Source organism: Enterobacter cloacae complex sp. SHL001, assembly GCF_049236825.1.
Taxonomy (GTDB): domain Bacteria; phylum Pseudomonadota; class Gammaproteobacteria; order Enterobacterales; family Enterobacteriaceae; genus Enterobacter; species Enterobacter hormaechei_C.
The window spans coordinates 115343-172688 of record NZ_JBMKIP010000002.1 but is presented as its reverse complement, the minus strand read 5'-3'; the positions used below and the strand labels follow the sequence as shown (position 1 = coordinate 172688).

At 56.6% G+C, this 57346-nt stretch carries 54 protein-coding genes, 1 tRNA gene and 1 pseudogene (2 of these 56 cut by a window edge); 36 read left to right on the top strand and 20 right to left on the bottom strand.

Annotated elements, in window-relative coordinates; translation table 11 throughout:
- Positions 1-856, bottom strand: the 5' portion of a protein-coding gene (locus ACOTYH_RS06300; RefSeq protein ID WP_017693219.1) for a FliC/FljB family flagellin. 491 nt of this gene lie to the left of the window's left edge; 856 of the gene's 1347 nt are visible here — the first part of the coding sequence; it begins with the start codon at positions 854-856; its stop codon lies beyond the left edge, outside the window.
- Between the two features lie 269 nt (positions 857-1125).
- Here ACOTYH_RS06300 and fliD point away from each other — a divergent pair, with 269 nt between their 5' ends.
- The 4 genes from fliD (at position 1126) to amyA (ending at position 4936) form a co-directional block, all read left to right on the top strand.
- Positions 1126-2538 carry a flagellar filament capping protein FliD gene (gene fliD / locus ACOTYH_RS06295; protein WP_047716608.1) on the top strand — a complete coding sequence of 471 codons (1413 nt, stop codon included), beginning with the start codon at positions 1126-1128 and terminating at the stop codon, positions 2536-2538.
- A gap of 30 nt (positions 2539-2568) precedes the next feature.
- Positions 2569-2979 carry a flagellar export chaperone FliS gene (gene fliS / locus ACOTYH_RS06290; RefSeq protein WP_421637620.1) on the top strand — a complete coding sequence of 137 codons (411 nt, stop codon included), beginning with the start codon at positions 2569-2571 and terminating at the stop codon, positions 2977-2979.
- Positions 2979-3350, top strand: coding sequence for a flagella biosynthesis regulatory protein FliT (fliT, locus tag ACOTYH_RS06285; protein ID WP_006811148.1), 372 nt, complete (start codon positions 2979-2981; stop codon positions 3348-3350). The genes fliS and fliT overlap by 1 nt, the downstream gene beginning before the upstream one ends.
- 98 nt (positions 3351-3448) lie before the next feature.
- Positions 3449-4936: an alpha-amylase gene (gene amyA / locus ACOTYH_RS06280; protein ID WP_003859614.1), complete on the top strand. Its 1488-nt coding sequence runs from the start codon at positions 3449-3451 to the stop codon at positions 4934-4936.
- Between the two features lie 102 nt (positions 4937-5038).
- Here amyA and yedD read toward each other — a convergent pair whose 3' ends face one another.
- A complete protein-coding gene (yedD, locus tag ACOTYH_RS06275) occupies positions 5039-5452 on the bottom strand; it encodes a lipoprotein YedD (protein ID WP_003859613.1) in 414 nt (137 codons plus the stop codon).
- Positions 5453-5527: 75 nt separating this feature from the next.
- The gene (gene fliE / locus ACOTYH_RS06270; protein ID WP_421637619.1) at positions 5528-5842 is read right to left on the bottom strand and encodes a flagellar hook-basal body complex protein FliE; all 315 of its coding nucleotides are present in this window, start codon (positions 5840-5842) and stop codon (positions 5528-5530) included.
- Between the two features lie 228 nt (positions 5843-6070).
- On the opposite strand from fliE, the gene fliF reads away from it, so the two are divergent.
- The 14 genes and pseudogenes from fliF to rcsA all read left to right on the top strand — a co-directional run bounded on the left by fliF (position 6071) and on the right by rcsA (position 17593).
- On the top strand, positions 6071-7753 hold the full coding sequence (gene fliF, locus ACOTYH_RS06265) for a flagellar basal-body MS-ring/collar protein FliF (protein ID WP_017383346.1): 1683 nt from the start codon (positions 6071-6073) through the stop codon (positions 7751-7753).
- Positions 7746-8744, top strand: coding sequence for a flagellar motor switch protein FliG (gene fliG, locus ACOTYH_RS06260; RefSeq protein ID WP_003859608.1), 999 nt, complete (start codon positions 7746-7748; stop codon positions 8742-8744). The genes fliF and fliG overlap by 8 nt, the downstream gene beginning before the upstream one ends.
- Positions 8737-9444: a flagellar assembly protein FliH gene (gene fliH / locus ACOTYH_RS06255; RefSeq protein WP_017693145.1), complete on the top strand. Its 708-nt coding sequence runs from the start codon at positions 8737-8739 to the stop codon at positions 9442-9444. Before fliG ends, fliH begins: the two co-directional genes overlap by 8 nt.
- Positions 9444-10814: a flagellar protein export ATPase FliI gene (fliI, locus tag ACOTYH_RS06250; RefSeq protein ID WP_017693144.1), complete on the top strand. Its 1371-nt coding sequence runs from the start codon at positions 9444-9446 to the stop codon at positions 10812-10814. The genes fliH and fliI overlap by 1 nt, the downstream gene beginning before the upstream one ends.
- A gap of 21 nt (positions 10815-10835) precedes the next feature.
- Positions 10836-11279: a flagellar export protein FliJ gene (gene fliJ / locus ACOTYH_RS06245; RefSeq protein ID WP_006811155.1), complete on the top strand. Its 444-nt coding sequence runs from the start codon at positions 10836-10838 to the stop codon at positions 11277-11279.
- Positions 11276-12490, top strand: coding sequence for a flagellar hook length control protein FliK (gene fliK / locus ACOTYH_RS06240; RefSeq protein ID WP_063660084.1), 1215 nt, complete (start codon positions 11276-11278; stop codon positions 12488-12490). The genes fliJ and fliK overlap by 4 nt, the downstream gene beginning before the upstream one ends.
- A 106-nt stretch (positions 12491-12596) precedes the next feature.
- Positions 12597-13067: a flagellar basal body-associated protein FliL gene (fliL, locus tag ACOTYH_RS06235; protein WP_003859598.1), complete on the top strand. Its 471-nt coding sequence runs from the start codon at positions 12597-12599 to the stop codon at positions 13065-13067.
- A gap of 4 nt (positions 13068-13071) precedes the next feature.
- The gene (fliM, locus tag ACOTYH_RS06230; RefSeq protein WP_003859594.1) at positions 13072-14076 is read left to right on the top strand and encodes a flagellar motor switch protein FliM; all 1005 of its coding nucleotides are present in this window, start codon (positions 13072-13074) and stop codon (positions 14074-14076) included.
- On the top strand, positions 14073-14486 hold the full coding sequence (gene fliN / locus ACOTYH_RS06225; RefSeq protein WP_003859592.1) for a flagellar motor switch protein FliN: 414 nt from the start codon (positions 14073-14075) through the stop codon (positions 14484-14486). Before fliM ends, fliN begins: the two co-directional genes overlap by 4 nt.
- A 2-nt stretch (positions 14487-14488) precedes the next feature.
- Entirely contained in the window at positions 14489-14863 is a 375-nt protein-coding gene (gene fliO, locus ACOTYH_RS06220) for a flagellar biosynthetic protein FliO (protein WP_015572438.1), read from the top strand.
- On the top strand, positions 14863-15600 hold the full coding sequence (gene fliP / locus ACOTYH_RS06215) for a flagellar type III secretion system pore protein FliP (protein WP_015572437.1): 738 nt from the start codon (positions 14863-14865) through the stop codon (positions 15598-15600). Before fliO ends, fliP begins: the two co-directional genes overlap by 1 nt.
- A 10-nt stretch (positions 15601-15610) precedes the next feature.
- Positions 15611-15880: a flagellar biosynthesis protein FliQ gene (fliQ, locus tag ACOTYH_RS06210; protein WP_003859587.1), complete on the top strand. Its 270-nt coding sequence runs from the start codon at positions 15611-15613 to the stop codon at positions 15878-15880.
- A gap of 6 nt (positions 15881-15886) precedes the next feature.
- A pseudogene (fliR, locus tag ACOTYH_RS06205) lies at positions 15887-16679 on the top strand (flagellar biosynthetic protein FliR); the annotation flags it as partial.
- A gap of 290 nt (positions 16680-16969) precedes the next feature.
- The gene (rcsA, locus tag ACOTYH_RS06200) at positions 16970-17593 is read left to right on the top strand and encodes a transcriptional regulator RcsA (protein ID WP_017383340.1); all 624 of its coding nucleotides are present in this window, start codon (positions 16970-16972) and stop codon (positions 17591-17593) included.
- Between the two features lie 98 nt (positions 17594-17691).
- On the opposite strand, the gene dsrB is transcribed toward rcsA, so the two are convergent.
- A complete protein-coding gene (gene dsrB, locus ACOTYH_RS06195) occupies positions 17692-17880 on the bottom strand; it encodes a protein DsrB (RefSeq protein ID WP_003859583.1) in 189 nt (62 codons plus the stop codon).
- A 128-nt stretch (positions 17881-18008) separates the two neighbouring features.
- Between dsrB and yodD the strand changes: the two genes are divergently transcribed.
- Together yodD and ACOTYH_RS06185 are read left to right on the top strand one after the other, a co-directional pair.
- Positions 18009-18236: a YodD family peroxide/acid resistance protein gene (gene yodD / locus ACOTYH_RS06190; RefSeq protein WP_017383339.1), complete on the top strand. Its 228-nt coding sequence runs from the start codon at positions 18009-18011 to the stop codon at positions 18234-18236.
- A 294-nt stretch (positions 18237-18530) separates the two neighbouring features.
- Entirely contained in the window at positions 18531-19331 is an 801-nt protein-coding gene (locus ACOTYH_RS06185) for a mannosyl-3-phosphoglycerate phosphatase-related protein (protein WP_017383338.1), read from the top strand.
- Here ACOTYH_RS06185 and dgcQ read toward each other — a convergent pair.
- From dgcQ to ACOTYH_RS06170, 3 genes are all read right to left on the bottom strand, one after another.
- Positions 19316-21016 (bottom strand): cellulose biosynthesis regulator diguanylate cyclase DgcQ, encoded by a 1701-nt coding sequence (gene dgcQ, locus ACOTYH_RS06180; protein WP_421637618.1) that lies wholly within the window; start codon positions 21014-21016, stop codon positions 19316-19318. The genes ACOTYH_RS06185 and dgcQ overlap by 16 nt on opposite strands.
- 84 nt (positions 21017-21100) lie before the next feature.
- Complete coding sequence (locus ACOTYH_RS06175; protein ID WP_003859574.1) at positions 21101-21283, bottom strand: YodC family protein; 183 nt, start codon at positions 21281-21283, stop codon at positions 21101-21103.
- Between the two features lie 77 nt (positions 21284-21360).
- Positions 21361-22272, bottom strand: a complete 912-nt coding sequence (locus ACOTYH_RS06170) for a DUF808 domain-containing protein (protein WP_421637617.1) — start codon at positions 22270-22272, stop codon at positions 21361-21363.
- Between the two features lie 178 nt (positions 22273-22450).
- Between ACOTYH_RS06170 and yedA the strand changes: the two genes are divergently transcribed.
- The gene (gene yedA, locus ACOTYH_RS06165) at positions 22451-23365 is read left to right on the top strand and encodes a drug/metabolite exporter YedA (RefSeq protein WP_023303927.1); all 915 of its coding nucleotides are present in this window, start codon (positions 22451-22453) and stop codon (positions 23363-23365) included.
- Here yedA and ACOTYH_RS06160 read toward each other — a convergent pair.
- Genes ACOTYH_RS06160 through ACOTYH_RS06150 form a run of 3 tightly spaced genes read right to left on the bottom strand, consistent with a single transcriptional unit; the run spans position 23337 to position 25987 of the window.
- Positions 23337-23828 carry a very short patch repair endonuclease gene (locus tag ACOTYH_RS06160; protein WP_017383335.1) on the bottom strand — a complete coding sequence of 164 codons (492 nt, stop codon included), beginning with the start codon at positions 23826-23828 and terminating at the stop codon, positions 23337-23339. The genes yedA and ACOTYH_RS06160 overlap by 29 nt on opposite strands.
- Positions 23809-25242, bottom strand: a complete 1434-nt coding sequence (locus ACOTYH_RS06155) for a DNA cytosine methyltransferase (RefSeq protein WP_126766361.1) — start codon at positions 25240-25242, stop codon at positions 23809-23811. The genes ACOTYH_RS06160 and ACOTYH_RS06155 overlap by 20 nt, the downstream gene beginning before the upstream one ends.
- A 43-nt stretch (positions 25243-25285) precedes the next feature.
- Entirely contained in the window at positions 25286-25987 is a 702-nt protein-coding gene (locus ACOTYH_RS06150) for a phosphohydrolase (protein WP_045906584.1), read from the bottom strand.
- Positions 25988-26271: 284 nt separating this feature from the next.
- Here ACOTYH_RS06150 and ompC point away from each other — a divergent pair, with 284 nt between their 5' ends.
- Positions 26272-27438 carry a porin OmpC gene (gene ompC / locus ACOTYH_RS06145; protein ID WP_421637616.1) on the top strand — a complete coding sequence of 389 codons (1167 nt, stop codon included), beginning with the start codon at positions 26272-26274 and terminating at the stop codon, positions 27436-27438.
- Between the two features lie 55 nt (positions 27439-27493).
- Here ompC and ACOTYH_RS06140 read toward each other — a convergent pair whose 3' ends face one another.
- The gene (locus ACOTYH_RS06140; RefSeq protein ID WP_015572428.1) at positions 27494-28357 is read right to left on the bottom strand and encodes an N-acetylmuramic acid 6-phosphate etherase; all 864 of its coding nucleotides are present in this window, start codon (positions 28355-28357) and stop codon (positions 27494-27496) included.
- Between the two features lie 153 nt (positions 28358-28510).
- Here ACOTYH_RS06140 and ACOTYH_RS06135 point away from each other — a divergent pair, with 153 nt between their 5' ends.
- On the top strand, positions 28511-30127 hold the full coding sequence (locus ACOTYH_RS06135; RefSeq protein ID WP_063138259.1) for a sensor histidine kinase: 1617 nt from the start codon (positions 28511-28513) through the stop codon (positions 30125-30127).
- Complete coding sequence (dcuR, locus tag ACOTYH_RS06130; protein WP_003859556.1) at positions 30124-30843, top strand: two-component system response regulator DcuR; 720 nt, start codon at positions 30124-30126, stop codon at positions 30841-30843. Before ACOTYH_RS06135 ends, dcuR begins: the two co-directional genes overlap by 4 nt.
- On the opposite strand, the gene ACOTYH_RS06125 is transcribed toward dcuR, so the two are convergent.
- Positions 30824-31786 carry an FAD:protein FMN transferase gene (locus ACOTYH_RS06125; RefSeq protein ID WP_017693134.1) on the bottom strand — a complete coding sequence of 321 codons (963 nt, stop codon included), beginning with the start codon at positions 31784-31786 and terminating at the stop codon, positions 30824-30826. The genes dcuR and ACOTYH_RS06125 overlap by 20 nt on opposite strands.
- 58 nt (positions 31787-31844) lie before the next feature.
- Positions 31845-34625, bottom strand: coding sequence for a flavocytochrome c (locus tag ACOTYH_RS06120; protein ID WP_017693133.1), 2781 nt, complete (start codon positions 34623-34625; stop codon positions 31845-31847).
- A gap of 608 nt (positions 34626-35233) precedes the next feature.
- Here ACOTYH_RS06120 and ACOTYH_RS06115 point away from each other — a divergent pair.
- Both ACOTYH_RS06115 and fumA read left to right on the top strand, forming a co-directional pair.
- Positions 35234-36742: an anion permease gene (locus tag ACOTYH_RS06115; protein ID WP_017383327.1), complete on the top strand. Its 1509-nt coding sequence runs from the start codon at positions 35234-35236 to the stop codon at positions 36740-36742.
- 55 nt (positions 36743-36797) lie between these two features.
- Positions 36798-38447 carry a class I fumarate hydratase FumA gene (gene fumA / locus ACOTYH_RS06110; RefSeq protein WP_086625866.1) on the top strand — a complete coding sequence of 550 codons (1650 nt, stop codon included), beginning with the start codon at positions 36798-36800 and terminating at the stop codon, positions 38445-38447.
- On the opposite strand, the gene ACOTYH_RS06105 is transcribed toward fumA, so the two are convergent.
- The gene (locus tag ACOTYH_RS06105) at positions 38436-39341 is read right to left on the bottom strand and encodes a LysR family transcriptional regulator (protein ID WP_058689051.1); all 906 of its coding nucleotides are present in this window, start codon (positions 39339-39341) and stop codon (positions 38436-38438) included. The two genes, fumA and ACOTYH_RS06105, sit on opposite strands and share 12 nt — an antisense overlap.
- A 95-nt stretch (positions 39342-39436) precedes the next feature.
- Here ACOTYH_RS06105 and ACOTYH_RS06100 point away from each other — a divergent pair, with 95 nt between their 5' ends.
- From ACOTYH_RS06100 to ACOTYH_RS06090, 3 genes are all read left to right on the top strand, one after another.
- Positions 39437-40732, top strand: coding sequence for a serine hydrolase domain-containing protein (locus tag ACOTYH_RS06100; RefSeq protein ID WP_045333374.1), 1296 nt, complete (start codon positions 39437-39439; stop codon positions 40730-40732).
- A 260-nt stretch (positions 40733-40992) separates the two neighbouring features.
- Positions 40993-42294, top strand: a complete 1302-nt coding sequence (locus tag ACOTYH_RS06095; RefSeq protein ID WP_017693129.1) for an MFS transporter — start codon at positions 40993-40995, stop codon at positions 42292-42294.
- Between the two features lie 6 nt (positions 42295-42300).
- Positions 42301-43089: a substrate-binding domain-containing protein gene (locus ACOTYH_RS06090; RefSeq protein WP_421637615.1), complete on the top strand. Its 789-nt coding sequence runs from the start codon at positions 42301-42303 to the stop codon at positions 43087-43089.
- On the opposite strand, the gene ACOTYH_RS06085 is transcribed toward ACOTYH_RS06090, so the two are convergent.
- Positions 43061-43963 carry a LysR family transcriptional regulator gene (locus ACOTYH_RS06085; protein ID WP_003859540.1) on the bottom strand — a complete coding sequence of 301 codons (903 nt, stop codon included), beginning with the start codon at positions 43961-43963 and terminating at the stop codon, positions 43061-43063. The genes ACOTYH_RS06090 and ACOTYH_RS06085 overlap by 29 nt on opposite strands.
- Before the next feature lie 266 nt (positions 43964-44229).
- Here ACOTYH_RS06085 and mtfA point away from each other — a divergent pair, with 266 nt between their 5' ends.
- Positions 44230-45027 (top strand): DgsA anti-repressor MtfA, encoded by a 798-nt coding sequence (mtfA, locus tag ACOTYH_RS06080; protein ID WP_017383320.1) that lies wholly within the window; start codon positions 44230-44232, stop codon positions 45025-45027.
- On the opposite strand, the gene ACOTYH_RS06075 is transcribed toward mtfA, so the two are convergent.
- Positions 45024-46232, bottom strand: coding sequence for an MFS transporter (locus ACOTYH_RS06075; RefSeq protein ID WP_015572420.1), 1209 nt, complete (start codon positions 46230-46232; stop codon positions 45024-45026). The two genes, mtfA and ACOTYH_RS06075, sit on opposite strands and share 4 nt — an antisense overlap.
- 138 nt (positions 46233-46370) lie before the next feature.
- Here ACOTYH_RS06075 and ACOTYH_RS06070 point away from each other — a divergent pair, with 138 nt between their 5' ends.
- The 6 genes from ACOTYH_RS06070 (at position 46371) to ACOTYH_RS06045 (ending at position 54576) form a co-directional block, all read left to right on the top strand.
- A complete protein-coding gene (locus ACOTYH_RS06070; RefSeq protein ID WP_421637614.1) occupies positions 46371-48113 on the top strand; it encodes an IucA/IucC family protein in 1743 nt (580 codons plus the stop codon).
- Positions 48113-49060, top strand: a complete 948-nt coding sequence (locus tag ACOTYH_RS06065) for a GNAT family N-acetyltransferase (protein ID WP_032671701.1) — start codon at positions 48113-48115, stop codon at positions 49058-49060. Before ACOTYH_RS06070 ends, ACOTYH_RS06065 begins: the two co-directional genes overlap by 1 nt.
- On the top strand, positions 49057-50799 hold the full coding sequence (gene iucC / locus ACOTYH_RS06060) for an IucA/IucC family protein (protein WP_047740841.1): 1743 nt from the start codon (positions 49057-49059) through the stop codon (positions 50797-50799). The genes ACOTYH_RS06065 and iucC overlap by 4 nt, the downstream gene beginning before the upstream one ends.
- Positions 50796-52121: a lysine N(6)-hydroxylase/L-ornithine N(5)-oxygenase family protein gene (locus ACOTYH_RS06055; protein WP_023303945.1), complete on the top strand. Its 1326-nt coding sequence runs from the start codon at positions 50796-50798 to the stop codon at positions 52119-52121. The genes iucC and ACOTYH_RS06055 overlap by 4 nt, the downstream gene beginning before the upstream one ends.
- A 26-nt stretch (positions 52122-52147) precedes the next feature.
- Positions 52148-54337: a TonB-dependent siderophore receptor gene (locus ACOTYH_RS06050; RefSeq protein WP_058689055.1), complete on the top strand. Its 2190-nt coding sequence runs from the start codon at positions 52148-52150 to the stop codon at positions 54335-54337.
- A 163-nt stretch (positions 54338-54500) separates the two neighbouring features.
- Positions 54501-54576: transfer RNA gene (locus ACOTYH_RS06045), tRNA-Asn, on the top strand.
- Between the two features lie 45 nt (positions 54577-54621).
- Here ACOTYH_RS06045 and ACOTYH_RS06040 read toward each other — a convergent pair.
- From ACOTYH_RS06040 to nac, 4 genes are all read right to left on the bottom strand, one after another.
- Positions 54622-54924, bottom strand: coding sequence for a helix-turn-helix domain-containing protein (locus ACOTYH_RS06040; protein ID WP_017383313.1), 303 nt, complete (start codon positions 54922-54924; stop codon positions 54622-54624).
- A gap of 4 nt (positions 54925-54928) precedes the next feature.
- A complete protein-coding gene (locus ACOTYH_RS06035) occupies positions 54929-55282 on the bottom strand; it encodes a type II toxin-antitoxin system RelE/ParE family toxin (protein ID WP_047733850.1) in 354 nt (117 codons plus the stop codon).
- 190 nt (positions 55283-55472) lie between these two features.
- The gene (gene cbl, locus ACOTYH_RS06030) at positions 55473-56423 is read right to left on the bottom strand and encodes an HTH-type transcriptional regulator Cbl (RefSeq protein ID WP_017383311.1); all 951 of its coding nucleotides are present in this window, start codon (positions 56421-56423) and stop codon (positions 55473-55475) included.
- A 96-nt stretch (positions 56424-56519) separates the two neighbouring features.
- A protein-coding gene (gene nac / locus ACOTYH_RS06025; RefSeq protein WP_003859531.1) for a nitrogen assimilation transcriptional regulator NAC crosses the window boundary here: on the bottom strand, positions 56520-57346 show its 3' portion. The gene runs 91 nt beyond the window's last position; 827 of the gene's 918 nt are visible here — the last part of the coding sequence; the start codon falls outside the window, past its right edge; it ends in the stop codon at positions 56520-56522.

The following is a 57346-nucleotide window of genomic DNA, read 5'->3' as shown; positions in this document are numbered from 1 at the left end:
CACTGGTGCCAACCTGTACCAATTGGCCAGCCTGAGTTGCGGTGTCAATGCCATTAGCAACATCACTATAAGTAATATTTGCTTTGTTTAAAGTTACTTTGCCAGTTGCATCTACAGTTGCCGCATAGGTTTTGTCGCCATTTTGTACAACATACTGGTCAGTCAGATTACCGTCTTTATCTTTCAGGTTATGGAGAGAAAGATTAGACGTATCAGTCAGTTTCAAATCAGATTTGACTGTCGCATCGAAGGAGATTTCAACAGGCGGGTTACCTGCTGTTGCACTTGGCAACTGAGTAATTGCATCACCAACAGATACAGAACTTTTAGAAACGGAGAATCCATTCAGACCCAGTGTAGAAGAGTCAATCTTCTGAAGGTCAATGTTGATAGTTTGGCCATCGTTCGCGCCAACCTGGATCGCCATAGAACCGTTTTTAGCCAGCACGTTCACGCCGTTGAACTGAGTCTGACCAGATACGCGGTCGATTTCAGACAGACGGGATTTGATTTCGTCCTGGATTGAAGACAGGTCAGAATCGGAGTTGGTGCCAGTCTGAGACTGAACGGTCAGCTCACGGATACGCTGAAGGTTGTTGTTGATTTCAGACAGAGCGCCTTCAGTGGTCTGCGCCAGAGAGATACCGTCGTTAGCGTTACGTGCAGCCTGAGTCAGGCCTTTGATGTTAGAGGTGAAGCGGTTAGCGATAGCCTGGCCCGCAGCGTCATCTTTCGCGCTGTTGATACGCAGACCAGAAGACAGACGCTCGATAGAAGAAGACAGAGCGGACTGGTTCTTGTTGATGTTGTTCTGAGTGATCAGCGAGAGGCTGTTGGTATTAATGACTTGTGCCATGATTTCGATTCCTGTTGTTCATCAAATCTGTTTGGTTAGATTTGGGTTTCCACCCTTCGGCTTCATCGCCGTCAAAGGTGTTATCGTCTGGTCCAAACCAACCTTTAGATATTTTTTCAGGATCGCGTTAATTTTTTTAGCCACGGAAAAGCTCTTCTCTATTACCGTTATTCCTGCCATTAAAAAAAAGAAATTAACCGTAAACTTTCCCCCATAAAGGCCGATAACCCCACTATTCGTTCTACGTGTCGATAGATTAAGGAATAAATATGGCAAGTATTTCATCATTGGGGATTGGTTCGGGTCTTAAGTTAGCAGACATTCTGGATAGTCTGACCACGGCCGAAAAAGCACAGCTGACGCCAATTTCCAAACAACAGACATCGTATACCGCCAAGCTGAGCGCTTACGGCACGTTGAAAAGTTCACTGGAAGCGTTTCAGACCGCCAACACCGCGCTGAATAAAGCCGACCTGTTTACAGCGACCAGCACGTCGAGCAGTACCACGGCATTCAGCGCCACCACTACCGGCAGCGCGATTGCCGGTAAATACACCATCAGCGTGTCGCAGCTGGCGCAGGCGCAAACCCTGACGACCAAAAACGCGCAGCCGGATACCAAAACGGCCATTGCCACGGCTGACAGCAAGATCACCTTTACCGCCGGTAACGGTAAAGATCCGGTGACCGTCGATATCAGCGCGGCAAACTCCTCGCTGACCGGCATTCGCGATGCGATTAACAAAGCTGACGCCGGCGTGACCGCCAGTATTATTAACGTCGGTAATGGTCAGTATCGTCTGTCCATCACCTCCACCGAAACCGGGGCGGACAACGCGGTCAGCATCAGCGTGAGCGGCGACAGCGCCCTGCAATCCTTTATGGGTTACAACGGCGCCAGCACCGACGCCAGCAACGGCATGACAGAAAGCGTCACCGCGCAGAACGCCAAGCTGAAGGTGAATAACGTCGATATCGAAAACAGCAGCAACACCATCAGCGATGCGCTGGAAGATATCACCCTGAACCTGAACGATGTCACCACCGGTAACCAGACGCTGACGATCGCTAAAGATACATCGAAAGCGGAAACGGCGATGAAAGCCTGGGTGGATGCCTACAACACCCTTCAGGACAGCTTTGCATCATTAACCAAATATACGGCGGTTGATGCGGGTACAGATGCGCAGGATTCCAGCAACGGTGCCCTGCTCGGAGACAGTACGCTGCGTACTATCCAGACGCAGCTGAAAACCATGCTGGGCAACTCCGTCGGCGGAACCGCCTATAAAACGCTGTCTCAGGTCGGCATTACTTCAGATCCAAGCACGGGCAAGCTGGAGCTGGACAGCGACAAGCTGAAAAAAGCGCTGACGGATAACCCGTCTGCCGTGAAAGATTTGGTTGTGGGTGACGGTAAAACCACCGGGATCACTACCACCATGGCCACCCATCTGACTGACTGGCTTTCCAGTAAAGGCATTATCCAGGCGGCCAAAGATGGCGTCAGCAAAACGCTGAACAAGTTAACGGATCAATATAACGCCGTGAGCGAACGTATTGACGCGAGAGTGGCGCAGTACAAAGCCCAGTTTACCCAGCTGGACGTACTGATGACCTCGCTGAACAACACCAGCAGCTACCTGACGCAGCAGTTCGAAAATACGTCCAGCAACAAGTAGTAAACGCTAATCAGACCCGAGGGGGATAACATGTACGGCGCAAAAGGCACGCAAGCCTACGCAAAGATAGAAGTTGAAAGCGCGGTGATGAGCGCCAGCCAGCAGCAGCTGGTTATCATGCTATTTGATGGAGCCCTCAGCGCGCTGGTACGCGCGCGTCTGTTCCTGGCAGACGGTAATATCCCGGCAAAAGGGCTGGCGCTCTCAAAAGCCATCAACATTATCGAAAACGGGCTGAAGGTTGGCCTGGTGGAAAATAACGGGGATGAGCTTACGCAAAACCTGATTGCCCTTTATGCCTATATGGTACGTCGCCTCCTGCACGCCAACGTGAATAACGACGCCAGCGCCATCGAAGAGGTGGAAAACTTGCTGCGCAATATCGCTGACGGGTGGAAGGAGGTTGCCGGTACGCCACAACTGATGCAGGACGCCCTCTAATGAGTAACGCACCGCAACTTTATGCCCTTTATCAGCAACTCCTTGAGCAGAGCCAGTTGATGTTGCGACTGGCCCGGCAGGGACTATGGGATGATCTGATCATCTGTGAAACCGACTATGTTAATGCGGTGCACTCACTGGCTCGTCTCACTCAGGAAAGTGAGCCTTCGATGCAGATTCAGGAGCAGCTTCGCCCGACGCTGCGGGTGATCCTGGACAACGAAGGCCAGGTAAAAACGTTGCTGCAAGCCAGAATGGATGAGCTGGCGAAGCTGGTTGGGCAATCCTCCATCCAGAAAACCGTTCTCTCCACCTACGGTAACCAGGGCGGTCATGTCCTGGTTCCGCAAAGTAATAGCGATATTAATTAGCCATTTAACTGGCGTTCGAGCATTAACCGTTTCGTTCGCCAGGCATTTCTGCCAAACCTGCTCCATACTTGAGTTTCGCGACCTCATGGAGATGGTGCATGCGCAACCCAACACTTTTACAATGTTTTCACTGGTACTACCCCACCGGCGGTGAACTGTGGCGAGAAGTCACGGCATTAGCCCCCAACCTGAACGAAATCGGCATCAATATGGTCTGGTTACCGCCGGCATACAAAGGGGCATCCGGCGGCTATTCCGTCGGGTATGACTCTTATGACCTTTTCGACCTGGGGGAGTTTGACCAGAAAGGCAGCGTCGCCACCAAATACGGCGATAAAGCCCAGCTGCTGGAGGCCATCAACGCCTTAAAAAGCAACCAGATTGCGGTGCTTCTGGACGTGGTGGTCAACCATAAAATGGGGGCCGATGAAAAGGAACCCGTCCGCGTGCAGCGTGTGGATGCTCAGGATCGCACCCAAATCAGCGATGAGATCATCGAATGCGAAGCCTGGACGCGTTACACCTTCCCCGTTCGGGCCGGGCAGTATTCGCAGTTCATCTGGGATTACAAATGCTTCAGCGGTATCGACCACATTGAAAACCCCAATGAGGACGGTATCTTCAAAATCGTGAACGACTACACCGGCGAAGGCTGGAACGATCAGGTCGACGACGAGATGGGCAATTTCGATTACCTGATGGGTGAAAATATCGATTTTCGCAATCATGCGGTGACGGAGGAGATCAAATACTGGGCGCGCTGGGTGATGGAGCAAACCCACTGCGACGGCTTCCGCCTGGACGCGGTAAAACACATCCCGGCCTGGTTCTATAAAGAGTGGATTGAGCACGTCCAGGAGGTGGCCCCGCAGCCGCTGTTTATCGTGGCGGAATACTGGTCTCACGAAGTGGATAAATTGCAGCACTACATCAATCAGGTGGACGGTAAAACCATGCTGTTTGATGCGCCACTGCAAATGAAATTTCACGAAGCCTCACGCCAGGGACGCGACTACGATATGAGCCAGATTTTCACCGGTACGCTGGTGGAAGCCGATCCGTTCCATGCCGTGACCCTGGTAGCCAACCACGATACCCAACCCTTGCAGGCGCTGGAAGCCCCGGTTGAAGCCTGGTTCAAACCGCTGGCCTACGCGCTCATCCTGCTGCGTGAAAACGGCGTGCCGAGCGTATTCTACCCGGATCTTTTTGGCGCCAGCTATGACGACACCGGCGGGGATGGCGAGACGTATCACATCGATATGCCGGTGATTGAACAGCTCCACGAGCTGATCCTCGCCCGGCAGCGTTTTGCCCACGGCGTGCAGACGCTGTTTTTCGATCATCCAAACTGCATTGCGTTCAGCCGCAGCGGGACTGAGGAGCACCCGGGCTGTGTGGTGGTACTGTCGAATGGTGATGACGGCGAGAAGACCATCTGCCTCGGGGAAAATTACGGCAATAAGACCTGGCGTGATTTTTTAGGCAACCGCGAGGAAACCGTGACCACGGCGGCGGATGGCGAAGGGACGTTCTTCTGTAACGGGGGAAGCGTCAGCGTCTGGGTGATTGAGGACGCGCTGTAGTGCTGGGAAAGTGCGGCCTGATGCCCTCACCCCGACCCTCTCCCACAGGGAGAGGGAGCAAACCCTAAAAACGGCAATATGATTGCCGTTTTGCTTTTACCGCTACGGAAGCTTACTCTCCAGCGGATTCTTGCTCAGGTAATCTGCGCATTCCACTGTTGGACGGTCAACCTTGTACAGTTCCATACCGTCATACTCCAGCGCCGCCCCATCACGCTCCAGCGGATAGACATCCAGCTTACGCGTCACGTTGTAATAATCATCTGAACGCAGCATGATCTTACCCGGCACCGCGATAACGCGCTGCCACTGACGGCAATCCAGCGTATCCCCCTCTGGCGTCACCACCAGCGTGGCGATCGCTTCCGGGCTCACCATCGCGCTCTGCGGCCCTTTCGACTGCCAGTAACCTGCCAGTTGCGAAGGTACCGGGTGCTTAATCACTTCCTGATAGTTATCTACCTGAACACATCCCGCTAACGTCAGCATCGCAGCCACAATTGCTACTTTTTTCATCATCTTTCCTGCATGCGAAGAAAAAAATATTGTGGCATTAAAGCCATCAGGCTGCCAGCGTAAGATAGGTATTGATTAAACCTGCATCCCCATCACTTCCTGGTATGCCGACACCAGCTTGTTACGCACCTGCAACCCCATCTGCAATGACACCGACGCTTTTTGCAGATCGGCCATCACATCGTTGAGCGCCACGCCGGGTTCGCCAAGGGTAAATCTCTCAGCCTGGGTACGGGCTGCGTTTTGCTTGTCGCTGATCCGGTCCAGCGCCGCATGCAGTTGACTGGCGAAGCTAACGCCCGGCGGCTGGTCAGCCACGCTCTGATTACGGGCGGTCATCGCCGTTGCCTGTAACTGACTGAGTACCCCTTCAATGCCCTGTATAGCCATGACTCTCCCCTGGATGGTTTTTTACGAGGTCAAGACTAACAGCTTGTCAATAAGATAATGGCGGTAAATAGCGTTAAAAAACCAGGTTATTTGACGCATAGAAAATCCCGAATCATCAAATAATGGCAGGGCCATCAGTATGGAACTTTTGTCGTGTTTGCCGACCCGGGAGTCAGTTTTGTTTCTCTACACGAATAACGTAAACCACCAGGATTTAAGAGGTGCGCAATGAGTGCGACAGCAGCATCGACAGCGCCACAGAATAAATCACTCGAGTGGATGAACCGCCTTCGCGCCAACCCTAAGATCCCGTTGATTGTGGCAGGCGCTGCCGCCATTGCGATCGTTGTCGCGATGGTCTTATGGGCAAAAAGCCCGGATTACCGCACGCTCTACAGCAACCTTTCCGACCAGGATGGCGGTGCCATCGTCACCCAGTTAACCCAGATGAACATCCCGTATCGCTTTGCCGATAACGGTGGTGCGCTTGAAGTACCGGCAGATAAAGTGCACGAGCTTCGCCTGCGTCTCGCCCAGCAGGGGCTGCCAAAAGGCGGCGCGGTTGGTTTTGAGCTGCTGGATCAGGAAAAATTCGGCATCAGTCAGTTCAGCGAGCAGGTTAACTATCAGCGCGCACTGGAAGGTGAGCTGGCCCGTACGATTGAAACCTTAGGCCCGGTGAAAAGTGCCCGCGTGCACCTGGCGATGCCTAAGCCGTCCCTGTTTGTCCGTGAACAAAAGTCCCCTTCGGCCTCTGTGACCGTTAACCTCGAACCTGGCCGTGCGCTGGATGAAGGGCAGATCAGCGCCGTCACGCACCTGGTCTCCAGTGCGGTGGCCGGCCTGCCGCCGGGTAACGTTACGCTGGTGGATCAGAGTGGTCATCTGCTGACGCAGTCCAACACCGCAGGGCGCGATCTCAACGACGCTCAGCTGAAATACGCCGCGGATGTGGAAGGCCGTCTCCAGCGTCGCATCGAAGCGATTCTGGGCCCGGTGGTCGGCAGCAGCAACGTACACGCGCAGGTCACCGCGCAGATTGATTTCTCGAATAAAGAACAGACCGAAGAGCAGTACGCTCCGAACGGGGATGCCTCCCGCGCCGTGTTACGCTCGCGTCAGATCAATGAGACGGAACAGGTCGGCGGCCAGTATCCAGGCGGTGTGCCGGGCGCACTCTCTAACCAGCCCGCGCCTGCCAACGCCGCGCCAATCTCCACCCCGCCGGCAAACCCGCAGAACGGTCAACAAACGAATCAGCAGACGACCTCGACCGCGAACAGTACCGGCCCGCGTAACAGCAGCCGTAACGAAACGACCAACTACGAAGTCGACCGGACTATCCGCCATACCAAACTGAACACGGGCGATATTCAGCGTCTCTCTGTTGCCGTGGTGGTGAACTACAAAACGCTGCCGGACGGTAAACCGCTACCGCTCACGGCGGAGCAGATGAAGCAGATCGAAGATTTAACCCGCGAAGCGATGGGCTTCTCTGAAAAACGTGGCGATACCCTCAACGTTGTGAACTCACCGTTCAACCCGGTGGATGAGACCGGTGGCGAACTGCCGTTCTGGCAACAGCAGGCGTTCTTCGATCAGCTGATGTCCGCAGGCCGCTGGCTGCTGGTGCTGATTGTCGCGTGGCTGCTGTGGCGTAAGGGCGTTCGTCCTCAGCTACAGCGCCGTGCTGAAGCCGAGAAAGCCGCGCTGGAACAGAAGAACGCGCGTCCGGACGAGGAAGAAGCGGTTGAAGTTCGTCTCAGCAAAGATGAACAGATGCAGCAGCGCCGTGCTAACCAGCGTATGGGCGCAGAGGTGATGAGCCAGCGCATTCGCGAAATGTCAGATAACGATCCGCGCGTCGTCGCGCTGGTCATCCGCGGTTGGATGGGTAACGAACATGAGTAATACGCTTACAGGCACCGATAAGAGCGTCATCCTGCTGATGACCATTGGCGAAGATCGTGCGGCGGAGGTGTTTAAACACCTCTCCCAGCGAGAAGTGCAGATCCTCAGCGCGGCGATGGCCAACGTGCGCCAGATCTCCAACAAGCAGCTGACAGAAGTGCTGGCGGAGTTTGAGCAGGAAGCCGAGCAGTTTGCCGCGCTCAACGTCAACGCCAACGAATACCTGCGCTCCGTGCTGGTTAAGGCGCTGGGCGAAGAGCGCGCCGCCAGCCTGCTGGAAGATATTCTCGAAACGCGCGACACCGCCAGCGGGATCGAAACGCTCAACTTTATGGAGCCGCAAAGCGCCGCCGATCTTATTCGCGACGAGCACCCGCAGATTATCGCCACCATTCTGGTCCACCTCAAACGGGGCCAGGCGGCCGATATTCTGGCGCTGTTCGACGAGCGTCTGCGCCACGACGTAATGCTGCGTATCGCCACCTTCGGCGGCGTCCAGCCAGCCGCGCTGGCGGAGCTGACCGAAGTGCTGAACAACCTGCTCGACGGCCAGAACCTCAAGCGCAGCAAAATGGGCGGCGTGAGAACGGCAGCGGAAATCATCAACCTGATGAAAACGCAGCAGGAAGAGGCGGTTATTACGGCGGTACGCGAGTTCGACGGCGAGCTGGCGCAGAAAATTATCGACGAGATGTTCCTGTTCGAAAACCTGGTCGAAGTGGACGACCGCAGTATCCAGCGCCTGCTTCAGGAGGTGGACTCCGAATCGCTGCTTATCGCCCTCAAAGGCGCCGAGCAGCCGCTGCGCGAGAAATTCCTGCGCAACATGTCCCAGCGTGCGGCCGATATCCTGCGCGACGACCTGGCCAACCGTGGCCCGGTGCGTTTGTCTCAGGTGGAAAACGAACAGAAAGCGATCCTGCTTATTGTTCGTCGTCTGGCAGAAACCGGCGAGATGGTGATTGGCAGCGGAGACGACACCTATGTCTGATGAACTGTCGTGGAAGCGCTGGACGCCTGACGACCTCTCCCCTCCCACCGCAGAGTTCACCCCTGCCGTTGTGTCGTCCGACGAGGGCGACGCCGGGGCGGGCATACCCGAGCTGAGTGAAGAGGAACAGCGCGCCCAGATGCTGGCCCAGATGCAAATGCAGGCGCACGAGCAGGGCTTCAACGCCGGGATGAACGAAGGCCGTCAGACCGGGCACGCACAGGGTTATCAGGAAGGGCTGGCGAAAGGTTTAGAGCAGGGCATCGAGCAGGCGCGCCAGCAGCAGGCGCCGCTGCATGCCCGCATGCAGCAACTGGTGAGCGAGTTTCAGCACACGCTGGATGCGCTCGACAGCGTGATTGCCTCGCGCCTGATGCAGATGGCGCTGGAGGCGGCCCGTCAGGTGATCGGCCAGACGCCGGTAGTGGATAACGCCGCGCTGATTAAGCAGATCCAGGGGCTGCTCCAGCAGGAGCCGCTGTTCAGCGGCAAACCGCAGCTGCGCGTTCATCCTGATGATTTGCAGCGCGTGGAAGAGAGCCTCGGCGCGACGCTGAGCCTGCACGGCTGGCGGCTGCGCGGCGATCCGTCGCTCCATCACGGAGGCTGTAAGGTCTCGGCGGATGAGGGCGATCTGGATGCCAGCGTCGCGACCCGCTGGCAGGAACTGTGCCGCCTGGCGGCACCGGGAGTCGTCTGATGACCGCTCGCCTTACGCGATGGCTTAACACGCTTGATAATTTTGAAACGAAGATGGCGCAGCTGCCATCCGTTCGTCGTTATGGACGCCTGACGCGCGCCACCGGTCTGGTCCTGGAAGCCACGGGGCTGCAACTTCCGCTCGGCGCCACCTGCGTGATTGAGCGTCAGGACGGGGGGGAGACGCGTGAAGTGGAAAGCGAAGTGGTCGGGTTCAACGGTCAGCGCCTGTTTCTGATGCCCCTTGAAGAAGTGGAAGGGATTTTGCCCGGCGCCCGCGTCTACGCGAAAAACATCAGCGGTGACGGCCTGCAAAGCGGCAAACAGCTTCCGCTCGGTCCGGCGCTGCTGGGCCGCGTGCTGGACGGAAGCGGCAAACCGCTCGATGGCCTGCCCTCCCCTGATACCACCGAAACCGGCGCGCTGATCACCCAACCCTTCAACCCGCTGCAACGCACCCCAATCGAGCACGTACTGGATACCGGCGTGCGGCCGATTAACGCCCTGCTCACCGTGGGACGCGGCCAGCGTATGGGGCTGTTTGCCGGCTCCGGCGTGGGTAAATCGGTCCTGCTCGGCATGATGGCGCGTTATACCCAGGCGGACGTTATCGTGGTTGGCCTGATTGGTGAGCGTGGTCGCGAAGTCAAAGATTTCATCGAAAACATTCTGGGTGCGGAGGGCCGCGCCCGCTCGGTGGTGATCGCCGCGCCTGCGGACGTGTCGCCGCTACTGCGTATGCAGGGTGCCGCCTACGCCACGCGTATTGCGGAAGATTTCCGCGACCGGGGCCAGCACGTGCTGCTGATTATGGACTCCCTGACCCGCTACGCGATGGCGCAGCGTGAGATTGCGCTGGCCATCGGCGAGCCGCCCGCGACCAAAGGCTACCCGCCGTCGGTCTTCGCCAAGCTCCCGGCGTTGGTTGAGCGCGCGGGGAACGGCATCAGCGGCGGCGGCTCCATCACCGCGTTCTATACGGTACTGACCGAAGGCGATGACCAGCAGGACCCGATTGCCGACTCCGCGCGCGCGATCCTCGACGGCCATATCGTGCTGTCGCGCCGTCTGGCCGAAGCCGGGCACTATCCGGCAATTGATATTGAAGCCTCGATCAGCCGTGCGATGACGGCCTTGATCACCGAGCAACACTACGCCCGCGTGCGTAACTTCAAACAACTGCTCTCCAGCTTCCAGCGCAACCGCGATCTGGTAAGCGTCGGGGCGTACGCCAAAGGCAGCGACCCGATGCTCGATAAAGCGATTGCCCTGTGGCCGCAGCTGGAGGCATTTCTGCAACAGGGTATTTTTGAACGCGCCGACTGGGAAGATTCCCTCCAGGCACTGGAGCTGATTTTCCCGCAGGTGTAACACAGGTGGAGGGCGAAGGTCATGGCGCAGAACAGCGCGTTATCAACGCTGAAAGATCTGGCTGAAAAAGAAGTTGATGATGCCGCATTGCAGCTTGGCGCAATGCGACGCGGGTGCCAGCAGGCTGAAGAACAGTTGAAGATGTTAATCGACTATCAGCATGAATATCGCACCAACCTTAACACCGACATGACGCAGGGCATTGGTAGCCAGCGCTGGATTAACTATCAGCAGTTTATCCAGACGCTGGAAAAGGCGATTGAGCAGCATCGCCAGCAGCTTAACCAGTGGACGCAAAAAGTCGATACCGCGCTGAATTTCTGGCGCGAGAAAAAACAGCGGTTGCAGGCCTGGCAAACCTTACAGGACCGGCAGATTGCAGCCTCGACCCTGGCGGAAAACCGTCTGGATCAGAAAAAAATGGATGAGTTTGCCCAGCGCGCATCAATGAGGAAACCAGAATGATCACACTGCAACAACTGCTGATGACCGACAGCGACCCGTCCGGCGGCACGCTGACCGGGAAAGGCGCTGAGGGCGCGCAAGATTTTCTCTCTCTGCTGGCGGGCGCGTTGACCGAAACCACCGGCAAAGGCAAAGATGCCCCGCTGACGCTGGCGGACCTGAAAGCGGCGGGCAGCAAGCTGTCGACAGCGGCAAAGGAAAAAAACGGTGATACCACGCTCCAGGCCAAAATCGCCGAGCTGCTCTCCCGTCAGGAGACCCTGACTGGTGAAGATACCGCCGTCTCCCTGCAAAGCCTCGTCTCCGGCCTGAAACCCGCCGCGAATACGGATGCGCTGAAGGCGCTGACCCAGCCGGAGGCGAAAACAAACAGCGAGACCACGACTGAAGAAGAGGAGCTGGCCGGGTTAAGCGCGCTGATGGCGATGTTACCGCACCAGCAGACCACCATCCCGGTAGCGACGCAGCCTGCGAGCACCGGGGAGATCGCCCCCCGTGCCGCCCTCCCCTCTGCGCTAGCCCAGACGGACAACGGCCAGCATCAGCCGCTTAGCCATGCGTTAACGGGTCAGGAAAAAATGCCGGTTCAGGACAGCGACACATCGTTGCCCGCCACGGCAGCCGTTACGCCAGCCGTCGCCGCCGTCGCAGAGAAGCAGGACGTAGCGAGCGCGGCGTCGTCTGCCGCCAGCCCAACCGCGACGCTGGCACCGATCGTCAGTCACCTGGCGCCTTCACAGCCTGCCGCTACCGTTGCGACAGCGCCGGTGTTAAGCCAGCCGCTGGGCACGCACGAATGGCAGCAGAATCTGAGCCAGCACATCACCCTGTTCACAAAGCAGGGACAGCAGACCGCAGAGCTGCGTCTGCACCCGGAAGATCTGGGTCAGGTGCAAATTTCGCTTAAGCTGGATGACAACCAGGCGCAGTTGCAGATGGTTTCGCCCCACAGCCACGTCCGCGCGGCGCTGGAAGCGGCCCTGCCGATCCTGCGCACGCAGCTTGCGGAAAACGGCATTCAGCTTTCCCAAAGCAGCGTCAGCAGCGAGGGCTTTGCCGGGCAACAGCAGTCCTCATCCGGGCAGCAACAGCACACTTCGCGTTCCGGCCAGCATGGCGGGTTTAACGATGAGAGTGAAGAGTTATTGCCTGCCCCTGCCGCCCTGCAATCCGCCGCGCGCGGCAGCCGTGCCGTAGACATCTTTGCCTAAACGCCAGAGGTAACGTGATTATCCCCGTCTTTTCCACGCTTTGACCTAAGCCGGACACGGGATAATCACCGTATTAAGCTGTACCGAAACAGGAAGCTCGTATCAGATGACAGACTCCGCTATCACCAAAAAAAGCAAGCGTTCCATCTGGATCCCGCTGCTGGTGTTAATTACCCTCGCGGCCTGCGCCACCGCAGGCTACAGTTACTGGCGTATGCAGCAAGAACCCTCCAGCGCGGCCGCCAAAGCTGAAGCGCCGCCTCCACCGGCGCCGGTCTTCTACCCGCTGGATACGTTCACCGTGAACCTGGGCGATGCGGATCGCGTGCTTTACGTGGGTATTACGCTGCGTCTGAAAGATGAAGCGACCCGTGCACGCCTGAACGACTACCTGCCAGAAGTGCGTAGCCGTCTGCTGCTGCTGTTTTCTCGTCAGGATGCCTCCGCGCTCGCCACCGATGTGGGCAAGCAAAAGCTGGTCGATGCCATTAAACAGACGCTGGCGACCCCGCTGGTAAACGGCCAACCTAAGCAGGAAGTCACTGACGTTCTGTATACAGCCTTCATTCTGCGGTAACGACATGGGCGACAGTATTCTTTCTCAGGCAGAAATCGATGCGCTGCTCAACGGCGACAGCGATAAAAGTGACGAACCGAAGCCGGGTCTGACCGGCGATGATAATATTCGTCCCTACGATCCCAATACCCAGCGTCGCGTGGTGCGCGAGCGTTTACAGGCGCTGGAGATCATCAACGAACGTTTCGCACGTCAGTTCCGTATGGGGTTGTTTAACCTGCTGCGTCGTAGCCCGGATATCACCGTCGGTGCGATCCGCATTCAGCCGTATCATGAGTTTGCCCGCAACCTGCCGGTGCCAACCAACCTTAACCTGATCCATCTGAAACCGCTGCGCGGTACCGGCCTGGTTGTGTTCTCGCCAAGCCTGGTGTTCATCGCGGTGGATAACCTGTTCGGTGGCGATGGCCGTTTCCCGACCAAAGTGGAAGGCCGCGAGTTTACCCATACCGAACAGCGTGTGATTAACCGCATGCTGAAGCTGGCGCTGGAATCCTACAGCGACGCGTGGAAAGCGATTAACCCGCTGGAAGTCGAGTACGTGCGTTCCGAGATGCAGGTGAAGTTTACCAACATCACCACCTCCCCGAATGACATCGTCGTGAACACCCCGTTCCACGTCGAGATCGGCAACCTGACGGGCGAGTTCAACATCTGCCTGCCGTTCAGCATGATTGAACCGCTGCGCGAACTGCTGGTGAACCCGCCGCTGGAGAACTCACGTCACGAAGATCAGAACTGGCGTGAAAACCTGGTGCGTCAGGTGCAGCATTCGCAGCTGGAGCTGGTGGCCAACTTCGCCGACATCTCCATGCGGTTATCGCAGATCCTGAAATTACAACCCGGCGACGTTTTGCCGATAGATAAACCTGACCGCATTATTGCCCATGTGGATGGCGTACCCGTGCTGACAAGCCAGTACGGCACGATTAACGGCCAGTATGCGTTACGCGTTGAGCACTTGATCAACCCGATTTTGAATTCGCTGAATGAGGAACAGCCCAAATGAGTGACATGAACAATCCGTCCGATGAAAACAGCGGAGCACTGGACGATCTGTGGGCTGACGCGTTAAACGAGCAGAAAACGACGCCGACGAAAAGCGCGGCAGACGCGGTCTTTCAGCAGTTAGGCGGCGGCGACGTCAGCGGCACGTTGCAGGACATCGACCTGATTATGGACATTCCGGTCAAGCTGACCGTTGAGCTGGGTCGCACCCGCATGACCATTAAAGAGCTGCTGCGCCTGACGCAGGGTTCCGTGGTGGCGCTTGACGGTTTAGCGGGTGAGCCGCTGGATATTCTGATCAACGGCTACCTGATTGCACAGGGCGAAGTAGTGGTGGTGGCCGATAAATACGGCGTACGTATCACCGACATCATTACCCCTTCCGAACGCATGCGTCGTCTGAGTCGTTAAGTATGAAAACCCAGGCAACACTGTCCGCGCCCTCCGCCGTACCCGGCTCACCGCTGCTCCAGGTGAGCGGCGCGCTGTTCGGTATTATTGCCTTTATCCTTATCGCCGCCTGGCTGGCAAAGCGTTTCGGTCTGGCGGGGAAAACGGCCGGTACCCGCGGGTTGAAGGTCAGCGCCAGCACACCGCTAGGACCGCGCGAGCGCGTGGTCATTGTGGAGGTGGAAGATGCACGACTGGTGCTGGGCGTGACCGCCTCCAGCATTAACGTCCTTCACACGCTCCCCCCTGCGCCTGTCACGGTGGAGGCTAACGCCCAGGCCCCTGCGGATTTCCAGTCCGTAATGAAGAGTTTGCTCAAGCGTCCCGGGAGATCCTGATGCGCCGTTTGTTATTCCTTACGCTGACAGGCCTGGGCCTGTTCGCGCCCTCTGTGTATGCGCAACTGCCGGGGCTGGTTTCCACGCCGCTGGCGAACGGTGGACAAAGCTGGTCCCTGTCCGTGCAGACGCTGGTATTCATCACCTCGCTGACCTTTATCCCGGCGATCCTGCTAATGATGACCAGCTTCACCCGCATCATCATTGTGTTTGGCCTGCTGCGCAACGCGCTCGGCACGCCGTCCGCGCCGCCCAATCAGGTGCTGCTGGGTTTAGCCCTGTTCCTGACCTTTTTCATTATGTCGCCGGTTATCGACAAGATTTACACCGAGGCCTACCAGCCGTTCAGCGAAGATAAAATTTCCATGCAGGTTGCCCTGGAAAAGGGCGCGCAGCCATTACGTGAATTTATGCTTCGCCAGACGCGCGAAGCGGATCTGGCCCTGTTTGCCCGTCTCGCTAACACGGGTGAGTTACAGGGGCCGGAAGCGGTGCCGATGCGCATTCTGCTCCCGGCGTATGTGACCAGTGAGCTCAAAACGGCGTTCCAGATTGGCTTCACCATTTTCATTCCGTTCCTGATTATTGACCTGGTGATCGCCAGCGTCCTGATGGCGCTCGGGATGATGATGGTCCCACCCGCAACCATTGCCCTGCCCTTTAAGATCATGCTGTTCGTGCTGGTCGACGGTTGGCAGCTGCTGGTCAGCTCGCTGGCGCAGAGTTTCTACAGTTGAGGAGCGCGCAATGACGCCTGAGTCGGTCATGATGATGGGCACGGAGGCGATGAAAGTCGCGATTGCCGTCGCCGCGCCCCTGCTGCTGGTTGCGCTGGTCACCGGTCTGATTATCAGTATTCTCCAGGCCGCCACGCAGATTAACGAAATGACCCTGTCGTTCATCCCGAAGATCATTGCCGTCTTCGTGGCGATTATCGTTGCCGGGCCATGGATGCTCAATTTGCTGCTGGACTATATGCGCAACCTGTTCACCAATCTGCCTTACATCATCGGCTGACGGACGATGCTGCATTTCACCAGCGATCAGTTTGTTCAGTGGCTCGGGATCTATTTCTGGCCGATGCTGCGCATCATGGCGCTGATCTCCACCGCCCCCATACTCAGTGAAAAGTCGGTGCCTAAACGCGTCAAAATTGGGCTGGGCATCGTTATCACCATTATCGTTGCCCCTACCCTGCCAGCGGTGGATATCCCGATCTTTTCCCCGAATGCGATCTGGATTGCCCTGCAACAGGTGATGATTGGCGTGGCGGTCGGGTTTACGATGCAGCTCGCCTTCGCCGCGGTACGAACGGCGGGTGAACTTATCGGTTTGCAGATGGGCCTGTCTTTCGCGACGTTCGTTGACCCGGGCAGCCACCTGAATATGCCCGTGCTGGCGCGTATTATCGACCTGCTGGCGATGCTGTTGTTTCTCTCGTTCAACGGCCACCTGTGGCTCATCTCGATGCTGGTGGACACCTTCCACACGCTGCCGATTGGCGACAACCCGGTAAACAGCAACGCGTTTCTGGCGCTGGTGCGGGCTGCCGGGCTGATCTTCCTCAACGGGCTGATGCTGGCGCTGCCGATCATTACCCTGCTGCTCACCGTTAACCTCGCATTAGGTTTACTCAACCGAATGGCTCCGCAGCTGTCGGTATTCGTCATCGGCTTTCCGGTGACTTTGACGGTTGGCCTTTTATTAATGTCATTATTGATGCCACTTATCGCCCCCTTCTGCGAGCATTTATTCAGCGAGATATTCAATCTGTTAGCGGATATTGTCAGCGAACTTCCACGCAAATAATAACCCGCAGTGTTTGCAATGTCTTTCTGAGGATATTCCTAAAAATAATCTCGAAAAACATCTACCAGGATATATCTGACGCGGTTTAAATGTTTCTAACCACCTCACAATACTTAATATTTACTTTACTTTAAGATGATTCCTGGCAAATTATACGTAACTTTACGGGATAGTGAGTTCGCCTGAAAGTCTTTGTCATGCTCACAGGTTTTATTAGATTTTTTCCATCCCGTATGGCTGTTTATGAGCTCTCAGGCAGGTGGTGAATTATCGTTACGCATTGAGTGAGGGTATGCCATGTCAACGATCATTATGGATTTATGCAGCTACACCCGGCTAGGGTTAACCGGGTACTTAGCAAGCAGAGGGGTAAGAAAGAGAGACATCAACGATGCACACACCGTTGAAGAACTCGCAGCCGCTTGTGACGCCCACAAGCCCGGCGTGGTGTTTATTAATGAGGACTGTTTCATTCACGACCCCGCTAACAGTCAGCACATTAAGCAGATCATTAATCAGCATCCTAAGACCCTGTTTATTGTTTTTATGGCGATCGCCAATATTCATTTCGATGAGTATTTGTTGGTGCGTAAAAACTTATTAATCAGTTCGAAATCGATTAAACCAGAGTCGCTTGATGATATCCTGGGCGATTATTTGAATAAAGAAGTTAAGAATGTAGGGGCGGTTAACTTACCCACCCTATCATTAAGCAGAACTGAATCAAGTATGCTAAGAATGTGGATGGCTGGACAAGGGACAATTCAGATCTCAGACCAGATGAATATCAAGGCAAAAACAGTATCGTCACACAAAGGAAATATTAAAAGGAAAATTAAAACGCATAATAAGCAAGTCATATACCATGTCGTACGCCTGACAGATAATGTGACGAATGGGATTTTCGTTAATATGCGCTAATTTGCACGGCCATGTTGTACCCTACCTTGATCTCTGGCCTGGCCAGAGATTTTGCTTTTCAGTAGCCGGAGCCGGGGAGAAGACACCCCGACGCCGCCCTATTCCGCCGTTTCCACAAAGATCCCATCCGGGTGCCCCAGTTCGTTGAAGAACCAGATGCCGAGCGGGTAATCTTCCAGCGACACCAGATACATTGTGCCTTCATTAAACTCTTCTATAGCCAGCACCACGCCCGGGCGGCGCGGCCCACCGTCCGTTTTGACGGTTACCCGATCGTTGACCTTCATACATTCCTCCTGTGGTTTTGAGCCAGTGTAGAACAAATTGCATTGCCTGGCATCGCCACCTGGCGCGAATGGCGTTTTTGTGTGCGGTCTATACTTAACTGTTGAGACGATTAAATGAGGAACCCGCCATGAAGACCGACAAAGAGTACAGCGACACCATTAAGCGTGAGGTTGAAGTGGATGTCGATGCCCTGCTTGCCGCCATCAATGAAATCAGTGAGTCCGAAGTTCATCGCGCGGAGGATAATTCCGACCGTGTCGTGGTCAATGGTAGGGATTACCATACCTACCGTGAACTGGCTGAAGCATTCGAGCTGGATATCCATGACTTTAGCGTCTCGGAGACGAACCGCTAAGGCGAAAAAAATCCCGGTCATGGGGATGACCGGGATCAAACTTGCTTATGCAAGAAGCACTTGTAAATTCGTTACACCAGGAAATCTGATGCAGGTAAGACATTATCCCCAACGGAATAGTCTTACAAGCATATATTCTCTTAGCGAATATTATATTTTATACATGTGAATTTTGGTTATGAGTATAAACATGCGCCGCCTGTGGGTTTGTCGGGATCGTTTCCACTTCAACGGCGCGTCAATGCCTGTTTTTTTAAGATTTATCTTAGGTGAAATCATCACCCGGGAGACGTTATGCCTTCGTTTGAGGAGACTCTGCTTGTTTTTACCGACCTCGACGGCACGCTGTTAGATTTTCACACACTCGACTGGCAGCCTGCGGCCCCCTGGCTGGAAAAGTTAATGGATGAACAGGTACCGGTCATTCTGTGCAGCAGCAAAACCGCGTCCGAGATGGATGACATCCAGCAGGAGCTGGGGCTTGGCGGGTTGCCCTATATTGCGGAAAACGGCGCGGTGATCCAGCCTGACGTACGGTGGGAAAACGCCGCACGGTTCATCTCAGAAAAGAAGCATGACGATATCCGGCAGTGTATTGCCCGGGTACGCCAGGAGATGCATCTTAAATTCACCACCTTCGATGACGTGGACGAGCGCGTGGTCGCCGAATGGACTGGGCTGAGTCGTCCCCGCTCAGTGCTTGCGCGTAAACACGAGGCTTCCGTGACGCTGATCTGGCGTGACAGTGATGAACAAATGGAACGCTTTGCCGCCGAACTCGCCCGGCAGGGGCTGAAGATTGTCCAGGGAGCACGCTTCTGGCATATCCTGGATACCTGCTGCGGCAAAGACGTGGCGGTTCACTGGCTTGTGGACCAGTATCGCCTGCACGAGGGTTCCGAACCGACGACGCTGGGCCTGGGCGACGGCCCGAATGATGCCCCGCTGCTGGACAGCGTAGGCTTTGCCGTCGTGGTGAAAGGCTTCAACCGGGAGGGCGTCAGCCTTAAGAACAACGATCCCGCCCGGGTTTATCACACTCAGCACACCGGGCCGACCGGCTGGTGCGAGGGGCTTGATTACTTTTTGACGTGATCCTGCCAGATGACCCGGTTACGCCCGCGCTGTTTCGCCTCATACAGACGCGCATCGGCGGTGGATTGCAGATTTTCGAAGTGATAATTGCCCTTCTCCTGCGCGCCAGAGACGCCAAACGACGCACTTACGCGCAGGGTGGTACTTTTCTTAATCAGGATCTCTTTGCTGTCGATACGCTCGCGGATCTGCTCTGCGACTTCCGCCGCCTCTTCAAGCGTCATGCCCGGCAGCACCACACAGAACTCTTCGCCCCCGACGCGTCCGGCAATATCTTTAGTCCGGAGGGTGCTGGCAATCAGACCCGCGGCATGGGACAACACCTTATCACCCGCCTGATGCCCGAACCGATCATTGATGCTCTTGAAGCAATCAAGATCGATCTGAATGACCGAGAAAGGCAGCGACTGCTGTTCACACTGCTTCGCCAGCATTTTCGCCTGCTCGAACAGCGACCCACGATTATTCAGCCGGGTCAGAGGGTCGTGCCAGGCCTGCCATTGCAGCGAGTTCTGCATCGAATACATATTACTGACCATGCGCCGGATCACCAGCCATGAGATGAGCAGCATCGCGGTGAACAGCGCCCAAAGCAATGCCAGCACAATGCTGATGCTGCCGAAATCACCGCGCACCCCTTCATCCAGGGTGTGCACGCGCAGGACGATGCCATCAAAATGGTCGAGACGCTCCCAGCTCACAAAACGACTCCCCAGGCGAATGCCGCCTTCGGAATCCGATTCTATCGCGTGCGCTATCTGCGCTAATTCGCGCGCGTCAAAATGATTAACGTCCGCAGCAGTTGATTCAGACGTTGCAAGCTGAGTAAGCCGACTGCCATACAGTTGGTATTCCCCTTCCGGGTTATCGCCCACGGCTTCCACCAGCAGGCGACGCAGGGTGGCAAAGGTGAAATCCATCGCCACCACGCCATACCAGACGTGATTGTAATAAACCGGCACGCTGGCGGTGATCAGCGGCTTTTTGCCGACAAAGGTGGAAGGCGGCGAGATAAACCAGCGCACGGCACGCGCACGGTTTTCACGCTCGGACTGTTGGGTAAACCAGGGCTGAGTGACCAGATGGTAATAGCGCTGCACGATATCGCTGGAATTTCCCGGCGTATCCGTTTCCAGAAAGAATCCGGCGCGAGAGACATAAATCACGCGCTCTTCGTTGCGGGAAGGGCTGGATGCCAGACGCAGCAAATACCCCACTTCAAGCGCGGCGGACAGTTCATTATCAAGGTACTCATCATCACGGTTCAGAAGGGTCGTCTTTTCAACGAAGGCATCCGAAACACCGTTGATCGGTAACGTGCGCTGTTTATCAACCGCAATTTGCCAGCTGGGGGACGTGCGCAAATGCGCAAAACGCTTTACCGCATCATGCAGCACGCCAAACGCCAGCGGCGTTTCCAGCGCATCACGCATGCTGTGGCGAAAAAACAATATCTTATCGACGCTGAACTGAAGCTGTCTGTCCAGCACACTGGCAACCGTTTCCAGATGGTTACGCTGGCTGGAGATATAAGCATCTTCCAGTACCACAACTTCGCGCCAGGTCAGGAGGGTGGAAAAGATCAGGACAACGATAAAACAGAAGTTAACAATCAAACGGGGATTGCTACGCTTATGCAGCCACTGCAAAAAAGATTGTTTTACAACAAAGGTATCGTGCTGCACACACACTCCCTGATTGTCGCTCACCATCCGATATGATAAGTCTTCTGCCAGTAAAAACGCCCGGCAAGGCCGGGCGTTGTGTGATTAAGCCTTGTCGCGTTTTTGCCTTTTATTAGCAGGCTGAAGCTCGTCTTCGCGAAAAGCCTCCCGCTTAATGCCGTATCCATCATGCCACCGACACTCCACCATTCCGCTGGAATACCCGGTGACGATCATACCTGGACCACCATTTTTGGGCTTAACTTCATCACTGATCAAAAAGACCATACCTGCCTCCTGTATCAGGGTGAAACGTTTTCAATTTAGACGAGGAATAGTCTTTTTGCATCCGGGGTCAGCAATAATTAATGCGATTTCCCGCGTACTTTTTCAAGCAGCTTAACAACGGCTACCACAATCAGACCGACGATAAAGCCCAGTACGAGGTTAAGCAGTGTGGGCAGGATCGCAGCAACTACCGCTCCCTGGCCTGACGCAAAATGTTCAATCATGTGATGCAGCGAAGCAACACCGTGCACGATAATTCCGCCGCCGACCAGGAACATCGCCAGGGTTCCCACCACCGACAAGGTTTTCATCAGCCACGGCGCCAGCACCAGCAGGCTTTTCCCAATGCCGCGCGCAATTGCGCTGGATTTTTTTTCCAGCCAGAAGCCGATATCGTCCAGCTTGACGATCAGCCCGACCAGGCCATAAACCCCTATCGTCACGAGGATCGCAATGCCGGACAGGATCAGCACCTGGTTCATCAGAGGGGCATCTGAGACGATCCCCAGCGTAATCGCCACAATCTCGGCTGAGAGGATGAAGTCCGTGCGGATCGCGCCTTTGACCTTATCGCGTTCAAACGTTTTTGGATCCTGTGCGGCCAGCGCTTCCAGACGCTGCTGGCGCATTTCCGGGGTGTCTTTCTCTTTGCGTGCAGCGAACATATGCAACACTTTTTCGGCACCCTCGAAGCACAGGAACGCCCCGCCAATCATCAGCAGGGGCGTAATGGCCCAGGGTATAAAGGCGCTAATCAGCAGCGCCAGCGGAACGAGGATCACCTTGTTAATAAAGGACCCTTTCGCAACGCCCCACACCACCGGCAACTCACGGTTCGCCCGCACGCCGCTGACCTGCTGCGCGTTAAGCGACAAATCATCTCCCAGTACCCCGGCGGTCTTTTTCGCCGCCAGTTTTCCCATAACCGAAATGTCATCCAGCAAGGTGGCGATGTCGTCCAGTAATGTTAATAAGCTACTTCCTGCCAAAATCTCTTTCCTTCTTTTTTTGCTAATTAAGTGAATAGTATGGAACAAAACTCACCGCCCGGAAACTGGCACCTCGCGTCAACAAAAATTTCACATCAACAACACAATTAAAGCACTCGCCAGGCTGATAGTTTTGGCGTTAACTATGAGCGAACTTTTTATTTCGTCGTGAGGGACTATGCGTTTCCGGCATTTATTACCGCTCATTGGAGCACTCTTTTCCCTGTATATCATCTGGGGGTCCACCTATTTTGTCATTCGTATAGGCGTGGAAAGCTGGCCCCCGCTGATGATGGCCGGTATTCGTTTCCTTACGGCCGGCGTGCTGCTGATGGCGTTTTTATTGCTGCGCGGCCACAGACTACCGCCGCTGCGTCCCCTGCTTAACGCCGCCCTGATTGGCCTGCTGCTGCTGGCGGTGGGCAATGGCGCGGTAACCGTCGCCGAACACCAGAACGTGCCGTCGGGCATCGCCGCAGTGGTCGTCGCAACCGTGCCGCTGTTTACGCTCTGCTTTAGTCGCCTCTTCGGGATCCGCACCCGTAAGCTCGAATGGCTGGGCATCGCGATTGGGCTTGTGGGTATCATCCTGCTGAACAGCGGCGGTAACCTGAGCGGGAACCCCTGGGCTGCCGTTCTGATCATGATCGGCTCCATGAGCTGGGCCTTCGGCTCGGTCTACGGTTCACGCATCGAGCTGCCCTCCGGGATGATGGCAGGTGCGATTGAGATGCTCGCGGCGGGCATTGTGCTGCTGATGGCCTCCGCGTTGACGGGTGAAAAACTGACGGCGATGCCAGACCTTTCAGGTTTCCTGGCCGTCGGGTATCTGGCGCTGTTTGGCTCGATTATCGCCATCAACGCCTATATGTACCTGATTCGCAACGTCTCACCGGCGGTTGCCACCAGCTACGCCTACGTTAACCCGGTGGTTGCCGTGCTGCTGGGTACCGGTTTTGCGGGCGAAGTGCTGTCGACGATTGAATGGCTGGCGCTGGGTGTGATTGTCTTTGCCGTGGTACTGGTCACGCTGGGTAAATATTTGCTGCCCGCGAAACCGATTGTCACGAGGTGTGAGGTGGAGAAACCGTGATCGGGTGAATGCCCTGGGTATCGATCTGCGCGGCCTGACCGCCGCCGCAGATCCACTCTTCCAGCCGCTCCGTCAGTTCCACGTCATTCAGCTTCATTCTTCCGCGCAGCGCGCACTCCCAGACAATCAGCACCCGCCAGCCCTGAGCGTAAAGCTGCGAAACATCGCGTTTATCACGCTCGACGTTCCTGCCAATCTTCTCCAGCCAGAAGTCGGTGCGTGTCGCCGGGACTTTAAACAGATAGCAGTCGTGATGATGCCAGAAACAGCCGTGGGTAAAGATGATGCACTGGTACGCGTCGATGACGAAATCAGGACGCCCGGCAAGCGTGGCATCCTGAACCCTGAATTCAAACCCGGCGGCGGTCAGAAGGCCCGCGATCCGTTTTTCAATCGCGGTATCACGCGTGCCGATGGCACGCATGTTTTTACTGCGCGTGGCCTTATTGTGAACGTCCGCCATTGACGGCCTCGCTCTGACGAAGCTGAACGGCCTTGCTGATGCGTGAGGCCAGCAGTTTAGCTACCGCGGCAAAGGCTGGCACCACCACCGAGTTGCCAAACTGACGATAGGCCTGGGTATCCGACACCGGGATGCGAAAACTGTAGCCCTGCGGCGTCTCAAAGCCCATTAAGCGGGCGCACTCGCGCGGCGTTAAGCGCCGCGGTCGGTGCTGTTGGTTCTGGGGATCGTCAAAATCTTTTTCGCCCAGCGCCTTATCCCAGCCGCGATCGATAAGAATTTCCGCACCATCTTTGTAATAGCGCGCCGACAGCGTACGCGTCACGCTGTCAGGATTAAGCGGATTGACCATGCCAAACCCAAAGCCATTGCCTTTGGCCTGATGCTTTTTGGCATAGCGATAGAGGTATTTCCACAGCACCGGGGTCAGAATGAATTTCGCATCGACGGCGGGCTCCAGCAGATCGGCCACCGTCGGGCGGCGCGCCGGATACAGCGAGGGCAAATCACGCAGCGTAAAATCGCCTTTCAGATTGAGATCGCGGCGGAAGCCCACCAGCACGATGCGTTCGCGGTGCTGCGGCAGGAAGTGTTTGCCGTCGATAATTTTCGGATCGTCCGGCCCCATGTCCTCTGCATCCGCCACGTCATAACCCAGTTCATCCAGCGTTTGCATGATAATGCGGAAGGTTTTGCCGCCGTCATGACTCTTTAAATTCTTGACGTTCTCCAGCACAAAAATTGCCGGGCGGCGGGCATCAATGATCCGGGCAACATCAAAGAACAGTGTGCCCTGCGTATCGCAGGCAAAGCCGTGTGCGCGTCCCAGCGCGTTCTTCTTCGACACGCCAGCCAGCGAGAACGGCTGACACGGAAAGCCCGCCAGCAGCACATCGTGCGCCGGAATAGTATTGCGAATGTGTTCGGCGGCCTCTTCATCGCTGACGCCGGTTTTGTGGCTCAGCGTGACATCCCGAATATCCGCGTTGAACTGGTGCGCGTCGGGATCGCAATACCAGTTGGCTTTATAGGTACGGACGGCATGTTTGTTCCATTCACTGGTGAATACACACTGCCCGCCAATAGTTTCAAAGCCATGGCGAATGCCGCCGATACCGGCAAAGAGATCGATAAAGCGAAAGGCATAATTTGGATGCGCAGCAGGCGGACGCGGCAGCAAATTTTGCAGATAGCGGAACTCACCGTCGCTCAGGCGGTGCCCTGCCCTGTCGCTTATCAGCAGCCGCTTGAGTATCGCCGGGCTCCAGTGGCTCTCGCCATGGGCCACCAGCTGGTTTGCCAGCGTTTTAGCATCATACATTTCCAGCAGCTGACGCATGAGTGCCTGCACGGCTGCCGTTGATTTCTCAACCCGCTCAGGCGCGGGCACAGTCACTGATCGATTTTCCTGCATTCTCTTAACCGGACAATAAAGACAGAAAACAGAGTACCACAGTTCAGGATCGCACACTGCGACGGAAATGGGTCAATATCTGGCTGTCGGTTCCGAGGTAATCGCCCTGTAATTCGGCACTCAGCTTCGCCATAAACTGGATCAGAAAATCGGCATTGTGACGCGCAAGTTCGCGACCCCGCGCGGTTTGCATGGTGCCAGGCAGGCGCAGGAGTTTGGTCTGAAAGTGGTCGAGCGCGAAGGCTTTATCATCCAGCGCTCGTGTTCCGGCGAACGGGTCGTTGGCATCAAACAGCGCGGCGCCCAGCGCACCGGAGACGGCAAAGACGCGCGCCAGGCCGATAGCGCCTAACGCCTCCAGCCGGTCGGCATCCTGCACAATTTTGGCCTCCAGGCTTTGCGGCGCGATACCGGCACTGAAGCTGTGCGCTTCAATAGCATGCTCAACGGCTGCATAACGATCCGGCGGAAAATCAGGAAAGTCGCGACTGAGGATCTCGCGCGTTTTTCGCGCTGCCAGCCGCGAGGAGTGGCTACGTTCCGGGTGATTTTTCGGCAGGCTGACAATGTCATGGAAGTAGCATGCGGTCAGCACAACCAGCGGATCGCTATCCTCGTCAGCCATAATACCCTGCGCCGTCATCCAGACGCGGTGAAAATGGGCGATATCGTGCGCCGCATCATCAGTAAAATGATTTTCGTCGAGCCAGCGCTCAAAACGGTGTTGCCACTGCGCAAGTTCCATCATCCTGTCCTGTTGCTCAAAAGTGAGTGAATTATAATACACCCGAATTAAAATCCTTTATAAATAGAATTACGAAATACTTAATAATAATTACCCGCTATATTTTCAATGAATTAATTCATATGAAAAATAAAGAGATAAAAAGAAATATTTTGTAATATTTTTACCACTTTAATTACATTTATTTTTGAACCTAAATAATAATCCATAGAATAGTATCAGCCATGTAGTTACGGAGGGTAATTACATATATTCAGACAATTTATATTTAAAGGGAATATATAATGAAAAGAAAAGTTCTGGCAATTCTCGTACCCGCGTTATTAATGGCTGGCGCAGTAAATGCGGCGGAAATGTATAACAAGAATGGCAACAAAGTTGACCTGTACGGTAAGGTTGATGCGCGTCATACCTTCTCCGACAACCCAGGCGACGACGGCGATGAAACCTATGTACAGGTGGGTTTCAAAGGCGAAACGCAGATCACGAACGACCTGACAGGCTATGGCCAGTGGGAATATAAAACCTACGCTAACGACACCGAAGGCGCAGGGGATAAATCTTTCAACCGTCTGGCATTCGCTGGCCTGAAATATGGCGACTACGGCTCATTTGATTACGGCCGTAATTACGGCGTCGTGTATGACGTTGAAGCCTGGACCGATATGCTGCCGGTATTTGGTGGAGATTCTTACACCTGGACGGATAACTATATGGTTGGCCGTACTAACGGTGTGGCGACCTACCGTAACAATGATTTCTTTGGTCTGGTCGACGGCCTGAACTTTGCGCTGCAATACCAGGGTAATAATGAAGGTGGCAACGCAAACGAAAATCAGGAAGGCACCAAAAACGGCCATGATGATGTTCGTTTCCAGAACGGCGACGGCTTCGGTATGTCTACCACCTATGACTTCGATTTCGGCCTGACGCTGGGTGCGGCTTATTCTTCCTCTGACCGTACTAACGACCAGGTCGCTTACGGCGCTGGCACCTATAACCGCTTCAGCAAATATGCTGGCGGTGAACGTGCGGAAGCGTGGACAATCGGTGCTAAATACGATGCTAATGATGTCTACCTGGCCATGATGTATGCGGAAACCCGTAACATGACTCCGTACGGCAACGATGGCATCGCCAACAAAACACAGAACTTTGAAGCCGTAGCGCAGTACCAGTTTGACTTCGGTCTGCGTCCATCCCTGGCGTGGGTCTATTCTAAAGGCATCGATTTGGGCGGTAACGATTATCACCCAGGCAATGGCTATGACTATGTAGACCAGGATCTGGTTAACTACATCGACGTGGGCATGACCTACAGCTTCAACAAAAACTTCTCCACCTACGTTGATTATAAAATCAACCTGCTGGACGAAGATGATGCCTTCTACAATGACAACGGTGTTGCTACCGATGACATCGTAGGCGTAGGCATGACCTACCAGTTCTAATTCCCATCAATATTAAAGCCCGCGATGCGGGCTTTTTTTATTTGACGCTGAAATGTTATGGCGCTTCCTGCAAGGCCAGGCGAACAAACCCGTTATTCTGCGCCAGCAATTCGTGCGCTTTCCAGGCATCCAGCCCCGTCAGCACCATCAGTACCGCCGTTTTGCACTGGTGGTTACAGCTTTCCAGCGCGGCCTTCGCCTGCGCCCGGCTACATCCCCCCGCTTCCATCACAATGGCAATTTGTCGTTCGGCCCATCTGGTGTTGCTTGCCTCCAGATCAACGCGCAGGTTGCTGTACACCCGTCCGGAACGTACCGCCAGACCGGTGGTGATCATATGCAGGATCATGCTTTGCGCAATGCCTGCTTTAGCGTTGGTATACCCGGCCACCACATCCGCGCCCAGTTCGGGGGCAATGACCATGCTCGCCAGCTGCGCTGCTTCACTTTGCGCATCCTCCGTAATGATCGCAACCGTTGAGCCCAGAGACCACGCATGACGCATCGCGCCCCATACCCATGGGGTTTTGCCGCTGACGGACAGCGCCAGCATCATGTCATGCTCGCCAAATTCTATCGTCTGAAGGTCGGCAACGCCGCGCGCGTAGCTACCGGCGTGATCGCCTGCTGTCATCGCAATGACGGGATGTTTTCCCGGCGCAAACGCTTCTGCCGCCTGTTCAGCCACGCGTCCGGACGCGCCCGCGCCGGTCAGTACCAGACGTCCGCCGTGGCTAAGCGTCGCCGCCGCGTTATCCACCACGCGGGCCAGCATACTTAAGTGAGGGGTAAGTGCAGAAGAGATTTGCGCGTCATCCTGGTGTATGACGTTAAGCATATCCAGCGTCGATAATCTGTCGATGTTCGTGGTGCTGGCGTGCCGTCTTTCCCTGGCCGTACCGGTAAGCATAATGCTCATAAACTGCCTCCTTATTATGAGTACCCTCACACTATAAAGTGTTTTATATAGGTCACCTGAGAGGAGGCTCACGAAACGCCTCTCTTTACATGGCTTTATGAAACGCCCGTCATCAGCGATAATTAGCCCTTTCTTATTCATCGCGGAGTGTTAATGAGCGATTTGCAGCCCTTCCCCCCGACGCGCAAGCGCCCTATAAAGCTGAATACGCTGGTTACGCTGATGGTGTGCGCGATTATCGGCTCGGTGCTGCTGGTGGTCTTCGCGCTGTACTCTGTGCAGATCACCCGCGCCACGCGCGATGACGTGAAAGATACCGCGCTGGGTATCGCCCGGACGCTGGCCGACAGCCCGGAGATCAAGCGTGGCCTGATGGAATCGCCGCAGGCTGGCATCATCCAGCCGATTGCCCAGGCGGTGACGAAGCGCAACGACCTGCTGTTTACCGTGGTCACCGACCTGCGTGGGATCCGCTATTCCCATCCAAACGAAGCGCTGTTAGGTTTGCATTTTATTGGCGACGATCTGACGCCCGCCCTGGAAGGGAAAGAGAATGTCTCCGTTAACCGCGGCGCGCTCGCAGAAGCGCTGCGCGTCTTTACGCCCGTGTATGACGACCAGCACGACCAGATCGGCGTGGTGGTGGTGGGTATTTCGCTGAATAAAGTTGAAGATCAGATTGCCCGCGGACGGCTCAACGCCGTGTGGACCATCTTATTCAGCGTTCTGATGAGCTCAGTGGCGATATGGGGTCTGGTCCGGGTTCTGAAACGTATCCTCTTTGGGCTGGAGCCTTACGAAATCTCAGCCCTCTTTGAGCAGCGCCAGGCCATGTTGCAGTCCCTGCGCGAAGGCGTGATGGCCGTGGATATGCACGGGCGCGTGACGATGATTAACCACACCGCCAGAGAAATATTACTCCTGACCTCGGGCCAGCACTCCGAAAGCAGCAGTGAACCGCTGCTGGCCAGCCTGCGCGAAGTGTCAAAAACCGGCATTGCCCGCCAGGATCAGGAGATCGGCTGTAACGGGCGGCTGCTGCTGTGCAACATGGTCCCCGTGAAAAGCCAGAATCAGGTGATCGGGGCGATCAGCACGTTCCGCGATAAGACCGAAATCAGCCAGTTAATGCAGCGTATTGATGGCATGGTCAGCTACGTTGATGCCCTGCGCTCCCATACGCATGAGTTTATGAACAAGCTGCACGTGATCCTCGGCCTGCTGCACATGAAGCGCTACGATAAGCTGGAGGAGTACATCATCCAGACCGCGCAGAATTATCAGACGGATATCGGCGCAATACAGCGCAAAGTTAAATCGCCGGTCATTGCGGGCTTCCTGCTGGGTAAAATTAACCGCGCTAAAGAGGCCGGAGTGACCCTGACGCTGGCGGAGGAGAGTCAGCTTCCTGACACCGCCAATGAAGAGCAGGTTGCGGTGCTGATCACCGTGCTGGGCAATTTAATCGAAAATGCCCTGGATGCGATGGAAGGCCAGCCGGAAGGCGAGATCGACCTGCTGCTGCATTATCAGAACGGCTGGCTGAGCGGTGAGGTCAGCGATGACGGTCCCGGCATTGATCCCGAGCGGCTGGAGGCTATTTTTACAAAGGGCTACTCAACAAAAGGTGAAAACCGCGGCGTTGGGCTGTTCCTTGCGCGTCAGCAGATCCAGAATCTGGGCGGAGATATTACCGTCGAGTCGGAGCCTGGCGTATTTACCCAATTTTTTGTTCAGATCCCCTGGGATAGCGAGAGGAATATCGCGTGATAAATGTGTTAATTGTCGATGATGACGCCATGGTAGCCGACCTCAACCGTCTGTATGTTAACCGCGTTGAGGGTTTTAGCTGCTGCGGCGTCGCTTCCACGCTCAACCAGGCCGAGGCGTTGATCGCCAACCCAGGCCAGCCGATCGATCTGGTGCTGCTGGATGTCTATATGCAGCAGGATAACGGGCTGGATCTGCTGCCCATCATCCGCGCGTCGGGCCGCCCGATTGACGTCATCATGATCTCGTCGGCCTCCGACGCCGCAACGATCCAGACCTCAATGCACTATGGCGTGGTGGATTACCTGATTAAACCGTTCCAGTTCCCGCGTTTTGAAGAGGCGCTGAACGGCTGGAAGGCAAAGCGCAGCCTGATGGGATCGCATCAGTATTATGAACAGGCCGACGTCGACAGGCTGATCCACGGCGGCGCGCCGGAGCTGGCCGACAGCAAAAAATTACCGAAAGGCCTGACGCCGCAGACGCTGCGCACCATTTGCCAGTGGATCGACAGCCATCCGGAGATAGAGTTTTCCACCGACGATCTGGCGAATGCGGTCAACATTTCCCGCGTCTCCTGCCGCAAATACCTGATCTGGCTGGCGCAAATTAATATCCTGTTCACCAGCATTCACTACGGCGCTACCGGCCGGCCGGTATATCGCTACCGTTTGCAGCCGGAACAGGTCGGCCTACTCAAACAGTACTGCCAGTAATTCGGTAGCTGTCGTCCAGAAGGGTAAAACGGAAGTGGTGCATCGAGGAGATCACCACTTCTTTTGTTTTGGTGACAAAGATGGCTTCAATATCGGGGCGCGAACGCAGCGCGGCGCAGCCCTTTTCCACGCCCATGCCGTAGATCAGCGTGGTCCAGATATCGCCGTCGAGGGAGTCTGGCGAAATAATCGTCACGCTGTCCAGTTCGTTATCCAGCGGGTAGCCGGTGCGTGGGTCAAGTATGTGGTGATAACGTTTGCCGTTCAGCTCGAAGTAGCGCTCATAGGTGCCTGACGTCACCACCGACCGGTTTTCGACCGTCATGGCACCAATCAGCGCGTCACCGGCGAACGGTTTTTTCAGGCCGACGCGCCAGCCGCCCTCCGGCGAGCCTAACGTCTGGACGTTGCCGCCAAGGTTGATCAGCCCAAGTTCAACGCCCTCTTTAAGGAGGTGATCCCGCACCCTGTCGGCGATATAGCCTTTAGCAATGGCCCCCAGATCGATCTCCATTCCCTGGCGAGTAAGGAACACGCTGCTGTTGGCTTCATCCAGCACCACGTCCGCAGGATGCGTGATGCCCAGCAAGGCGGCGATCTCGTCCGCGGGCGGTACAGCGTCCCCCTTAAAGCCAATTTTCCAGCATTTCACCAGCGGGCCGATCGCCAGGTTAAAGGCGCTGTCTTTAAGCAGGCTGGCCGCTTTCGCGCAGCGGATCAGCTCGAACACCGGGCGACTGACGGCAACCGGATGCTGACCGGCCGCATGGTTGATGTCCATTACCTGGGAGTGCGCTCGGTTAACGGTAAGCAGATCTTCGTACTGTTTGATCAGGCGAAACACGCGAGAGGCAAGCGCTTCGTCATGGGAAAAGAGTTTCAGGAGGATGGGCGATCCCATCAGAACGGCGGAGTAGCTGTAAACGCGATGGCTATCAGGCATTTCATGAGTCCTCAGATGTAGCCCCGGCAGGCACCGCGCCGCCGGGGAAACAGGAGCCTTACCGTGTTTTCGAACGCATAGCCGCCTGATGTCCTGCAAGCGTACCAAAAATAATGATATCTGCCACCGCGTTACCGCCGATGCGGTTACCGCCATGGATGCCCCCGACAACCTCACCCGCAGCAAACGCTCCCGGCAATACGTTGTGGTTGCTGTCCAGCACGCAGGTTTCTGTGTTAATGGTCACGCCGCCCATGGTGTGGTGAACGCCCGGTGCAATCTGAATGGCGTAGAACGGCCCTTCGTTGATTGGCGCACGCAGCGCGGTGGTGCGACCGAAATCATCGTCGTGCTGTTTCTCCACAAAGCCGTTGTAGCGTTCCAGCGTTGCCAGGAACTGGTGGTGATCCATCCCCAGCGCTTCCGCCAGGGCTTTTGGCGAGCTGGCGCTGGTAACAAACCCTTTTGCGATGTACTCATCCGCGGCTTTGTTTTTGGCGCGAACATGCTCGTCAAAGACGATGTAAGCGTATTTCTCCGGCAGCGCGATGATCTGCGCCGAGACTTTGTCGCGGGTCGACATTTCGTTATAGAAGCGGTTGCCCTGCTGGTTTACCAGAATCGCCCCGCCGCCGCGGATGGATTCGGAAATCAGATACGACGTTTTCTGCTCAACGGTTGGGTGGATCTGAATTTCGCCCATATCCACGGTGCCCGCACCGATACGCTCCAGCAGCGCGATACCGCCTCCGGTCGCCCCTTTGTGGTTGGTGGTAACGAACCCTGCCAGATCCGGACGGTATTTCACCACCATCTGGCTGTTGGCGCTGAAGCCGCCCGTTGCCACAATCACGCTTTTAGTTGCCACGGTGAGGGTTTCGTTCTCTTCGGTGGTCAGACGCACGCCGGTCACTTCGCCATTTTCGAAAATGATGTCGCTCACGGAGGTATCCAGCATCACCTCGATGTTGCGCTTGTTGACGTTACGCACCAGGCCGCTGATCAGATACCCGCCCACTGCGGAACCGTCTTTCGGACGGTGCGTACGGTCGATGCTCATCCCGCCGGTGGTGGTAATGTCGTTCAGCATAATGCCGCGCGTGGCCAGCCATTCGATAGCCTGCGGCGCGTTCTCGACAAAGCGACGCAGCAGTTCAGGGTCGTTCTTGTTGCCACCGCCTTTCAGACTTTCCTGGTAGAACAGCTCTTTGCTGTCCTGAATACCTTTCACGCGCTGGAAGCGGGTCTCCGCCGCGTTCATCCCGGCCGAGGCTTTAATGGTGTTCCCGCCGATGGTGGGCATTTTCTCGACGATTAGCACGCTCGCGCCTTCGTCATGCGCCTGAATCGCCGCTGCCAGACCGGCGCCGCCGCTGCCGACCACCACCACATCCACGCTTTTAGTCTCATTCGGGTCTGCGCCCTCTTCCGCCGCCAGCGCTTTGCTGGATTTCAGCATCGCCTTCGAGACCGCTTTTTTCACCGCCTCGCTCTGGCTGGTCGCGCCCGTAATCGCGTCCACGTGCGGGGTGTTGGCATCCAGAATACGGGTACGGATCTCTTCGAAGCTGGTGACAAACTCGACGTCTTCACTCGGGCCGGAGGCCAGTTCGATATCGGCGATGCGGTCGGTTTCGAGGCTGACGTTAATCACCAGCTCGTTAGCATCGTCCTGCACTTTTTCAATAAAGGTGCCCGGTTTGAATTTAGATTCGCCCATGCTCATGTCGCGGATCATCGCTTCCACCAGCGAGAAGCGCCACAGCGGTTCCGGGATGCTCAGTTCTTCGCGTCGGGTACTGTCCATAAACAGCTCCAGGCTTTCGCCCGCCGCGATGCGATCGGTCCAGTCCGGATAGGCGATGGTGGCGCGGCCAACGGCAATCAGGTCGTAACCGTGATCCAGCGCTTCATTCACATCCGTGGCATTCACCACGCCGCCAACGCCCATTACCGGTACCTGCGCCAGCGTGTCAGAGCGCATGGCGCAGTATTTTTCGATAAGTGGCGTCGGGTCCTGAGTATCGACGATAGAAGGACGCAGGGCGGCGCCAAGGGAGAAGTGGAGATAATCTACCCCGCGCGCGGCCAGTTTTTCCAGCAGATACAGGGTGTCTTCGAAGCGAATGCCCGGGACTTCAAGCTCTTCCGGAGAGAAACGGTAGCCAATGATAAACGCGTCGTCCGCGTACTGGCGCACCATCTTGTGGGTAATGTCCAGCACCGCCAGCGGGAATTTCGCGCGGTTTTCGCGGCTGCCGCCCCACTCGTCGTCGCGCTGGTTAGAGTTCGGGGAGAAGAACTGCTGGATCAGATAGGTATTCGCCCCGTGGATTTCGACGCCGTCGAACCCGGCCTGAATTGCGCGGCGCACGGCTTCGCCGAACTTGCCGATCATGCCTTCCACCTCTTCCGCGGTCAGGGCAACCGGCGTGGCGGCACCGTCACGCGGCGCGGCAACGGCGCTTGGGCCAACCGGCGTGCGACCCCCAATCAGTTTTGGGTCGACCATACGGCCGCCGTGGTAGATTTGCAGCAGGGCTTTAGAGCCTTTGGACTTGATGGCGTCAGCGATTTTTGCCAGCCCGGCGATTTTCTCGTCGTTATCAATACCAATTGCGCCCGGGAACGCCAGGCCGAGATCGTCAACAAAACAGCACTCAACGATGATGGTGCCGATGCTGCCCGCGCGGGCGCGGTAGTACTCCACCAGCTCGCTGGTCACGGTGCCATCGTAATAACCGGTACAGGTTGTCATCGGGGCCATTAACAAACGGTTTTTCAGTTCAGTACCATTCGGTAATGTGAAGGGGCTTAAAATACGTTCGTTAGTGCTCATAATAGAAACTCCAAACTTTAAAAATTAAGAATTCGTTATCGGAATGATTTTTTATTTCGTGTTTTTTGCCGATGTCATGATAGTAATATAAAGCTTTTTTTAGTTTCTAAAGTCATTACGTTAGTTAATAAACTATTTAATCCCTTCGATAACATTAATAACACATTGGTGTTAGCGGGAATGTTTCACTCGTTCACAAGAATTTAAAAAAAGTTAAATTATAAAAGGTCAAACCAATACACCAAATATAGCAAAAACCCCTATAAAACAACAATAAACAAAAGCACCAGAATTTAAATGTTATAGTTTTGATACATAAAATGCGTAAAATTAGCGAATAACCACACTACTCAGAGTGGTTATTATAAAAAATATAAAAATAGCCATTCAGTTCCGTTTTTTTGATCGCGATCAATAGTTATGGCATTCAAAAGAGCAATATAAAAACATCATCATTTTTTATTTAGCGCAAACCAAAATGCGTTAAATCGCTATTAGTGAAAACACAAATCCGCACCTTAAATAACTAAAAAAAGCAAAAAGGATATTTCAATCGAATTTGTGTTTTCGCCGGGCGACGAATTTTTGACAACTTAAGACGTGAAACTATGAATACAAAAACTGCTGTAACGCCTCCTGCGGCGAATCTGGCATCAAATGGAACAGCAAAACGACTGCTGATGATGGCTTTGCCCGTCATTGTTGCCGTCCTGCTGTTGTTTGTCCCCGTTCCGGAAGGGCTGCCGCCTTATGCGTGGCACTACTTCGCCATCTTTGTCGGCGTCATCGTCGGCTTAATTTTCGAACCGCTGCCGGGCGCCGTGATCGGTCTTACCGGCGTCGTGGCGATTGCGCTGTGCAGCCAGTGGGTACTCTTTAGCCCGGAACAGCTGGCTGACCCAAAATTCAAGCTGGCGGGCGCCTCCTTTAAATGGGCGGTCAGCGGGTTTGGTAACTCCACCGTCTGGCTGATTTTCGGTGCCTTTATGTTCGCCGCAGGCTACGACAAAACCCGCTTCGGCCGCCGTCTGGCGCTGATTCTGGTGAAGTACCTGGGCCGTCGCAGCCTGACGCTCGGTTACGCCATTACGTTTGCGGATCTGCTGCTGGCCCCGTTCACCCCGTCCAACACCGCGCGCAGCGGCGGGACCATCTACCCGATCATCGCCAACCTGCCGCCGCTGTACGGTTCAAAACCCAATGACCCAAGCGCGCGCAAAATCGGTTCGTATCTGATGTGGGTAGCCATCACCGCGGCCTGTATCACCAGCTCGATGTTCCTTTCCGCTCTGGCACCTAACCTGCTGGCGCTGGCGCTGGTAAAAAGCACGGTTGGAATTGATATCTCCTGGGGGACCTGGTTCCTCGCCTTCCTGCCGCTGGGCATCCTGCTGATCCTGACCATGCCGCTGCTGGCCTACTGGTTCTACCCGCCGGAAGTAAAAGTGAATAACGAAGTACCGCTGTGGGCGACCCGTGAACTGGAAAAACTGGGCAAACTGTCGCGCAATGAGATCCTGCTGCTGGTGTTCGTGTGCTGTGCGCTGCTGATGTGGATCTTCGCCGCGGCGTGGATTGAACCGGCCATGGCTGCCCTGCTGATCGTTGGCCTGATGCTGTGGACCGGCGTGCTGGAGTGGAACGATATCACCGGTAACAAAGCCGCGTGGAATACCTTCGTCTGGTTCGCCACCCTGGTGGCGCTGGCGGATGGCCTCTCCTCCACCGGTTTTATCAGCTGGCTGGGTAAAGAAGGCGGCCTGCTGATGAGCGGTATCTCTCCGGGTGTCGCCACCATCGTGCTGCTGCTGGCGTTCTACCTGCTGCACTACCTGTTCGCCAGCACCACCGCGCACACCACGGCGCTGCTGCCTGCGATGCTGACCATCGCCTCCACCATTCCGGGCATGAATATGGAAGTGTTCGTTCTGCTGATGGTGACCTCGCTGGGCGTGATGGGGATCATTACCCCCTACGGTACCGGTCCAAGCCCGATTTACTACGGTAGCGGCTACCTGCCAACCAAAGACTACTGGCGCCTCGGCACCATCTTCGGTGCCATCTTCCTGGCGGCCCTGCTGCTGATTGGTTATCCGTGGATGTCCATGATGTTCTGATTCCTGACCGCCGGACTTCTCCTCCGGCGGTTTTATTTTTGTGGAGCAATACACTATGTCAAACAAACCGTTTATCTACCAAAACCCCTTCCCTCTTGCGCACGATGACACCGAATACTATCTGCTGACCAAAGAGCACGTTTCCGTTGCCGAGTTCGACGGTCAGGAAGTCCTGAAAGTGGAGCCTGAAGCCCTGACCCTGCTGGCACAGCAGGCCTTCCACGATGCCGCGTTTATGCTGCGCCCTTCCCACCAGAAGCAGGTTGCCGCCATTCTCAACGACCCGGAAGCCAGCCAGAACGACAAATACGTTGCCCTCCAGTTCCTGCGTAACTCTGAAATCGCCGCAAAAGGCGTGCTGCCAACCTGTCAGGATACCGGCACCGCGATCATCATGGGCAAAAAAGGCCAGCGCGTCTGGACCGGCGGCGGTGACGAAGCGGCCCTGAGCCAGGGCGTCTATAACACATACATTGAAGATAACCTGCGCTACTCGCAGAATGCGGCGCTGGATATGTATAAAGAGGTGAATACCGGCACCAACCTGCCCGCGCAGATTGACCTCTACAGCGTGGACGGCGACGAGTATAAATTCCTGTGCATGGCGAAAGGCGGCGGTTCTGCCAACAAAACCTATCTCTACCAGGAAACCAAAGCGCTGATCACTCCGGCGAAGCTGAAAAACTACCTGGTTGAGAAGATGCGCACCCTGGGTACCGCAGCCTGCCCGCCGTACCACATTGCCTTTGTTATCGGCGGAACCTCAGCGGAAGCCACGCTGAAAACCGTCAAGCTCGCCTCTGCGCGCTACTACGATGCGCTGCCAACCGAAGGCAACGAACACGGCCAGGCGTTCCGCGACGTCCAGCTTGAGCAGGAACTGCTTCAGGAAGCGCAAAACCTCGGCCTTGGCGCGCAGTTCGGCGGGAAATACTTCGCGCACGATATTCGCGTGATCCGTCTGCCGCGCCACGGCGCCTCCTGCCCGATCGGCATGGGGGTCTCCTGCTCCGCTGACCGCAACATCAAGGCGAAGATTAACCGCGAGGGGATCTGGATTGAGAAGCTGGAGCACAATCCGGGCCAGTATATTCCTGAATCCCTGCGCCAGCAGGGAGAAGGCGACGTGGTGAGCATCAATCTCGACAAGCCGATGAATGAGATCCTGGCGCAGCTTTCCGCGCACCCGGTCTCCACCCGCCTGTCGCTGAACGGCACCATCATCGTGGCGCGCGATATCGCCCACGCGAAGCTGAAAGAGCTGCTCGACAACGGGGAAGAACTGCCGCAGTACGTTAAAGATCACCCGATTTACTACGCAGGCCCGGCCAAAACGCCAGAAGGTTACGCGTCTGGCTCACTCGGCCCGACCACTGCGGGACGTATGGACTCCTATGTGGACTTACTGCAATCCCACGGCGCGAGCATGATCATGCTGGCGAAAGGTAACCGCAGCCAGCAGGTCACCGACGCTTGCCATAAGCACGGCGGCTTCTACCTCGGCAGCATCGGCGGCCCGGCGGCGGTGCTGGCGCAAAACAGCATCAAGAGCCTGGAGTGCGTGGCGTATCCTGAACTGGGAATGGAAGCCATCTGGAAAATTGAAGTGGAGAACTTCCCGGCGTTTATCCTGGTGGATGACAAAGGCAACGACTTCTTCCAGCAGATCCAGAATAAACAGTGCAAAGGGTGCTCACAGCGCTGAACGTTTCCATAACGCCGGAAGCAGCGACAGCGTATCGTTGATCAACCCGCGCTTGTCGCTGCCCGGCTTCCAGATAGTGACCATCGTCTGGCTTATCCCCTGGCTGCCCACTTCGGTGGGCAGCCTTTTTACATTTTTCCACTGCGTTGCCTGAAGATGGGTCGGTAAAAACCCCCAGCCGCAGCCCTGTTCCAGCAGGCCGCGCAGCATCTCCAGTTCGTTAGTGAAAAGCGTGTGCCCTGAAATTTGCAGGCGACGGGCAACCGGCTCGTCTGACGCGGGATGCATAATCACCTGTGGCACCAGAGAGAGATTGAGCAGCGACACCGGCGACGCAACCTCCGCAAAAAGCGCCGTTGCGGCGTAAAAATCCATTTCGATCGCCCCCAGCGCCCGCCACTCCATCTCATTGCCCACGCTGCGGTTGCGCGCCTGGCAGATCCCCAGATCGGCCTGACCGTTTGCCAGCATCGCTTCCGCCTCATCGCGCGATGCGCTGGTCAGGCTCAGGCGGATCTTTTTCGTCGCCAGCGTGGCAATCAGCGCCTGTAAAAAAGCTCTGGGGGTAAACGGATCGTAAACGAGGGCAATGTCCTGCGTCGCGCTGTCCGGTACCGATCTGGCAAACGCCTCAAACGCTTTGACCTGCCGCATCAGCAGGTGTGCCTGCCGCTGAAGCTGCTCCCCCTCCGGCGTCAGGCGCAGGCTGCGCCCCTCCCGCAGGAACAGAGCGTAGCCCAGCCCATCCTCAAGAAAATCGATCAGATCCCGCAGGGTAGTACGATCTTTGCCGAGTTTACTGGCCGCCTTCATCAGGCTGCCGTGTTCAGCGACGGCAGTGAACGCCTCAAGCTGGGCAAAGGAATAGATCAGTGATGCCACGCCATTCTCCACGCAATTTTTACGGGGGATTTTCCCCCATAACGCGTTTTTTATTATAGGCCGCAGGTTCTTAAACTGAAGTCCTTCCTGAGCCAAACGAGATAAATATGAAAATCAAAACAAACCGCACGCTGCTCGCGGCGCTAGTTGTCAGCAGCCTGCTCTCGCCCGCCGTTATGGCGGCCTGCAACGGTACCGACCTCACCACCTGTCCGGCGCCTTTCGATGCCAGACTCCCGGACGCGCATACCATGCTCACCTGGAACCAGGCCGATCGCGTGGTGGGCTTTCGCAATGACTACCGCAACTACGCAGGGGATGTGTTCCGCCACGGCAACGCTACGCCGCTGCTGCCCGCAGAAAAACCGCTCACCGATGCCCGCTATCAGGTGAAGGGTAAGAGTTACACTCTTCAGGATTACCTGAAACGCCAGAACGTCAGCGGCATGCTGGTGCTGAAAAACGGCAAAGTGGCCTATAAATACCTGGGTGAAGGCAATACCGACTCAACGCTCTGGACGTCGCGTTCCGTGGGCAAATCGGTGGTCTCCGCGCTGGTGGGTGCTGCAATTAAAGAAGGGAAAATCCACTCGCTGGACGACCTTGTCACCCAATACGAACCTGACTTAAAAGGCACCGCCTGGGAGGGCGTAACGCTAAAACAGCTCATCACCCACACCTCTGGCGTGGCGTGGAACGAAGATTACACCAACCCGCAATCTGACTTCGCCCGGCTTACCGAATGCGAAGCGAAGCCGGGCACCTACAACTGCGTGCGCACCCTGGTGAAGGGGTTACACCGTGAACACCCGGCGGGCGAAAACTGGTCCTATTCCTCGGGTGGCGCCTGGCTGTTAGGCGATGTGCTTGAGCGCGCCACCGGCATGACGCTCGCGGCGTATCTGGAGAAGACCATCTGGCAGCCGTACGGCATGGCGAGCGACGGCGTGTGGCATGCCTACAGCAAAGGCCAGCACGACGTGGGTGCGCATGGGTTCAACGCCACGCTGGAAGACTGGGGGCGTTTCGGGGAGTTTATCCTGCATAACGGTACGCTGCCGGACGGGAAGCAGATCCTCCCCGAGGGCTGGGTGAAACAGTCCTCAGCCTGGACACAGGCCAAAGGATCGGTGTCCGACGCGCATCCGAAGGGGTTATACGGCTACCAGTGGTGGAACAACGAAGTACCAGCCACCGCCACACACGTGGAGCCGAAAGTCGAAAATTCGCTGAAGGATTCCCTGTGGGCGCTGGGTATATTTGGTCAGATGATCATGGTTAATCAGAAAGAAAATCTGGTTATCGTCCAGTGGTCCACCTGGCCGCAGGCAGAGCCGTCATTCAGCGCCCAGCCGCTGGAAGCGTCGCTGATGTTTAGCGCGATTGCGAACGCGCTGCGCTGATAATCCCAAGCCAGGCCCCGCCTGGCTTCTCACCTGCGCGATGTCACAAAACCGATATATCAGCAACTTAGCGAAATCGAGTAAATAAAAGATCACCGAAATGTTAAGTTATTGTTGAATATGTAAATACTGGTCAATGCATTGTCATTAATGCACCACACGCATCAGTCCATGCGCTATTTGCGCTTATTAATTTCCACTTCCTGATCCAGTTTTCAGAAACAGACGAGCATAACGTCACTATAAAACTGGAGATAATCATGGTTTCCTCAACCTCACCTGCAACGCTTCGTGCCAAAGCGGGCGCGATTTTCCGCGTCACGTCGGGCAACTTTCTTGAGCAATTCGACTTCTTTCTGTTCGGCTTTTATGCCACCTACATCGCCCATACTTTTTTTCCGGCAAGCAGTGAATTTGCGTCCCTGATGATGACCTTCGCCGTCTTTGGCGCGGGCTTCCTGATGCGTCCGATCGGGGCCATTGTGCTGGGGGCTTACATTGATAAAGTGGGTCGCCGTAAAGGGCTGATCGTCACCCTGTCAATTATGGCCGCCGGAACCTTCCTGATCGTGCTGATCCCTTCTTACCAGAGCATTGGCCTGTGGGCGCCGCTGCTGGTGCTGACCGGCCGCCTGTTGCAGGGTTTTTCGGCAGGCGCCGAGCTGGGCGGGGTTTCGGTTTATCTGGCGGAGATCGCCACGCCGGGCCGCAAGGGTTTCTACACCAGCTGGCAGTCGGGTAGCCAGCAGGTCGCCATTATGATCGCGGCGGCGATGGGCTTCGCCCTGAATGTGGTGCTGGAAGAGAGTGCCATTCGCGAATGGGGGTGGCGTATTCCGTTCCTGTTTGGCTGTCTGATTGTGCCGTTTATCTTTTTCCTGCGCCGCAAGCTCGAAGAGACCGAGGAATTCAGCGCCCGTCGCCACCATCTGGCAATGCGTCAGGTCTTCACAACGCTGCTCGCCAACTGGCCGGTAGTCGTCGCGGGCATGCTGATGGTGGCGATGACCACCACCGCGTTTTACCTGATCACCGTTTACGCGCCGACCTTCGGTAAAAAAGTCCTGATGCTTAGCGCGTCGGACAGTCTTCTGGTCACGCTGCTGGTGGCGGTGTCCAACTTCATCTGGCTTCCGGTGGGCGGCGCGCTGTCGGATCGCTTCGGGCGTAAACCGGTGCTGATCGCCATGACGCTGCTGGCGCTGGCGACCAGCTATCCGGCGCTGACGATGCTGGCCGCAGCCCCGAGCTTCTCAATGATGCTGACCGTGCTGCTGTGGCTCTCTTTCCTCTACGGCCTGTATAACGGCGCGATGATCCCGGCCCTGACGGAGATCATGCCAGCAGAGGTGCGCGTGGCGGGCTTCTCGCTGGCTTACAGCCTGGCAACGGCGGTCTTTGGCGGTTTCACGCCGGTGATTTCGACTGCCTTAATTGAGTACACCGGCGACAAAGCCTCGCCGGGCTACTGGATGAGCTTTGCCGCCGTTTGCGCCCTGCTGGCAACGCTTTATCTCTATCGTCGTCGCACGTTAATCCTGCAAACTGCCGTTAAGGAGTGATCCCTCATGCTTACATTCAGAACGGTGATTGCCGCCCTGACCTTCGCCACCCTCAGCGCGGGCGCGCTTGCGCAGGATGTGACGGTGATGATTTCTGGCGGCTTCAAAGCGGCGCTGGAGAAGCTGACGCCGCAGTACGAAGCGCAAAGCGGCGACAGGCTCATTGTGATCTCCGGCCCGTCGATGGGCAAAACGCCGCAGGCCATTCCGGCCCGGCTCGCCCGGGGCGAAAAAGCGGACGTGGTGATTATGGTGGGCGATGCGCTGGCGAAACTGGAACAGGATCGCAGGACCGCGCCAGGCTCCCGCGTGGAGCTGGCGGATTCGCCCGTCGGGATGGTCGTCAAAGCGGGCGCGCCGGTGCCGGATATCAGTACGGTGCCTGCCCTGCGGCAAACGCTGCTGAAGGCGCATTCCATGGCTTATTCCGACAGCGCCAGCGGCCGGTATGTAGAGAGCCAGCTGTTCCGTAAGCTGGGCATAGACGGCCAGGTTCACGATAAAGCGCACCGGGTTGAGCGCATCCCGGTGGCGTCTGAAGTGGCAAAAGGGAAATACGATCTCGGCTTTCAGCAGGTGAGCGAGCTTCTGCCGGTCCCGGGGGTGACGTTTGTGGGTAAGTTGCCTGACGACATGCAGTACATTACCCGTTTCGCCGGAGCCGTAACGCAGAAGGCTGACCATCCCGAACAGGGAAAAGCGCTGCTGGCCTTTCTCTCTTCGCCACAGGCCGCCAGCGTCATTACGGCAACGGGCTTAACGCCCGTCAGTGCACCTCGCGATACTGCTCGGTAATTAGCGTTTCGAGTTCGGCAGCAATATAGGACTGGATCCGCCCGCGGCGGCGGATCAGCCCCACGGTTCGCCTGACCTCAGGCTCGGTTAAAGGTACCGACGTCAGCAGCGAATGCTCTGCGCGGGGCATTGACATGGCGGGAACGGCCGCAATGCCGATCCCGGCTTCAACCATCCCCAGCATGGTCGTCACGTGCCGCGTTTCGCAGATGCTGGGGCGCTCAGGCCGAATATGCCCGACCCGCTGGTCGAGAAGATTGCGGTTGCCGGAGGTCTTATCCAGACCGATATAATCCTGCTGATAAAAAGCCTGCCACGTCAGGCTTTTTCTTTTTGCAAGCGGGCTGTCGCGCCGGCAGGCAGCCACGTAGACATCCTCCACCAGCGGGACAAACTCGATGTCGGGCTGCAAGCTCCGGGCAAAGCAGATACCAAAATCCGCCTGTCCGCGGGTGACGGCCTCGATAACATTTCCGGCGCTGCTGTCGATCAGTTTTATGCGCACGCGGGGGTAACGGGACTGAAAGCGGCGGATAACATCCGGCATAAAGTAACAGGCGGCGGACGGCACCGTCGCCACGGTGATTAGCCCCGTACGCTCCTCGCTGGCCTTATCGATATCCGAAAGCATGGACTCCACATCAGCAAGCAGCTGTCCGCATCGGTCGGCAAAGGTCTGTCCATACAGGGTCAGCGTGACGCGCCGGGTGGTTCTGTCGAACAGTTTTGTCCCCAGTGCCGCCTCCAGCTTTTCAATTCTGCGACTCAACGCCGACTGGGAAAGGCAGATAGACTCCGCCGCAAGACGGAAATTGCCATATTCCAGTAAAGCGCGGAAGGCATAGAGATCGTTGAGGTCAAAATTGACGGGCATACTGACGGGATCCTTAAGCACGGTAGGGTAAGAAGAGATTTATCATAGTCGCGCACGACATACTTCACAAAATGAAGGGGATACCCCTAAAGCGCTATCAACCTGACGGCACATAGTGATAGTTTATGCGGGCTGGATTCCTCTTAAACAGGCTGCCAGTCTGCATGCAGCCGAAGAGGAGTGTCATACTGCTTAACAGAGTATGTTGGCATGCTAACAGCCCCTGACCTTTCCATTTTGTTCACGTGCGAGTAACGAGCAAAGCGATGATTAAGTGGCCCTGGAAAACGAACGACGCTGGTCGAAATATGGCGCTGCCCTGGGATGAGGCTCTGGCGATCCCCGTGCTGGCGAATCTCTTGCCTGAAGAGCAATCAAAGCTGATTCAGCTGGCCGAGCGTTTTTTACAGCAAAAACGGCTGGTACCGCTACAGGGCTTCGAACTGGATCCGCTTAAAAATTCCCGCATCGCCCTGCTCTTCTGCTTGCCGGTGCTGGAGCTGGGTATCGAATGGCTGGATGGCTTCCACGAAGTGCTGATCTACCCGGCGCCGTTTATCGTCGATGATGAGTGGGAGGATGACATCGGGCTGGTGCACAACCAGCGTATGGTGCAGTCCGGGCAAAGCTGGCAGCAAGGGCCAATCATCCTCAACTGGCTGGATATTCAGGACTCGTTCGATGCCTCGGGCTTCAACCTGATCATTCACGAAGTGGCGCATAAGCTGGATACCCGCAACGGCGATCGCGCCAGCGGCGTGCCGCTGATCCCGCTGCGTGAAGTCGCGGGATGGGAGCACGACCTGCACGCGGCGATGGAAAACATTCAGGATGAGATAGACCTGGTGGGTGAAAGCGCGGCCAGCATTGATGCCTATGCCGCGACCGATCCCGCCGAGTGTTTTGCGGTACTGTCCGAGTATTTCTTTAGCGCACCTGAGCTTTTCGCTCCGCGCTTCCCGGCGCTGTGGCAGCGTTTTTGCCATTTTTATCAGCAGGATCCGCTTCAGCGTCTGCGGCAAAGTGAGGACGCAGCCAGCACATCCTCTCATCCGTTCCACTAATGTTCAGCAGAGGTACGATCGGTCGATCGTACCCACACGCTCACCGCGAGAAACAGCAGCGCCATTCCCCATGCGGCAGTAATCAAAAACTGCTCACCGTAAAAGCGCGTCACCACGGGTACCAGCAGCGCGCTGGCCCCGTACCCCAGCGTATGGCTGGTGGCGATCACCCCTGCGCCTTTGCCCGTCGTCAGCCGATCGTTGAGCAAAAGCTGGTATCCCGGCGTTGCCATGGCGGCCCCCAGCGAAGTGATGACAATTCCCACGTAGAACAGGGCTAAACTGGCGAGACACATCAGCCCAAGACCCGCCACCATCAAGACCGCGGCAATTAAGAGTAAAACTCTCGGGGTAAAATGCTGCGGGCGTACTACCAGAAACTGCGCCGCCAGGGTCGCCAGCGCGGCCAGGCTCAGCAGCAGCGCGACATGATGGCTGATTTGCACGGCATCGCCATTAAATAACGGGTGAAGATGCGGCGATAAACCAAGCTGCATCAGGCTGACCAGCGCCGCCAGCAGCAGTGCCAGCACCAGGAAAGGCAGCATGGAGGCCTGTAACCGCGTCGACTGGTGCGCCACCGGCGGCAGCGGGGGATCGGCGGCTTCGCGCAGCACCAGCAGAAGCGCGATAAACGGTGCCAGCGCCATCAGCCAGAGCGGTGCGACCGGGCTGACGCTGAGCATCAGCGCGGCCAGGGGCGGTCCCAGCAGACGCCCGCAGCTAAGGCCAGAGCTTATCGTCGCCAGCGCCGCCATCCTTTTATCCAGCCCCGCGCGTTGAATGGCCCACGTCTGGGCCGCAGGCACCAGCCCTGATACCGTCAGGCCGTACAGCATGCGCGACAGCACCAGGCCTGCCATTCCCCAGAGAGCATTCAGCGCGCCGTTCGCCATCGCCCAGACCACCAGCGCCATCACGACAAAGCTCGCCAGATAGCCTCCCAGCGAGGCCAGCATAACGATCTTACAGCCGTGCCGCTCGCTCTGGCGTCCCCACCAGGGCGATGCGGGTAAAAAGAGCATCGAGCCGAACATCAGCAGCCCGGCCCAGACGGAGAGCGACAGTCCGGTCAGGGAGACCAGCTGCGGCAGCATAACCAGCAAACCGTTTTGCCCAATACCTAATAAACCGGCGCCCAGTGCCAGGGGCCAGTTAGCTTTAGGGGTCACAACGTCAGTGAGATTCTCAGTACGGGTGCGCATAAAATTGTGAAGATAATGTCAATAAATGTGTGGAAATTATGAAGTTTATGAAAACAAATATTGCAAAAATAGTTGCCACTGTAAACAGAATGAATATCATAACGAGAATTATTATCAGTCATGGAATGAGGTACAACTATGCGTACTCTGCCCCGCTCCGCCGGTACAGATGTTGCGGCCCAGTGTTTTTTGAACGCGCTGCTGCGCGAAACGAAGGACTGGCATTATCTTCCCGCAACCCGTGCGGATGAGTTATCACAGATTCATATCCCGCTCTCCCCAACCCAGGCCATTCGGGTTCCGGTACGCTATTTCTCCCCCACGCAGCATCACCAGTATCGTTTTCCGGCAACGCTGATTCAGGCCGACAGCGACGGCGGTGACACGGTCACATTTCATCAACTGATTGATTTCATTCTTCAAAAAGAGACGGTAAAAGGCGATCTGGATGCTGATACGCTGGCTCGCTTTAAGCAGCGCGTCCTGGAAAGCCATACGCACACCTGGCAGGCCATTGATTTACGCCACAACTGGGCAAACCTGCGCGATAAGCCGCTGACGTTTGCCGAAGCGGAACAGGCGCTGCTGGTCGGCCATGCTTTTCATCCTGCCCCAAAGTCGCACGAGCCGTTTAACGAGGTCGAGGCGCGTCGCTATCTGCCGGATTTCGCCTCCCGCTTCCCGCTGCGCTGGTTTGCGGTTGAGCATGAGCTGATTACCGGCGACAGCCTGAATGTCTCCCTGCGGGAACGTCTGCTGCGCTTTGCAGCGCAGAGCGCGCCGGCCCTTCTCGGTCACTTCACCGACACCTGCTGGCTGCTGCCGATGCACCCGTGGCAGGCCGACTATCTGCTGGAGCAGGACTGGTGCCAGCGTCTGGTAGAAAAAGGCGCCCTGCGCGATCTGGGCGAAGCCGGTGCGCAATGGCTGCCCACCAGCTCTTCCCGCTCGCTGTACAGCGAAACCAACAGCGACATGATTAAGTTTTCCCTGAGCGTGCGGCTGACCAACTCCGTGCGCACGCTGTCGGTGAAAGAGGTTAAGCGCGGCATGCGCCTGGCGCGGCTGGCGAAAACGGCACGCTGGCAGGAACTTCAGGCGCGCTACCCGACCATGCGCGTGATGCAGGAGGACGGCTGGGCGGGGCTGTGCGATGAGCACGGCGTCGTTCAGGAAGAGAGCCTGATGGCCCTGCGCGTCAACCTGCTGTTCGATACCCCTGAAACGCAAACCAACGTGCTGGTGAGCCTGACCCAGGTCGCGCCGGACGGCGGCGACAGCCTGCTCGCCGCGGCGGTGCGTCGTCTGAGCCAGCGTCTGGATCTCCCGCTCGCCCAGGCCGCGCGCTGCTGGCTGGACGCTTACTGCGACCGGGTATTGCTTCCGCTGTTCAGCGCCGAGGCGGACTACGGTCTGGTCCTGTTGGCGCACCAGCAAAATATCCTCGTTGAGATGCAGCAGGATTTCCCCGTTGGGCTGATCTACCGCGACTGCCAGGGCAGCGCCTGGACCGAAGGGGCCGACGCGTGGCTGAAAGAGGCAGGTGAAACCGAAGTGGAAAACCGCTTCGGTGAGAGCCAGCTGCTGCGCTACTTCCCTTATTACCTGCTGCTGAACTCTACCCTTGCCGTCACCGCCGCGCTCGCCGCTGCCGGTTTCGACAGCGAAGAGAACCTGATGTCCCGCGTGCGTGACGCGCTGGCCGAACTGCGCACCACGGCGAAGCAGACCCGCTGCCTCGATTACGTGCTCGACAGCCCGACCTGGAACTGCAAAGGCAACTTCTTCTGCTACCTGCACGATCGCAACGAAAACACCATCGTCGATCCGGCGGTGATCTATTTCGACTTTAGCAACCCGTTTTATAAGGAGAAGGCGTGATGGCAAACGCGAATATCGTCCATTCCGGCTACGGCTTTCGCTGCACGGTCACGGAACAAAACCTGCCGCTGACGCTGGGTCTCGACGGCAGCGCGGTGCTGGAGCGGCTGACCGGGCTCCCGGACGGCTGGCTGGTGGACGCCCTCGACCAGCTGTTTGTTGCCGCGCCCGCCCTGACCGGCATTACCCTGCCGTGGGCAGCCTGGCAGGATGAACCTCAGGCGCAGGCGCTTTTTAGCCTCGTTCACGGGGACTATCTGGCGCGTGAAATTTTCTGGCAGCTGCCGCTGTGGCTGAAAGGCGAACGTCCGCAGGCGAGCGGCGGAATGCAGTTTGACGAAAGCCGTCAGCTGTACTTCCCGCTGCGCCCTCACCGCCCGCAGAGAGAGGTGTACCGCCGTTACGATCCGCAGATTAAGCGCACCTTGAGCTTCCGCGTGGCGGACGTGGCGCTGGACGGCGAGCGTTTTACCCGCTGGATGAACAACCCGCGCGTGAACGCTTTCTGGGAGATGGCGGGACCGCAGGCCGAGCAGGAAAACTACCTGCGTCGCCAGCTCGACTCGACGTACTGCTACCCGGTTATCGGCTGCTTTGACGATCAGCCGTTCGGCTATTTTGAACTCTACTGGGCGGCAGAAGATCGCATTGGCCGCCACTACCGCTGGCAGCCGTTTGACCGCGGGCTGCACATGCTGGTGGGTGAAGAAAACTGGCGCGGCGCGCAATACATCCGCAGCTGGCTGCGCGGCCTGAGCCACTATCTGTATCTCGATGAACCGCGCACCACGCGCATTGTCGCCGAGCCGCGCTTCGACAACCAGCGTCTGTTCCGCCATCTGGCGTCCGCCGGTTTCGACACGGTGAAAGAGTTCGACTTCCCGCACAAACGCTCCCGTCTGATCATGAGCGAGCGTCACCGCTTCTTCCACGAGGTGGAACTGTGAACGCACTCTGGCAGAAAGTGAACCGCGAGATGGTGGCGAAGATCCTCGCCGAACTGGAATATGAACGCACCCTGCGCGCCGAGCCGGTTTCGGCGGACAACTGGCGCATCAGTATGGGCAACGCGTGCTGGCAGTTTCGCGCCACGCGTGGGATATGGGGCTGGCTGCATATTGACCCTGATACCCTGACCACCACCAGCGGCGCGGCGGTCGAAGCGGAAAACGCGCTGCTGCAACTGGCCACCGTGCTGGAGATGAGCGACGCGCAAACGGCGGAGCACATGGAAGATCTCTACGCCACGCTGCGGGGTGACATGCAGCTGTTGCAGGCGCGTGAAACGCTGGATGCCGATGCGCTGATCCACCTCGACCCGGACGAACTACAGTGCCTGATGCGCGGTCACCCGAAGTTTATTTTCAACAAGGGACGCCGCGGCTGGGGGCTGGATGCCCTGCGCCTGTACGCGCCGGAATATCGCGGGCGTTTCCGCCTGCACTGGGTCGCCGTGCAGCGCGAGCGTCTGGTCTGGAGCAGCGACGCCGATTGCGATATTAACGCCCTGCTCTCCAGCGCCATGGACGATGCCGAGCGCGAGCGGTTCGACGCCCGCTGGCAGGAGCTGGATCTGGACGACAGCTGGCTGCCGGTGCCGCTGCACCCGTGGCAGTGGCAGCAAAAAATTGCCATTCATTTCCTGGCGCAGCTCGCGCGCGGTGAGATGGTAGAGCTGGGTGAGTTCGGCGATGAGTATCTGGCGCAGCAGTCCCTGCGCACGCTGACCAACGCCAGCCGTCGCGCGCCGTATGACATCAAGCTGCCGCTGACTATCTACAACACCTCCTGCTATCGCGGTATTCCGGGCAAGTATATCGCCGCCGGTCCGCTGGCCTCGCGCTGGCTACAGCAGCAGTTCGCCAGCGATGCCACGCTGATTCACTCCGGGGCGCAGGTGCTTGGCGAACCCGCAGCCGGATATCTGTCGCATCCGGGTTATGCCGCATTGCCTGAGGCGCCGTACCGCTATCAGGAGATGCTGGGGGTGATCTGGCGCGAGAACCCATCCTGCTATTTACAGGATGGCGAACAGGCGGTGCTGATGGCGGCGCTGATGGAAACCGATAACCAGGGGCGCCCGCTGATTGACGCGTGGATCAAACGCTCGGGGTTAACCGCTGACGCATGGCTGGAAAAGCTGTTTGAGGCGACGGTGATCCCCTTCTATCACCTGCTCTGTCGCTACGGGGTGGCGCTCATCGCCCACGGCCAGAACGTCACGCTGGTGATGAAAGATTACGTTCCGCAGCGCATTTTCCTGAAGGATTTTCAGGGCGACATGCGCCTGGTGGATGAAGATTTCCCGCAGGCGAAGAGCCTGCCGGAGCAGGTAAAAGCGGTGACGGCGCGCCTCAGCGCGGATTACATCATCCACGACCTGCAAACCGGCAACTTTGTCACGGTGCTGCGCTTTATATCCCGCCTCACCCTGCAATGCGGCGTGAGCGAAACCCGCTTCTATCAGATCCTGGCGCTGGTGTTACGTCGCTATATGGCCGCCCATCCGGATCTTGCGGCGCGCTTCGCCAAATTCGACCTGTTTAAGCCGCAGATTATTCGCGTGATCCTCAACCCGGTCAAACTTACCTTCTCTGAACACGACGGCGGCAGCCGCATGCTGCCGAACTACGTCTGCGATCTTGATAACCCTCTTTTTCTGGTCTCCCAGGAGTCAGCGCAATGAAAACCTATGATTTCATCGGCATTGGTATCGGTCCGTTCAACCTCAGTATTGCCGCGCTGGCAGAGGGGCTGGACGGTTTTAGCTCGCTGTTTCTTGAACGCAAGCCGCACTTCTCCTGGCACCCGGGGATGATGGTGCCGGACTGCCATATGCAGACCAGCTTCCTGAAGGATCTGGTCAGCGCCGTGGAGCCAACCAACCGCCACAGCTTTCTGAACTATCTGGTACAGCGCAAAAAGTTCTACCGTTTCCTCACCACCGAGCAGCGCACCGTGTCGCGCGAGGAGTTTGCCGACTACCTGTGCTGGGCGGCGGATAACCTCACTAACCTGGCCTTCAGCCAGCAGGTACAGCAGGTCAGCTTTGATGAGCAAAACGGCCTGTTTGAGGTCGTGACCCAGCGGGATCGCTTCCTGGCGCGCCACGTCTGCGTGGGGATTGGGAAGCAGATCAATCTCCCAGACTGCGTCACCGCGCAGGACGATACCTGCTTCCACGCCAGCGAAATGATGCTGCGCACGCCGGATTTAGCGGGCAAGCGCGTCACCGTCGTCGGCGGCGGCCAGAGCGGTGCGGATCTGTTTTTAAATATCTTCCGTGGGGAGTGGGGGCAGCCGCTGAGCCTCAACTGGGTGTCGCGCCGCAACAACTACAACGCGCTGGATGAAGCCGCGTTTGCCAATGAGTATTTCACGCCGGAGTACGTGGACAGCTTCTCGACCCTTGGTGACGACGCCCGACGTCAGATGTTGCAGGAGCAGAAGATGACCTCCGACGGGATCACCACGGAGTCGCTGCTGGCCATCTATCGCGCCATGTATCACCGCTTCGAAGTGCTACGCGAAAAACCCTGGGCGCACCTGATGCCGTCCCGCTCGGTGACGGCGCTGACGCGCCAGGAAACCGGACATCGCCTCAGCATCCAGCATCACCTGGACGGCGGGCGCGAACAGCTGGAGAGCGACGTGGTGATTTTCGCCACCGGCTACCGCGCCGTGCAGCCCGCGTTTCTCGCCCCGCTCTCTTCCCGACTGCGTCTGGATGAGGATGAAGCCTTCTGCATCAACAACGATTTCACCCTTGAATGGGACGGCCCGCAGAGCAACCGCCTGTTTGCCGTCAATGCCGGGATGCACCGTCTCGGTATTGCCGAACCCCAGCTCAGCCTGATGGCCTGGCGCGCGGCGCGAATTTTGAATCGCGCTCACGATGACGAGCCGTTTGAGCTGGCAACCACCCCCGGCGTGATCCACTGGCGGAGCACCACCAGCCCGGAGAGCAGCCAGGTTTTTAAATCATTAATGAAGACCACCGAGTACTGACACACACATTCAGGATCAACATAACAATGAAACGTTCTCATCTTTGGGTTTTAAATCCGTGCTTGCTTGCCATGCTTTCTACCTCTGCGTGGGCGGAAGAACAAAAGGAAGAAGATATTGTGGTCTCCGCCAGCCGGGCACATCGCAGCGTGGCAGAGATGGCGCAAACCACCTGGGTTATTGAGCGGGCGGAAATTGAGCAGCAGGTTCAGGGCGGGAAAGAGATTAAAGACGTGCTGGCCCAGCTGATCCCCGGCATGGACGTCAGCAGCCAGGGACGTACCAACTACGGCATGAACCTGCGCGGTCGCTCCATGATGGTGATGGTGGACGGCGTACGTCTGAACTCTTCCCGCAGCGACAGCCGCCAGCTCGACTCTATCGATCCGTTCAACATTGACCGTATCGAAGTCATTTCCGGCGCCACCTCGCTGTACGGCGGCGGCAGTACCGGCGGGCTGGTGAACATCGTCACCAAAAAAGGCCAGCCGGAGACCGAAGTGGAGTTCCAGACCGGGGCAAAAAGCGGGTTTAACAGCCATAACGACCATGATGAGAACGTCTCCGCAGCCGTGAGCGGCGGCAATAACAACGCCTCTGGCCGTCTGTCGGTCTCCTATCAGCGCTACGGCGGCTGGTATGACGGCAACGGCGACGAGGTGATTATCGATAACACCCAGACCGGCTTGCAGTATTCCGACCGTATCGACGTGATGGGGACAGGCACCATCAACATCGACGATCATCAGCAGCTCCAGTTAACCACGCAGTACTACAAGAGCGAATCCGATGGCAAGCACGGCCTGTTCCTTGGGGAGAATTTCGCTGCGGTCACGGGCGATGCCAAAGCCTATAATAAAGATAACCTGAACTCTGACCGTATCCCGGGCACAGAGCGTCACCTGATCAACCTGCAATACTCGAACACCGATTTCTGGGGTCAGGATCTGGTTGCGCAGATTTACTACCGTGACGAGAGCTTGACCTACTACCCGTTCCCGACGCTGAGCAAAGGCGCGGTGACCAGCATTGGCGCGTCCCAGCAGAAAACCGATTTTTACGGCGGCAAGCTGACGCTAAACAGCAAGCCGATGGACGACCTGACCCTCACCTGGGGTGTGGATGCCGACCACGAAACATTCGATGCCAACCAGCAGTTCTTTGACTTGAGCAAAGCGGCGGCGAGCGGCGGCATGGAGCTGGACAATGCCTACAACGTGGGCCGTTATCCGGGTTACAGCATTACCAACCTCGCGCCGTTCCTGCAAGCCAGCTATGACATTGACGCCATCACCCTGAGCGGCGGCGTGCGTTACCAGTACACCGAAAACAAGGTGGACGATTTTGTCGGCTACGCCCAGCAGCAGGCAATCGCCACGGGCAAAGCGACCTCCGCTGACGCGGTGCCGGGCGGGAAAACCGACTACAACAACTTCCTGTTTAACGCTGGGATCCTTGGACGTCTTACCGAACAGCAGCAGCTGTGGTTTAACTTCTCCCAGGGCTTCGAGATCCCGGACCTGGCGAAGTACTACGGCTCCGGCACCTATCAGCTGGTCGATGGTCACTATCGCCTGCAAAACAGCGTCAACGTGAACGACTCAACGCTGGACGGTATTAAGGTCAATGCCTACGAGCTGGGCTGGCGCTTCACCGGCGATAACCTGCGTACCCAGGTGGCGGCCTACTACTCGCTCTCGGATAAAACCATCACCATCAACAAAAGCGACATGACCATCAATCTGGAGGACGATAAACGTCGTATCTACGGGGTTGAAGGCCAGGTGGACTATTTCTTCACCGACAGCGACTGGAGCACCGGGGCGAACTTTAACGCCATTAAGTCCGAAACGCGTGAAAACGGGAAATGGGAGAAGCTGACGGTCGACAGCGCCAGCCCGTCTAAAGCCAGCGCATGGGTTAACTGGGCGCCGGGCGACTGGGCCCTGCGCGTGCAGAGCACACAAACCTTCGACGTGTCTGACGCCGACGGTAAGAAGATTGATGGCTATAACACCGTTGATTTCCTGGGCAGCTACGCCCTGCCGGTGGGCAAAGTCAGCTTCAGCGTGGAAAACCTGCTGGACAAAGACTACACCACCGCCTGGGGCCAGCGCGCACCGGGGCTGTATAGCCCAACCTATGGCTCACCGGGTCTTTATACTTATAAAGGCCGTGGACGTACGTTTGGCCTGAACTACTCCGTTCTGTTCTGATCCTGCGCGCCGCCTGCGGGCGGCGCGATTTGCTGTGCAATTTGAAAGCAAATTTGCTATTAAATCATCGGTTTGCTGAAATTCTCGGCAAACGAACAAAAACGGTGTTTTCCCCTTTGACAAGGCGCACGCAGGTCGATAATATGCGCCTCGTTCACACGATTCCTCTGTAGTTCAGTCGGTAGAACGGCGGACTGTTAATCCGTATGTCACTGGTTCGAGTCCAGTCAGAGGAGCCAAATTTGAAAAGCCTGCTTTTAGAGCAGGCTTTTTGCTTTTGTGGGTTACAACACAAACTCGTAATGAGAACCATCGGGTAGTTCTACATCCAGCCGTAGCTTCCCTCCGGCGGCCTCAACGTAGCGTTTCAAAGAAGAAAGCTTAATATCGCGTCCTGCCTTTTCCATGACGGCGACAGTAGGTTGTTTAATACCCAACGCCCTGGCCATATCTACCTGCGTTTTTTGCACTTTTTCACGTAACTCGGCCAGATGGATATTGAGCAAAATATCCGTTGCCATTGCCTGTGCGCTGGCAACAACCTCAGGTTTTTCATCTGCAATAAGCTGCTCCAGGGTTCTGCCCATCGCGTTAATTCCTCTCTTTTAATGTGTTCAGCCAGCGAGTGTATTCCCGATCCGCAACGAGGAGCATCTCATCGTAAAATCGCCTTTCATTACCGACCTTATTGCCCGCACACAGTACAATACCCGTACGGTTCGAATCGAAAGCGAAAAATGCCCTCAGCGGATCACCCTTACTCTGGATACGCAACTCTTTCATGTTGCTGTGGCGGGAGCCTTTCAGCGTATCGGCATACGGTCTGGACAGACCCGGTCCCCTCTCCCGCAAAACAAGTAGCGCGGCCAGTACGCTGGCTCTCTCGCTATCGTTTAATGAGGTGAACCAGTCGTCAAACCTGTCCGTAGTTTTAATCGCCCACACGGGACCTCCTTGTACAACATAGATCAAAAACTATATAGATGCAAAACTATAGTGCCGATTATGCAGACAGATTAGCTGGTATGCAGGTTAAGGATGCAAAATATGGAAGCCGTCTTCAGAAATAAAGGAGAAACAGGGTGAAGGGGGAATACAAGCCCGGAAAGCGCAGCGCACCCGGGCAAACGCGTAGTTAAATCTGATAATCGATCGCCACCTCTTCCGGCTCCATCACCTGGCGTTTGATCTCATCCACGGAGAGTCCCGCATTGCACAGCTCGATAAAACGCCACACATAGTTACGCTGAAGCTGCCCGCGCTTCAGCCCGAGCCAGACGGTGTTCGCATCGAACAGATGACGTGTATCCAGACGCACCAGATTACCAGCCTCATATTCTCCGCCAGACTGCTCGGCCACCAGGCCAATCCCCAGCCCTAACTCGACGTAGGTTTTGATCACGTCGGAATCCTGCGCGCTCAGCACCACGTCCGGCGTGAGCCCTTTACGCTTGAACGCTTCATCTATGCGCGAACGCCCGGTAATGCCCTGCCGGTAGGTGATAAGCGGCCATTTGACGATCTCTTCCAGCGTCAACGGTGAAACCTGGTTCAGCGGGTGTTCGGCGGGTAATAGCAGGCTGTGGTGCCAGCGGAACCACGGGAACGCCACCAGCAGCGGGTCATTGCTCAGCCGTTCACTGGCGATACCGATATCGGCCCCACCGTTATGCAGCAGCACTTCAATTTCCTGCGGCGTGCCCTGGATCAGTTCGAGACGTACGTCCGGGAAGATCTCACGAAATGCTTTGATAACCGTCGGAAGACTGTAGCGCGCCTGTGTATGGGTGGTGGCGATAGTCAGCACACCCGAAGCGTCGTTGGTAAAGAGATCCGCCAGCCGACGAACGTTGCTGGCCTCGTTGAGAATGCGCTCAGCGATGGTCAGCAATGCCTTGCCTGGCTCGGTCATACCCAGCAGGCGCTTGCCGCGACGGATAAAAATCTCAATGCCTAACTCCTCCTCCAGTTCGCGGATATGTCGGCTGACACCCGACTGAGAGGTGTAAAGCATATTGGCGACTTCGGTCAGGTTGTAATCCCGCCTGGCCGCCTCACGAATAATTTTAAGTTGCTGGAAATTCACAATTCACTCCGGCGCATCTGACATAAGGCTATTGTTAGAGTCAGGCGGGCTGGAGAACAAATAATAAAAACCAGCATCTTATGCTTATTTGGAATATCAGCTGACGAGTTGCAGCTCGCGATTTTCCAGCGACGGCTTACTGACCAGAGACATCAGGATCTCTTTCACCGCCTGCGCCTGCGGCGACAGGGAGCCGCGCGCGGACATATTCAACGACAGCGGTAAGCTCATGGATGGCGTGGTGATGCGGGCCATCCAGCCGTTCGCCGCGCTGCACAGTGAACGTGCGGCAGACTCGGGCAGAACCGTTACACCCATGCCGCTGGCAATGGCGGCAGTCAGCGTGGAGATGGAATCAATCTCGCCGATGATCTTCGCCGTCAGACGGCGCAGCGAGAACGCTTCGTCAACGCGCACGCGCACGGCACTGTAGTCGCGCGGCAGGAACAGATTCATCTCTGCCACAGCGGTTAAATCAATGCTCTGGCCGGGGCAATCACGGGTACCGACCAGGTAAAGATCTTCCTTCAGCAGCGGCTGGCTGGTGATCCCGGCAACCGGGGAGCGATCGTACAGCACCGCCATATCCAGCTGACCGTTGAGCAGTTTGTCATTGAGCACGGAACCACTGTTCTCATGCAGATAAACCAGCACTTCCGGTAGCTCCGCGCGCACTGCCTGTAGCAGCGGCATGGTGACAGACGATGCGGCCGTTCCCGGCGCCAGGCCAATGGAGACATGGCCGCTCAGGGTCTGACCCACATTGTGCACGGCCAGCTGCGCCTGTTCACACTGACGCAGGATCGTGCGGGCATGGGTATATAAAATTTTTCCCGCTTCGGTAGGCGTTACGCCGCGCTTGGTGCGGATCAACAGTTGCTGGTCCATTTCGCCTTCCAGAGTCGCGACCTGCTGGCTCAGCG

Bases quoted from the DNA above. Each gene is read 5' to 3' on its own strand.
- yedA (WP_023303927.1), top strand. From the start codon at position 22,451: ATGCGTTTCCGGCATTTATTACCGCTCATTGGAGCACTCTTTTCCCTG.
- fliE (WP_421637619.1), bottom strand. From the start codon at position 5,842: ATGGCTATACAGGGCATTGAAGGGGTACTCAGTCAGTTACAGGCAACG.
- fliM (WP_003859594.1), top strand. From the start codon at position 13,072: ATGGGCGACAGTATTCTTTCTCAGGCAGAAATCGATGCGCTGCTCAAC.
- fliJ (WP_006811155.1), top strand. From the start codon at position 10,836: ATGGCGCAGAACAGCGCGTTATCAACGCTGAAAGATCTGGCTGAAAAA.
- fliS (WP_421637620.1), top strand. From the start codon at position 2,569: ATGTACGGCGCAAAAGGCACGCAAGCCTACGCAAAGATAGAAGTTGAA.
- ACOTYH_RS06185 (WP_017383338.1), top strand. From the start codon at position 18,531: ATGCCTTCGTTTGAGGAGACTCTGCTTGTTTTTACCGACCTCGACGGC.
- fliP (WP_015572437.1), top strand. From the start codon at position 14,863: ATGCGCCGTTTGTTATTCCTTACGCTGACAGGCCTGGGCCTGTTCGCG.
- fliO (WP_015572438.1), top strand. From the start codon at position 14,489: ATGAAAACCCAGGCAACACTGTCCGCGCCCTCCGCCGTACCCGGCTCA.
- ACOTYH_RS06040 (WP_017383313.1), bottom strand. From the start codon at position 54,924: ATGGGCAGAACCCTGGAGCAGCTTATTGCAGATGAAAAACCTGAGGTT.
- fliL (WP_003859598.1), top strand. From the start codon at position 12,597: ATGACAGACTCCGCTATCACCAAAAAAAGCAAGCGTTCCATCTGGATC.
- fliN (WP_003859592.1), top strand. From the start codon at position 14,073: ATGAGTGACATGAACAATCCGTCCGATGAAAACAGCGGAGCACTGGAC.
- fliI (WP_017693144.1), top strand. From the start codon at position 9,444: ATGACCGCTCGCCTTACGCGATGGCTTAACACGCTTGATAATTTTGAA.
- mtfA (WP_017383320.1), top strand. From the start codon at position 44,230: ATGATTAAGTGGCCCTGGAAAACGAACGACGCTGGTCGAAATATGGCG.
- amyA (WP_003859614.1), top strand. From the start codon at position 3,449: ATGCGCAACCCAACACTTTTACAATGTTTTCACTGGTACTACCCCACC.
- rcsA (WP_017383340.1), top strand. From the start codon at position 16,970: ATGTCAACGATCATTATGGATTTATGCAGCTACACCCGGCTAGGGTTA.
- ACOTYH_RS06050 (WP_058689055.1), top strand. From the start codon at position 52,148: ATGAAACGTTCTCATCTTTGGGTTTTAAATCCGTGCTTGCTTGCCATG.
- ACOTYH_RS06155 (WP_126766361.1), bottom strand. From the start codon at position 25,242: ATGCAGGAAAATCGATCAGTGACTGTGCCCGCGCCTGAGCGGGTTGAG.
- fliK (WP_063660084.1), top strand. From the start codon at position 11,276: ATGATCACACTGCAACAACTGCTGATGACCGACAGCGACCCGTCCGGC.
- fliF (WP_017383346.1), top strand. From the start codon at position 6,071: ATGAGTGCGACAGCAGCATCGACAGCGCCACAGAATAAATCACTCGAG.
- ACOTYH_RS06150 (WP_045906584.1), bottom strand. From the start codon at position 25,987: ATGGAACTTGCGCAGTGGCAACACCGTTTTGAGCGCTGGCTCGACGAA.
- ACOTYH_RS06135 (WP_063138259.1), top strand. From the start codon at position 28,511: ATGAGCGATTTGCAGCCCTTCCCCCCGACGCGCAAGCGCCCTATAAAG.
- fliQ (WP_003859587.1), top strand. From the start codon at position 15,611: ATGACGCCTGAGTCGGTCATGATGATGGGCACGGAGGCGATGAAAGTC.
- ACOTYH_RS06175 (WP_003859574.1), bottom strand. From the start codon at position 21,283: ATGGTCTTTTTGATCAGTGATGAAGTTAAGCCCAAAAATGGTGGTCCA.
- ACOTYH_RS06055 (WP_023303945.1), top strand. From the start codon at position 50,796: ATGAAAACCTATGATTTCATCGGCATTGGTATCGGTCCGTTCAACCTC.
- ACOTYH_RS06100 (WP_045333374.1), top strand. From the start codon at position 39,437: ATGAAAATCAAAACAAACCGCACGCTGCTCGCGGCGCTAGTTGTCAGC.
- ACOTYH_RS06070 (WP_421637614.1), top strand. From the start codon at position 46,371: ATGCGTACTCTGCCCCGCTCCGCCGGTACAGATGTTGCGGCCCAGTGT.
- ACOTYH_RS06115 (WP_017383327.1), top strand. From the start codon at position 35,234: ATGAATACAAAAACTGCTGTAACGCCTCCTGCGGCGAATCTGGCATCA.
- ACOTYH_RS06125 (WP_017693134.1), bottom strand. From the start codon at position 31,786: ATGCCTGATAGCCATCGCGTTTACAGCTACTCCGCCGTTCTGATGGGA.
- ACOTYH_RS06160 (WP_017383335.1), bottom strand. From the start codon at position 23,828: ATGGCGGACGTTCACAATAAGGCCACGCGCAGTAAAAACATGCGTGCC.
- fliH (WP_017693145.1), top strand. From the start codon at position 8,737: ATGTCTGATGAACTGTCGTGGAAGCGCTGGACGCCTGACGACCTCTCC.
- ACOTYH_RS06065 (WP_032671701.1), top strand. From the start codon at position 48,113: ATGGCAAACGCGAATATCGTCCATTCCGGCTACGGCTTTCGCTGCACG.
- fliT (WP_006811148.1), top strand. From the start codon at position 2,979: ATGAGTAACGCACCGCAACTTTATGCCCTTTATCAGCAACTCCTTGAG.
- ACOTYH_RS06095 (WP_017693129.1), top strand. From the start codon at position 40,993: ATGGTTTCCTCAACCTCACCTGCAACGCTTCGTGCCAAAGCGGGCGCG.
- ACOTYH_RS06140 (WP_015572428.1), bottom strand. From the start codon at position 28,357: ATGAGCATTATGCTTACCGGTACGGCCAGGGAAAGACGGCACGCCAGC.
- dsrB (WP_003859583.1), bottom strand. From the start codon at position 17,880: ATGAAGGTCAACGATCGGGTAACCGTCAAAACGGACGGTGGGCCGCGC.
- yodD (WP_017383339.1), top strand. From the start codon at position 18,009: ATGAAGACCGACAAAGAGTACAGCGACACCATTAAGCGTGAGGTTGAA.
- yedD (WP_003859613.1), bottom strand. From the start codon at position 5,452: ATGAAAAAAGTAGCAATTGTGGCTGCGATGCTGACGTTAGCGGGATGT.
- ompC (WP_421637616.1), top strand. From the start codon at position 26,272: ATGAAAAGAAAAGTTCTGGCAATTCTCGTACCCGCGTTATTAATGGCT.
- fliD (WP_047716608.1), top strand. From the start codon at position 1,126: ATGGCAAGTATTTCATCATTGGGGATTGGTTCGGGTCTTAAGTTAGCA.
- fumA (WP_086625866.1), top strand. From the start codon at position 36,798: ATGTCAAACAAACCGTTTATCTACCAAAACCCCTTCCCTCTTGCGCAC.
- ACOTYH_RS06085 (WP_003859540.1), bottom strand. From the start codon at position 43,963: ATGCCCGTCAATTTTGACCTCAACGATCTCTATGCCTTCCGCGCTTTA.
- ACOTYH_RS06090 (WP_421637615.1), top strand. From the start codon at position 42,301: ATGCTTACATTCAGAACGGTGATTGCCGCCCTGACCTTCGCCACCCTC.
- ACOTYH_RS06075 (WP_015572420.1), bottom strand. From the start codon at position 46,232: ATGCGCACCCGTACTGAGAATCTCACTGACGTTGTGACCCCTAAAGCT.
- ACOTYH_RS06120 (WP_017693133.1), bottom strand. From the start codon at position 34,625: ATGAGCACTAACGAACGTATTTTAAGCCCCTTCACATTACCGAATGGT.
- fliG (WP_003859608.1), top strand. From the start codon at position 7,746: ATGAGTAATACGCTTACAGGCACCGATAAGAGCGTCATCCTGCTGATG.